The organism is Nonomuraea sp. NPDC048881 (assembly GCF_040649795.1).
GTDB lineage: Bacteria > Actinomycetota > Actinomycetes > Streptosporangiales > Streptosporangiaceae > Nonomuraea.
Window position 1 is genome coordinate 449,489 of record NZ_JBEZGC010000004.1, and the last position, 54,679, is coordinate 504,167.

Sequence of the window (54,679 nt, forward strand, 5' to 3'; positions counted from 1 at the left end):
GGGTGAACGTAGTCCCGACCGGATTCGAACCGGCGCTACCGCCTTGAGAGGGCGGCGTCCTGGGCCACTAGACGACGGGACCTTCGCACAGCTTGTGATCGTGGTAGTCCCGACCGGATTCGAACCGGCGCTACCGCCTTGAGAGGGCGGCGTCCTGGGCCACTAGACGACGGGACCTTGTCCACAAGCTGGTGTGCCGGGTCTCCCCGGCGACGCAGGTAACTCTACCGCACCCCGCAGACCACAACCAAACCGCTTATCGGCGCATGAGATCGGGCCTGTGACGGCGGACCCAGTCGCCCATCGGCCCCCGTTCCCACAGCGGGTCGATCTCGCCGAGCGGGATCGCGACCTCGGGCCGTCCGGTGACGGGGTCGGCGGGCACCCGGGCCAGGCGCTCGCGCATCCACCGCGGCGTCCGCGGCGGGAGCGTGCGCTCGCCCCACCCGACCAGCCCCACCGAGCGCAGCGCCGGGACGTGTACGCGGACGCCGCCGGGCCGGCCCAGGGGCCGGGGGTCGGCCGTCCGGGTGTCGACCACGCCGATCGCGGTGATGTCGGGCCAGCGCAGGCGCACCCGGAAGCCGCGGGCGTCGGCCAGTTCCACGCCCTCCGGCGAGAAGCGCACCACCGTGCCCGCGGCCATACGGCGGTGCTTGACGACGAGCACGCCGGTCAGTGCCGCCGTGGCGAGCGCGCCGATCACGACGCCCAGCGCCGAGCTGCCGGTGAGGAGGGCCCCGAGCAGCAGGCAGACGGCGAAGAAGAGCGCCAGCGGCGCGGCGAACGGGGCGACGAAACGGGTGAGGCCGCCCTCGCGCATGCGGAATTCGTCCATGAGGCGAGGGAGGCTACCCGCCGAGCAGTCCGCGGCGGAAGGTCTCCGCCGTTGCGGCGACGCGGTCTTCCCCTCGTACATGGCCCGCACCGCGCGTGCCGGCCGGCGCACGCCTTACCCCGAAGCCCTCAACAGCCTCCTGAGGAACGAAACCGCGCCCCTCGTCACACGGATGTCCAGCATGACGACTTCGTCCGTGTACGGCAGGGTCAGGGCCGTCCTGGTGGCATCGGCATGCTCGGCGACGTCGGTCATCGCCTCCTGGGCGACGTGGAACCGGGTGATCCCGCTCGCGCCGCGGCGCCGCTTGATCAGCGAGATTCTGGGCGACCTCGCGATCTGACGGGCCGCCGACACGAAAAAACGGATGTCTCTCAGGGAGACATCCGTTTCGGAAACTTGCTGGGGTACCAGGACTCGAACCTAGACTAACTGAACCAGAATCAGTCGTGCTGCCAATTACACCATACCCCACCGCTGCGAACTCCTTGTCGGAGCGCGCTTGGCGACGTCCGAAAGAATAGCCCAGCTCGGGGGGTAAGACCAAAACGATTGCCGAAGCGGCGTCCGGCCGCCTGCGGCACAGGCTCCGACGTGCCAAGCTGAAGAGGACAAAACACCACGTGGAGGAGCCCAAGCGTTGGCCGAGAACCCGTTCTTCGCCCCTAGTAGCCTGCCGTACCAGCTGCCGCCGTTCGCGGACGTCCGCGAGGAGCACTACCTGCCCGCGTTCGAGCGCGGCATGGCCGAGCACCTGGCCGAGGTCGACGCGATCGCGAACAACACCGAGCCGCCCACCTTCGACAACACGATCGCGGCCCTGGAGCGTTCGGGGCGGATCCTCGACCGCACGGCCACGGTCTTCTTCAGCATGGCCGCGTCCAACTCCAGCGACGGGATCATGGAGATCGAGAAGGAGATCTCCCCGAAGCTGACCGCGCACAACGACGCGATCCGCCTCAACCGGGCGCTGTGGGCGCGGATCAAGCAGGTGGGCACGTCCGACGCCGAGGAGGCGTGGCTGCTGGAGAAGTACCGGGAGGACTTCGTCCGGGCCGGGGCCGACCTGTCGGAGCCGGAGCAGGACCGGCTGCGCGAGCTCAACGGCGAGCTGTCGAAGCTGTCGACCGAGTTCGCGCAGACCCTGCTCAAGGCGTCCACCGAGGAGGCCCTGGTCCTCACCGACCCCAAGGAGCTCGACGGCTTCGACGAGGCCAGGATCGAGTCGCTGCGCAAGGACGACGGCACGTACGTCCTGCCGCTGCTGAACTTCACCAACCAGCCCGGCCTGGCCCAGCTCACCGACCGCGACGTGCGCCGCCGCCTGTACCAGCGGAGCGTCGGCCGCGCCCCGGCCAACTTCGACCGGGCCGCCAGGATGGCCACGCTGCGGGCCGAGCGGGCCGCGCTGCTCGGCTTCCCCGACCACGCCGCCTACTCGGTGGCCGACCAGACGGCCAAGACCGTCGAGGCGGTCGAGGAGATGCTCGGCCAGCTCGTCGGCCCAGCGGTGCGCAACGCCGGCAAGGAGGCCGAGGCGCTGACCGAGCAGGCCGGGTTCGAGATCGAGCCGTGGGACTGGTCGTACTACTCGGAGAAGGTACGGCTGGCCCGCTACGACTTCGACGCCGACGCCATGCGCCCCTACTTCGAGCTGAACCGGGTCATCAGGGACGGCGTGTTCTTCGCCGCCACCAAGCTCTACGGCATCACCTTCACCGAGCGGCCCGACCTGCGCGGTTACCACCCCGACGTGACCGTCTTCGAGGTGTTCGACGAGGACGGCGGCGCGCTCGGCCTGTTCCTGCTCGACCCCTACGCCAGGGCGAACAAGCGCGGCGGGGCGTGGATGAACAACCTGGTCGACCAGTCGCACCTGTTCGGCGAGCTGCCGGTGGTCATGAACAACCTCAACATCACCAAGCCGGCCTCGGGGCCGACGCTGCTGACGTACGACGAGGTGAACACCGCCTTCCACGAGTTCGGCCACGCGCTGCACGGGCTGTTCTCGCAGGTGCGCTTCCCGCGCGTGTCGGGCACCAGCGTGCCGCGCGACTTCGTCGAGTACCCCTCGCAGGTCAACGAGATGTGGGTGACCTGGCCGGAGGTCCTGGCCAACTACGCCAAGCACCACGAGACGGGCGAGCCGATGCCCGCCGAGCTGGTGGAGAAGCTCAACGCGGCCGAGAAGTTCAACCAGGGCTTCGCGACGGTGGAGTACCTGGCGGCCACGCTGCTCGACTGGGCCTGGCACCGGCTGGCGCCCGGCGAGCAGGTGGCCGACGCGCAGGCGTTCGAGCAGCGGGCCCTGGAGGCGGCCGGGATCGACGTGCGGCTGGTGCGCCCGCGTTACCGGACCAACTACTTCGCCCACATCTTCTCGGGCGGCTACAGCGCCGGCTACTACTCCTACATCTGGAGCGAGGTGCTCGACGCCGAGAGCGTGGAGTGGTTCAAGGAGAACGGCGGCCTGACCAGGGCGAACGGCGACCACTTCCGCCGCGAGCTGCTCTCCAGGGGCGGCAGCCTCGACCCGCTGACCGCCTTCCGCAACTTCCGCGGGCGCGAGGCGGGCATCGGGCCGCTGCTGGCCCGCCGCGGCCTCGACTGACCGCCGCTCCCCCGCCTCCCCCGCCTCCCCCGCCTCCCCCGATGAGGCTTTCCCTACGACGGCTCCGGCAGCTCCTCGATGCGCTGCCGGAGCCATTCCTTCTCCGCCCGGCTCGACGCGCGGGCGATCTCCAGCATCCCGCGCCGGTACGGGTCGGGCTCGTCCTTGATCCGGACCGGCCGGCCGCCCTCGTAGAAGAAGCTCGCCGGGGCCTCCAGGAAGGCCAGCCGGCGGCGCAGCACCCGTGACCGGTCGGCCGGGTCGGGCAGCGCCGACAGGAACGTCAGCAGGGCGAAGAAGCGCGTCTGGTCGCTGACATCGAGCTCGCTCGGCTCGCGCAGCCGCCGCAGCAGCTCCTCGCGGCCCTTGCCGGTGAGCGTGAGCACCTGCCTGCGGGCCGCCGCCGCGCCCGCCTCCTCGTGCCGCTCGACCAGGCCCTTGCTCTCCAGTCTCGATATGGCGGGGTAGAGGGCGCCGTCGCTGACCGGGCGGAGGTGGCCGGTGAGCGCGGCCAGGCGGGCCTTGAGCTCGTAGCCGTGCATCGGACGTTCGTTCAGGAATCCCAGGATGGTGAGGGACAGATCCCCGCCGCTTGCCATGTCGCGCATCGTAACGCTATACCTCTAAACGAGATACAACGAATCGAGGTATAAATGTTCCGGCTGGCTCTCCCCATCTACGTGGAGCTGCTCACCGCCGTGGTGGCGGTGGGGGTGATCGACCTGCTGTGGGTCTCGGGGCTCGGGGAGGGCGCCATCGCGGCCGTCACCGTGGGCACCACGGCCGAATACCTGGCCTACGGGCTGTTCCTGGCCGTCCCGACGGGGGTTACCGTGCTGATCGGGCGGCGTGACGGGCACGCGCCGATCGGGCCCGTGATCAGGACGGGCTGGGTGTTGTGGGCCGCGTTCTCGCTCGCCGTCGCCGTCCCCGGCGTGTTGCTGCGCGAGCCGCTGGCGGCCCTGTTCACCGACGATCCCGGGCCGACGGCCGGCTTCTTCCTGGTCTCGCTGGCGGGGCTGCCGGTGTTCTTCGCCCAGACCGTCGTGGACGGCGTCCTCAAGGGGCTGGGCGACACGAAGACCCCCATGCGGAACGCGCTGATCTGCAACGCCCTGGTGATCGTCCTGGACCCGCTGTTCATCTACGGCCTCGACCTGGGCGTCCAGGGGGCCGCGCTGGCCACCGTGGCGGCGCGGCTGATCACGCTCGGGGTGGCGTCGACCTCCCTCGTACGGCTCCGCGCCGCCGGCGGCGACGGCCTGCTCGCCGGCGAGGTGCTGCGGACCGGCCTGCCCATGTCGGGCGACTTCCTGGCCCGCTCCCTGGTGGGCATGGCGCTGGTGGAGATCGTGGCCGGGTTCGGCACGGCCGAGGTCGCCGGGTACGGCATCGGCCAGAAGATCATGCTGGCCGGCGTCATGGTCTTCTACGCGCTGCGCCAGGCGGCGATGATCCGCACCGCGCGGTCGGAGCCGGTCGGGTCACCGCTGCGGCTCGGGCTGGTGACGGGGGCGGTGGTCGCGGTGGTGCTCAACCTGGCGGCCGTGCCCGCGGCCGGGCTGTTCACCGACGACCCGGCGGTGGCCGTGGGCTTCCTGCGCTGGATGGCGCTCTACCTGGTGCCGTTCGGCGGGCTGATCGCCGTCGGCGGGGTGCTCCAGGCGAGCGGAAGGGGCAGCCGCCTGCTCGCCGCCACGCTGGCGGGCTTCGCGGTGCAGCTGCCCCTCGCCTATCTGCTGAGCTCGTGGCTCGGCGTCACGGGGGTGTGGCTGTCGATGGCCGTCGGGTCGTCGCTCAGCCTCGCAGGCGCGCTAGCGCCGCTCGGATCCGCTCCATGGAGCGCTCGCGCCCGAGCACCTCGATCGACTCGAACAGCGGCAGGCCCACCGTCCGGCCGGTGATCGCCACGCGCACGGGGGCCTGGGTCTTGCCCAGCTTGAGCCCGAGCGGCGCGCCGACCTCCTCCAGGGCCTCCTTGAGCGAGTCCGGGTCCCAGGCGACCGTCTGGAGGCGGTCGAGATAGCCGTCGAGGATCTCCACCGGGGAGTTCTTCATCGCCTTGTCCCAGGACGGCTGGTCGAAGACGGGCTCGTCGAGGAAGAGGAAGTCGACGTTCTGCCGGATCTCCGACAGCACGCCGATGCGGGTCTGGGCCAGCGCCGCGACCTTGCTGAAAAGCTCGCGGTCCCAGGCGGGGTCGAGGTAGGGCGAGCAGCGCTCCTCGAAGGTCTCCAGCGGCAGGGCCCTGATGTACTCGCCGTTGAAGGCCCGCAGCTTCTTCTCGTCGAAGAAGGCGCTGGCGGAGTTGACGTCCTCCAGCCTGAACAGCGGGACCATCTCCGCCCACGGCATGATCTCGCGGTCCTCGCCGGGGCCCCAGCCGAGCAGCATGAGGTAGTTGACCATGGCCTCGGCCAGGTAGCCCTCGTCGCGGTAGTCCTCCAGGGCCACCTTGTCGCGGCGCTTGGACAGCTTCTTGCGCTGCTCGTTGACGATCACCGGCAGGTGGGCCCAGACCGGCGGGGTGGAGCCGAGCGCCGGCCACAGCAGCACCTGCTTGGCGGCGTTGCCGAGGTGCTCCTCGCCGCGCACGACGTGCGTGATGCCCTGGGTGATGTCGTCGACGGCGTTGGCCAGCACGTAGAGCGGCGAGCCGTCGGTGCGGGCGATCACGAAGTCTTCCTGGGCCTCGTTGGGGAACTCGACGTTGCCCCTGATCAGGTCTTCGACGAGGGTGACGCCCTCGTCGGGGGTGCGGAAGCGCACCGCGCCCTCGGTCAGGCCGCGCTCGCGGCAGAACCCGTCGTAGCCCTTGTGCTCGGAGCCGGTGCGGGCCACCAGGGTCTCGCGGGTGCAGTCGCAGTGGTACGCCTTGCCGTCGGCCAGCAGCTTGGCCACGGCCTCGCGGTGCTGCGGCTCGTAGGCCGACTGGAAGTAGGGGCCCTCGAACACCGGGTTGGTGCCGTTGATGCCGATCCAGTCGAGCGCCGAGATGATGCCCTCGGTCCACTCCGGACGGTTGCGCGTGGCGTCGGTGTCCTCGACGCGCAGGACGAAGCGGCCGCCGGACTGTTCGGCGAGGGCCCAGTTGAACAGCGCCGTGCGGGCGCCGCCGACGTGGAACATGCCGGTCGGGGACGGGGCGAAACGCACCCGTAGATCAGTCACGGGAGACCACCTTGTTCGTGAGAGTGCCGATGCCTTCGATGCCGACGCTGACCTCGTCGCCGATCTCCAGCGGGCCGATGCCCGCCGGGGTGCCGGTCAGGATGACGTCGCCGGGGATCAGCGTCATGACGGCGCTGACGTAGGCGACCAGCGCGGGGATGTCGTTGATGAGCTGGCTGGTGCGGCCGCTCTGCCGGATCTCGCCGTTGACCGTGGTGGTCAGCGCCAGGTCGCTCGCGTCGAGATCGGTCTGGATCCAGGGCCCGAGCGGGCAGAACGTGTCGAAGCTCTTGGCCCGGGTGAACTGCACGTCCTTCTTCTGCAGGTCGCGGGCGGTGACGTCGTTGGCGCAGGTGTAGCCGAAGATGACGTCCTTGACCCGGTCGACGGGCACGTCGCGGCAGAGCCTGCCGATCACCACGGCCAGCTCGCCCTCGTAGTCGACCCGGTCGGACAGCGAGGTCGGGTAGGCGATGGCCTCGCCGTGGCCGATCACCGACGTGGACGGCTTCATGAAGATGAGCGGCTCGTCGGGCACCTCGTTGCCCATCTCGCGGGCGTGCTCGGCGTAGTTCCTGCCGATGGCGACGACCTTGCTCGGCAGCATCGGGGCCAGCAGCTTCACCTGGGACAGCGGGAAGCGCTCGCCGGTGAACTGCACCTGGCCGAACGGATGGCCGGAGACCGTGGAGACGAACTCCTCTCCAGGGCCGCCTTCGACCACGCCGAACGACACGCCTTCGCCTGTGGAGAACCTCGCTATACGCACCTGACAAGGCTATCGCCGCCGCCGGAGGGGTCCGCCCACCGGCAAAAAAGTCAGGAACTCTCCATAAATGCCCCCAGAGTCCGTTTTGTGGGGCATCGGTGGCGGTTAAGCGGATATCTCTGCTTATCAGAGACTTCTAGGGGGTGACGGAACGTGCCGGACACGATGGTCAACCAGACTTCTGCCGTACCGCGGGCCAGAACGCAGGAGGGCGGGCCGGCGACTTCGCTGGTCACCGACAAGGGCACGACGAGCATCGACGACGTCGTCGTCGCCAAGATCGCCGGACTGGCCGCACGCGAGGTATCCGGCGTGCACGCCATGGGCGGCGGCGCCGCCAGGGCGCTCGGCAACGTGCGCGGGATGGTCGGCGGGGAGCGCAGCGTCGCCCAGGGCGTCTCGGTCGAGGTCGGCGAGCGCCAGGCGGCCGTGGACATGGACCTGGTCGCCGAGTACGGCACCGCCATCCCCGACCTGGCCGCGGCCGTGCGCAGGAACGTCATCGCGGCGGTCGAGCGCATGTGCGGCCTGGAGGTGACCGAGGTCAACATCAGGGTGGACGACGTGCACCTGCCCGGCCAGGACAGGGACAGGGACAGGGACAGGGACAGGGGCGACGGTCGCCGCGAGGCCATCGAGCAGCCGGAGCCCCGGGTCCAATGACCGGGCCCGGCGCCACCGCCTACACGCGGGACGACGCCGACGCCGACGCCAAGGCGGAGGCCGAGACGCTGGCCGAGCTCGTACGGGCCTGCCCGGGGGTGGCGGGGCTCTCCGGCGGCCCGTTCGGGACGGTGGCGACGTACCTGCCCGGGGCGCGGGTCATGGGCGTCTCGGCCGACGGGGACACGGTGGAGATCGCCATCGTGGCGACCCTGGTACGGCCGCTGCCCGAGACCGCCGAGGACGTCCGCCAGGCGGTGTGGGAGCCGGGCGGCGGACGTCCCGTGAACGTGCACATCGACGACGTGGTGATCGACGTGGTGGAGGAATCATGAGCAACGTCCCTTGGCTGCCGGTCATCGGCATGGCGGTCGGCATCATCCTCGGACTCGCGGGGGCCTTCGGCGGCCTCGGCGCGTTCCTCCTCGTCCTCGTGCTCGGCGCGGTCGGCTTCCTGGTCGGCAAGGTCGCCGAGACCGGCGAGCTGAACCTGTCCGGCCTGACCGCGAGGCGGCGATGACCACCACCGCCCACGTCACGGTTCCCCGGCAGCGGCTCGCGCCGTCGGCCGAGCCCGAGCGGCGGGGCCGTACCGAGATCTCCGAGCGGGTGGTCACCAAGATCGCCTGCTGCGCGGCGCGTGAGGTGCCCGAGGTGCTCGACGTGCGGCTGGGCGGGGCGCCGTGGACGCACGCGTCCAGCGCCGAGGTGCGCGGCGAGCGGGCCACCCTGAAGCTGGACGTGACCGTCGCCTACCCGGCGCCGCTGCACGCCGTGGCCGCGCGGCTGCGGGAGCACGTGCGCAACCGGGTGGCCATGCAGACCGGCCTGGACGTCACCCGCCTCGACGTGATCATGACCGATCTGGCGGGAGGCCCGGCATGACCCGCCCGCTCCCGTCCGAGGAGCCCGTGGAGACGCCGGGGGCCGTCCCGGCGGGCGGGGCGGGGGCGCACCGGGGCGAGCCGGGGGCGGCGCCGCCGCGGGACAAGGGCGCCGACCGGGCCGCGGTGCGCGCGTTCCGGCCGCAGCGCCGGGTGCCGGCCATCGTGGTCGCCGTCCTGCTCACGCTGCTGGGGCTGCTGGTCGCCGCCGAGACGGTGTCCGCGCTGGTGGGCAGCCCGTTGCGATGGCTGCCCTACGACCGGATGCTGGCGTGGGCGGCCACGACGCCGTGGTCGGACCCGCTGGTCCTGACCGGGGCCGCGATCGTGGCGCTGGCAGGGCTGGCGCTGCTGGTCGCCGCCCTGGTGCCGGGACGGCCGCGGATGGTCCCCGTGCGGACCGGCGACCCCGACCTGATCATCGGTGTGCGTCCCAAGAGCTTCACCAGGGCCCTGGAGCACGCCGCCGAGGAGGTGCCCGGGGTGCGCTCGGCGCACGCCAGCCTGCGCGGCCATACGGTCGCCGTCACGCCCACCACGTCCGGCTGGGACGACGAGGGCTTCGGCCGGGCCGTGCGCGAAGCCGTCCTCACCAGGCTCGCCGGGCTGGACCCGGTGGAGCCGTACCGGGTGGCGGTCAACGTCAAGGAGCGCCGATGAACAGGAAGACCGGCCGCGGCAACCGGTGGGGGCTGGCCCTGGTCGGGCTGGTGCTGGCCGCGCTCGGCGGGCTGACGCTGGCCCGCGGGCTGCTGGGGCCGTCCACGCCGATCGTGGACGCCGGCGTGCGCGGGTTCTTCGCCCGCAACAGCCCGCCCGTGTGGTGGGCCGTGGCCGCCGTGTCGGTCCTGGTCGCGCTGCTGGCCCTGCGCTGGCTGGTCGCGCAGGGCCGCAGGGACGCCCGCACCCGGCTGCGCCTGGAGGCCGGCCCGGACGGCGTCACCGAGATCGCGGCGGGCGGGATGGCCCACGCGGTCGCCGCCGACGTCGCGGCCAGCCCCGCCGTCCTGAACGCCGACGCCGACCTGGTCGGCCCGCGCGGCCACCCGGAGGTACGGCTGCGCGTGGCCGCCGACGAGGCCGCCCCGATGAGCGAGCTGAGCGAGCACCTGTCCCGGGTCACCCTGCCGAACCTGCGGGACGCGCTGGACAGGGATCACGTACCGGCGGTGGCCCGCGTTAGCCTGGAGCCCTCACCTGCGACGCAGCGGGTCGTGCGCTAAGGCTTCGCCGAGAGGGGTCCTCCGTTGTCCATCGTGAAGATCAACGTCCTGACCGTGCCCGCCGAGATGCGGGAGGAGCTGGAGCGGCGGTTCTCCGGCCGGGCCGGGATGGTGGAGTCGGCCGACGGGTTCGAGTGGTTCGAGCTGCTGCGGCCGGTCGAGGGCACCGACCAGTACCTCGTCTACACGCGCTGGCGCAGCGAGGAGGACTTCCGGACCTGGCAGCAGGGCCAGGCCTTCCAGCGCGGCCACGCCCAGGCCGCCGCGGGGCAGGGTCACGGCCAGGGTCACGGTCACGGGCAGGGCCCGGCGGCGACGGACTCCCAGGTGTGGAGCTTCGACGTCGTGCAGAGCGCCGGGCCCAAGGGTTAGGCGTCGAGGGGGTTGGCGGCGATGCGGTCGGCGATCCCGCCGCGCACGAACCGGCCGGCGTAGCTCGACGGCTTGCGCGCGCCCTGGTCGGCGATGCAGGCGGCGAACTCCTTGGCGATCTCCAGCCGCGGGTAGCGCTCCAGCACCTCGCGCCGCACGCCGTCGGGGATGTCCTCGGTGCGCCGGCCGGAGATGTCCATGCCGGTGGAGAGCTCCAGCAGGTGGCCCTCCGGGTCCTCCTCCACCGGCACCTCCTCCCACATGTGCCGGATGATCACCTCGGAGGCGCGCAGCCGGCGCTCGGGCGACCAGCCGGCCCCCGCGCAGAAGGCCCAGGCCACGTGCCCGCCGGCCTCCTCGAACGGCACCGTCTGGCTGTCGAACTCGGCGACCAGGCCGATGTCGTGCAGCATGGACGACACGTAGAGCAGCTCGGCGTCGAAGTCGATCGCCCTGCTCCGGGCGTAGGCGGCGGCCCACAGGTACGCGCGTATGGAGTGGTTGAGCAGCGAGGGTGACTGGTAGCGGGTGGCCACCTCCAGCGCGCCGCGGCAGGCGGGCGTGTCGGGCAGCACGATGTCGTCGAATCTCACGGCTCCAGCATGACATCCGCGCTGCCGGAGGCACCGGCGGGCATCGGGCCGTTAACGATCCGGTACGCGACTTGACCGGTTGATCGTGATTCCGAAAGCATGTCCCGCCCTCACTTTCTTGTCCGGAAGGAACCCTGGCGTGCGCCGGCTCGCGATACCTCTTGCCCTCACGCTCGCGCTCGGCGGGCTGACGAGCCCGGCGCAGGCCGCCGACAAGGTGACCCGTACCGCGCAGTGCCAAGGCGACTGGCTGCCGGGCACGCCGACGGCCGAGGACGTCATGAAGGGCGAGATCTCGCTGGTGGGGCTGCCGGCGTACAAGCTGGGCAAGGACATCGACTGGGGGGCGAGCCCGTACCGGAACCGGTCGTGGGAGTTCGTCTTCCAGTCGTTGCGCTGGATGGGCACGCTGGTCGTGGCCTACGAGAACACCGGCGAGCGGCGTTACCTGGATCGTGCCACCGAGATCACCAAGGACTGGGTGGCGAACAACCGGCGCGGGGCCGCCGCCACCAAGCCGTACGTGTGGAAGGACCACCCGGTCTCGCTGCGCACGCAGCCGTTGTTGTGCCTGAGCATGCACGTCAAGGACAGCTGGCTGAAGGACAGCCTGGCCGACCACGCCAAGCTGCTGTCGGACGCGCGGCTGTACAAGAAGGGCCACAACCACGGCATCGACCAGGACATCGCCCTCATGGGCATCGGCTGCCGGTACGGCCGCTCCGACTGGTCGAGCCTGGCCTCCAGGCGGCTCACCGGCACGGTCAAGCTCGACGTCGACTCCCAGGGCGCGCTCATGGAGCAGGCCCCCCGCTACGCCGTCTACGTGTTCGGCCGCCTCCAGGTCGCCATCACCAACATGAAGGCGTGCGACCGCAAGGTGCCGGCCGAGATCAGCCGGCGGGCCGAGGCGCTGAAGGACTTCATCGCCCACTCCACGATGCCCAACGGCTACATGGTCCCGATCGGCGACGGCAGCGCCGAGACCGAGCCGAAGATGGAGACCGGCACCCCGAAGCAGAAGGTCAAGGTCTACAAGGCCGGTTACGTCTACGGCCGGACGGCCTGGGGGAAGCCGGACTCGTCGTACTACTCGATCAGGTTCGGGCCCGGCATGAAGTTCCACGGGCACGAGGACCACCTGGGCGTGACGTACTACGCGCAGGGCCGCGACATCCTCATGGACGGCGGCTTCCACTCCTACGAGAAGAGCGCCTACCGCTACTGGACGCTCTCCCCCGAGGCGCACAACGTGCCGACGGTCGAGGGGGCCCGGTTCCGGCCGCGCACCTCGTCCAAGCTGACCAAGACCTCCTACGGCAAGGACCGGCAGGCCTTCCGCCTCACGGACCGGGCCTACGGCGTGAGCCGGACGCGTTCGGTGCTGGTGAACCACGGCCAGGACCTGATGGCGGTGCTCGACACGGCCTCCGGGGGCAAGAAGGTCAGGAACCTGTGGCGGTTCGCGCCCTCGTACAAGGTCGTCTCGACCGGCGGCGGCAAGGTGGTGCTGGCCGACGGCGCCTTCAAGGTGACGCTGATGCAGTTCTCCGCGTGCGAGCGGGTCGGCGGCCAGAAGGTGGAGCGCGGCGGCAAGCTGGGCTGGGTCTCGCCCACCTACCTGGCCAAGGACGCGACCAACGTGGTGGTGTCGCCGGCGGCGAAGTCGCTGCTGACGGTGATCGTGCCGGGCACCGACTCGCCCAAGGTGTCGTGCTCGGGGGGCAAGCTCAAGGTCGAGGGCGAGACCCTCTCCGCGGGCCTGCTCTAGCCGGTCTAGAAGGCGATCCGGCGGTACCACTCGTTGGCGAGCATCTGGGCGCGGGCCCGCTCCGGCAGCCCGGTCAGCATGGTCATCGACGCGCCGCGCTCCACCTCGGACTCGTGGGCGAGCATGGCCGCCCACTTGCGCTCCGACCAGCGCGACACGTCGATCGCGGCCGACACCTGGTGGTCGGGGACGCCGGGCAGGGCCTGGCCCGGCTCCGGATCGGCGCCGAAGACCGCCCGCCAGTGGGCCGTCACGACCGAGCGCGGGACGGTCGCCAGGTAGAGCGCGTGCGGCCGCCAGGGGTCGCCCGTGCCGGGGTAGAGCTGGTCGTAGCCGGCCGCCTCGACCGCGGCCAGGGTGACCCGGTGCACGTGCACGTGGTCGGGGTGGCCGTAGCCGCCGAAGCCGTCGAAGGTGAGCACGACGTCGGGCCGGACGGCTCTGATGTGCTCGACCAGCAGGCCCACCGCCTCGTCGAACGGCACGTCGAGGAAGCGCGGACGGCCGGGGGCGGACTCGGGCTTGCCCGCGTCGGCGAGGCCGAGCAGCCGGGGCTTGCCCGCGCCGAGGATGTCGAGGGCCCGTTCCAGCTCCTGCGCCCGCCGGGTGCCCTCGGCCCAGGTGCAGGTGACGACGGCGGTCGTGGCGCCCTCGTCGGCGTATTTGGCGAGGGTGCCGCCGGTCCAGATCGCCTCGTCGTCCGGGTGGGCGTGCACGCCGAGCACACTGAAGCTCATGGGACCCCATCGTATGGAGGCCGGGCACCGGTCAGGACCCGCGTAGGCTCTACGCGTACCCCCTCCCCCTCGGAAGAGATGAGCCGATGAGCGAGTCCGTGCCCTCTGACCTGCTGGAGATCGCCGACGCGCTCGTACCCGGCGCTCCCCTCGGCAGTGCGCGGCTCGCCCCCGGCGGGATGCACGACGTCGTGCTGCTCCCCGGGGTGGCGGCCGTGCGGGTCGGCCGGCGGCCGAGCGTGAGCGCGGCGCTGCCGCGGCGGACCGAGCTGCTGCGCGCGATCGCGGCCGCCGGGCTGCCGTTCGCGGTGCCCGAGCCGCTGACGCCGGTGACGACGTTCGGGGAGCGCGCCGCCGTGGCCGTGTCCTGGCTGGACGGCGCCGGTCTCGGCGCGGGCCAGGGCGACCCGGCCCTGATCGGCGAGCTGCTCGGCGCCCTCCGCGAGCTGCCCGTCACCCCGGAGCTGCGCGCCCTGCTGCCCGCCCCGCGCTCGTACGCCGGGCCCGCGAGCTGGAGCACGATCCTCGCCGAAGAGGTCATCCCGCGCTTCCCGGCCAGGTGGCGGGAGGAGGGACGCCGGCGCCTCGACGACGCCCTGGCCCTGGAACAGGTCCCCGACTCGCTGGTCCACGGCGACCTCGTCGGCGACAACGTCCACTGGGACGCCGACGGCAAGCTGGTCGGCGTCCTCGACTGGGACCGGGCCCACCTGTTCGACCCGGCGATCGACGCGGCCTTCATGGGCTGGCACGGCTGGGAGCACCTGCGCGACGCCGTCGACGCCGGCACCTACCGGCGGGCGGTCACCTGGGAGCGCGCGTTCGGCGTCAACCAGCTCGTCGCCCTCCTCGTGCTGGCCGGCGAACCCCTGACCCTCGTGGACAGCTTCACCACTCACGTCGTGGCCTGGCTGGACGAGGACGGCGGCCCCGACCGCCTCTAGGCCGCCCGCTCCCGCCGCGCCGGCGTGCGGATGATCGACACGCCGACGGCGCCGAACGCGGCCAGCAGGATGACCGGGCCGCCGATCCCGAGCACCAGGTTCCACGCGCTCGCGCCGAACAGCCACACCACGATGCCCGCCAGCACGCCCGCCGGGAACCACCAGCCCGCCAGCCCCGCCCGCGGCCGCCCGCCGCATCCTCGCGACCCCGGCGCCCCCACGAGTGATCATGCTGACCACCTACGACACCGACGAGAACCTCGACCTCGCGCTGCACGCCGGGGTCAGCGGGTTCCTGCCCAAGGTGTCGCCACCCGAGCACCTGTTCGCCGCCATCCGCAGCGCCGCGCGGGGCGACGTCCTGCTCGACCCGGCGGTCACCGGCCGCGTCGTGGCGGCCTACCGGCGTACGGCCCCCGCCCCGTCGCCGGCGGCCACGGGGGTGACCGCCCGGGAGGAGGAGGTGCTGCGGCTGGTGGCGCACGGCCTGTCCAACACCGAGATCGCCGGCACGCTGTCCATCACGGAGGCGACCGTCAGCACCCACATCAACCGCCTGCTGGCCAAACTCGCCCTCCGCGACCGCGCCCATATGGTCCGCCACGCCTACGAATCCGGCCTCGTCCGCCCCGGCGACTCCCCGGACGACGTCCCCCCGACCAGATGACCTGATTCCATGAGGTGATGACCGCCACCGAAGCGTCCAGGAACTCCGCCGCCGTGATCGCACCGGCTCCCACGATGGTCAAGGCGTTCCTGGCGAGAAGCACGGCCTCCCTGGACCCCGACTTCGAAACCGACGTCGCCGCAGCCCGCGAGGCGCTCGACGACGAGATGAGGGACACGTGGCCCGACGCCTGATCCGGTGCACAGGGATGCTCATCGCAGCCGAGCACGGCAGGGTGGCGGCGACCGCGCGGATCGTGGTCGCCCCCGCCGCTTTCGACGATCTCCGCCTGAGCTCCCCCAGCCGCGCGGCGCCCCCAAAGCGTAGCCCGCTCGGAGCGCGCACCCCAGGAACCGCTCGGGGCGCGCGCCGCCGCCGGGGTCAGCTGCAGTCGCGGCCGGCGCGCAGCAGGCCGTACGTGACCGCCTGCTCCAGCGCCTGCCAGGAGGCGTCGATGATGTTCTCGGCCACCCCCACCGTCGCCCACTCGGCGGTGTCGTCGCTGGAGGTGATGAGGACGCGGGTGACGGCGTCCGTGCCGTGGGTGCCTTCGAGGATGCGGACCTTGTAGTCCACCAGCTCCAGCCTGGCCAGCTCGGGGTAGAGCTGCTCAAGCCCCTGCCGTACGGCCTTGTCCAGGGCGTTCACGGGGCCGTTGCCCTCGCCGGTGGCGACGATGCGCTCGCCCTTGGCGTGCAGCTTGACGGTGGCCTCGCTGACCAGCTCGCCGCCCTTCGTCCGCTCGACGATCACCCGCCACGACTCCACCTCGAAGTGCCGCCGGCGCGCCCCCTGGACGGTGTCGCGCAGCAGCAGCTCGAACGACGCGTCCGCGGCCTCGAAGGTGAAGCCCTGCGACTCCAGCTCCTTGACGCGCTCGACGAGCGTCTTGGTGTGCTCGGGGGTCAGCTCGTAGCCCAGCTCGCGGCCCTTGAGCTCGACGGAGGCGCGGCCGGCCATGTCGGAGACGAGCATGCGCATGTCGTTGCCCACGGCGGCCGGGTCGATGTGCTGGTACAGGTTGGGGTCGACCTTGATGGCGCTGGCGTGCAGGCCGGCCTTGTGGGCGAAGGCGGACATGCCGACGTAGGGGGCGTGCGAGTTGGGGGTGACGTTGGTGACCTCGGTGATCGCGTGGGCGATGCGGGTCATGTCCGCCAGCGCCTCCCGCGGCACGAGGTCGAAGCCGCGCTTGAGCTGGAGGTTGGCGACGACGGTGAAGAGGTTGGCGTTGCCCGAGCGCTCGCCGTAGCCGTTGGCGCAGCCCTGGACGTGCGTGGCGCCCGCCTTGACCGCGGCGAGGGTGTTGGCGACGGCGCAGCCGGTGTCGTCGTGGCAGTGGATGCCGACGCGGGCCCCGGTCTGGACGGCCGCGTGCACGGTCTCGGCCAGCTCGTCGGGCAGCATGCCGCCGTTCGTGTCGCACAGGGCGATGACGTCGGCCCCGGCTTCGGCGGCGGTCCGCAGCACTTCCAGCGCGTAGGCTGGATTGGACGTGTAGCCGTCGAAGAAGTGCTCGGCGTCGAGGAAGACTCGCTGTCCCTCCGCACGAAGGTGAGAGACCGTGTCGCGGATCATCGCGAGGTTCTCCTGGAGAGTCGTGCGGAGGGCCAGCTCCACGTGCCGGTCGTGGCTCTTGGCGACAAGGGTCACGACCGGCGCGCCGGATTCGCGCAATGCGGCTACCAATGGGTCGTCGGCGGCCTTCACACCGGCCCGGCGGGTCGCGCCGAACGCGGCGAGCTGCGCGTGCTTCAGGTCGAGCTCTGTTCGAGCGCGCCTGAAGAACTCTGTGTCCTTGGGGTTGGCGCCCGGCCAGCCCCCCTCGATGAAACCGACGCCCAGGCTGTCCAGCTGCCGTGCGATGGCGAGCTTGTCGACGACGGTGAGGTTGAGTCCTTCCTGCTGCGCGCCGTCGCGCAGAGTCGTGTCGTAGACGTGGAAGCGGTCGTCGGCCATGAAGTCTCTTCTTTCGGATCCGTGTCCTGGAAAACAAAAAGACCCCTCACGGACGTGAGAGGTCTGCGCGCTGGCGGTGTCCCTGTGTCAGCCAGCGCGCCTGCCGATAATGAGCAGACCGTAGAACATGGTGCCTGCCAGTCTGCCACAGGGATTCACCATCTGGCACATCGGTCTCAGCTTGTGGACACGACCTTTACACTTGCACGCCGGCGCCCCCGGTGACGGCGCGTTCGAGGGCCGCCGGGTCGAACACCTCGTTGCCGAGCTGCTGCCCGTCGAGCAGGACGGTCGGCGTGCCCTGGATGTGGATCTTCGAGGTCTCCGCCAGGTGGGTCTTGGCGTACGACTGCGAGGTCACGCACTCGTCCACCGAGGCGCCGGCCTTCCTGGCGGCGGCCACCAACTCCTGCACGGTGAAGCCCGAGGCCGAGCCGTGCGGGGCGGGCTGCATGGCGTAGAGCTCGTCCCTGAAGGCCAGCCAGTTCTCCTCCGGCACGCATCGGGCGGCGGCCGCGGCCCTGATGGAGTTGGAGCGCATGGGCTCGTCCTGGAAGATCGTCACGGGGTGGAAGACGACCTTGAGCCTGCCCTCCCTGGCCAGCTTCTGGATCGTGCCGTCGACCTTGGAGTGCATCTCCTTGCAGATCGGGCAGTCGAAGTCCTCGTACACGTCGAGCACGGGGGCGTCGCCGGACCTGTCGGCCAGCACCATCGAACCGTCTAGCTGCCTGGTCAGGCGTACCGACCCAGCCGTCTCACCCGGCTCCGAGAAGGCCAGCACACCGAGCACCACCAGCGCCGCACACGCGACCGCGACCGCAACCAACCGCTTCATCATCCGCCCACTTCCAGCTCACCGATCGCGCAGACCCTACCAACGCCGGAACCACTCTCCGGACAGCCGCCCGGGGCGGCTCCCTCATTGGTACCTGATGACGATGAGAGAACGCTGTGAGGGGAGAATGACCTTCATGAAGGCGAACCTCCTCGACCCCGCGGTGGGCCGGTACATCCTCGACCACTCCACCCCGCCCGACCCCCTGCTCGACGAGCTGGCGCGGGAGACCGCCGAGGCGACGGGCGACGCCGCCAGGATGCAGATCTCCGCCGACCAGGGCCGGTTCCTGACCATGCTGACCCAGCTCACGGCCCCGGCCGTGGCGGTCGAGGTGGGCACGTTCACCGGCTACTCGTCGGTGTGCATCGCGCGGGGGTTGTCCGGCGGGCGGCTGCACTGCTTCGACGTGAGCGAGGAGTGGACGTCCATCGCCCGGCGCTACTGGGAGCGGGCGGGCGTGACCGACCGCGTCTCGCTGACGCTCGGGCCCGCCCTGGAGACGCTGGCCGCCTTCGACGAGCCGATCGACCTGGCCTTCCTCGACGCCGACAAGGGCAACTACCCCGGTTACTACGAGTTGCTGGTCGAGCGGCTGCGGCCGGGCGGCCTGCTGCTGGCCGACAACACGCTGCGCAGCGGCCACGTGGCCGACCCGGCGCACTCGGAGACGACGACGGTGCAGATCCGCGAGTTCAACGACCTGGTGATCGAGGACCCCCGGGTGAGCGTGGTGATGCTGCCGGTCGCCGACGGGATCACGATGATCAGGAAGAACCACTAGATCGCGGGACGCCGCCGCCGTTACTCTGAGTGATCCTTTGGAAACCCCCGGGAAGCATGAGGACGGCGGCATGGTCAGGCCCCTGGAAGAGCGCTACCGCACCGTGCGCGAGCTGTTCCCCGAGTTCCGCATCGAGACGGTCCAGGGCCGGATCGTGGTGAACGAGCCGGGCACCTGGCAGCACAACACGATCCTGTCCCGGACATTGTTCCAGCTCGCCGCCGCGGCGGCGGTCCGGGGCTGGGAGATCTGGCCGAACATCACCGTCTACCTGGGCCCCGGCCACGATCTCTACGTGCCCGACCTGGCCGTGGTCCCGCGCCGGCCGCGGCTGCACGAGGAGCACGCCGTCCACGGCGCCTCGACGATCCTGCTCGTGGACGTCGTCTCGGTGGCCACGACGTACGACGTGCACTTCGTCAAGACGGGCGGGTACGCGCGCGGCGGGGTGCCGCTCTACCTGGTGATCGACCCGTTCCAGCGGTTGGTGACGCTGTTCGGGGGGCCTGGCGGGCGGCGCTACCGCAGCGAGAACGTCGTCTCCCTGGGCGAGCCGGTGTTCCTGCCCGACCCGTGGAACCTCCACGTCGACACCGCGGCCCTGACGGAGGCCGGCGCCTGAGACGCCGGCCGTCCGCGCGGCTCTAGCCGATCTTGTGGATCCAGTTGCGGGTGTCGGGACGGGCGCCGTACTGGATGCCGACGAGCTCCTCGCGCACCCGCATCGTCACCGGGCCGGGGGTGCCGTCGGCGATGGTCCAGGAGCGGTCGTCGCCCCTGACCGAGCCCACCGGCGTGACCACGGCGGCGGTGCCGCACGCGAACACCTCGGTCAGCTCGCCGGAGGCGCAGGCGGACTCCCACTCGTCCACCGAGATCAGCCGCTCCTCGGTCTCCAGGCCGAGGTCGCCGGCCATCTCCAGGATCGACTCCCGGGTGATGCCGGGCAGCAGGGTGCCGGTGAGCGCCGGAGTGACGAGCTTGTTGCCGAAGACGAAGAAGAGGTTCATCCCGCCCATCTCCTCGACGTACTCGTGCTTGTGGGCGTCGAGCCAGACGACCTGGTCACAGCCGTTGTCGACGGCCTGGCGCTGGGCGACGAAGGCGGCGGCGTAGTTGCCGCCGCACTTGGCGAAGCCGGTGCCGCCGGGCGCGGCGCGCGTGTACTCGGTGGACAGCCAGACCGAGACGGGCTTGATGCCGCCGCTGAAGTACGAGGCCGCCGGCGAGGCGATCACCATGTACTTGTAGGTCTTCGACGGGTAGTTGACGCCGAGCCCGGCCTGCGTGGCGAACATGAACGGGCGCAGGTAGAGGCTGTGGCCCTCGGTGGTCGGCACCCACTCCTTGTCGGCCGAGACCAGCAGCTCCAGCGACTCCACGAACGCCTCCTCCGGCAGTTCGGGCATGGCCATGCGCTCGGCCGAGCGGTTGAAGCGGGCGGCGTTCGCGTACGGCCGGAAGGTCGCGATCGAGCCGGAGATCTGCCGGTACGCCTTCAGTCCCTCGAACAGCTCCTGCGCATAGTGGAAGACCGAGGTCGCGGGGTTGAGCGAGAGCGGCCCGTACGGCATGAGCCGGGCGTCGTGCCAGCCCTCGCCGTCGGTGTAGTCGATCGAGATCATGTGGTCGGTGAAGACCTGCCCGAATCCGGGGTTCGCCAGTACCTGCTCCCGCTCGGCCGCGGTGCGAGCGTGGTCGGAATGCTGCACGTCGAAGCTGAGCTTCTGAGCGATGGTCATGACGGAGGTCCTTCTCTCTACGAATCTGCGACTTCGAAAGCTGATTCTGTTAGCTACTGCCCGCGAGCAGTATTCGTACTTCCTAGTGTCTCGCGATTTGGGATAGCAAGAGGCAGTTGGGGTGGTTAGATCCGGCGAACGCGAAAAAGCGCCTGGCAGTCCGTGTTCGGACCGCCAGGCGCGTGCGGGGCTAGGCGGTCCTAGCCGGCTACTCGCGCGGCGATGTCGTCGCCGATCTCGCTGGTCGTGCGGCCGGCGCGGCCGGTCACCCGCTCGGCGATGTCGGCGGCCACGGCCTGCTCGACCTTGGCGGCCTCGGCGTGCAGGCCGAGGTGGTCGAGGAGCATGCCCACGGACAGGATGGTGGCGGTCGGGTCGGCCTTGCCCTGACCGGCGATGTCGGGCGCGCTGCCGTGCACCGGCTCGAACATGCTCGGCGAGGTGCGCTCGGGGTTGATGTTGCCGCTGGCCGCCAGGCCGATGCCGCCGGCGATCGCGGCGCCGAGGTCGGTGATGATGTCGCCGAACAGGTTGTCGGTGACGATCACGTCGAAGCGCTCGGGCTGGGTGACGAAGAACATCGAGGCCGCGTCGATGTGGCTGTAGTCGGTGGTGACGTCGGGGAACTCCGCGGCCACGCGGTTGACCGTGCGCTGCCAGAGGTCGCCGGCGAAGGTGAGCACGTTCGTCTTGTGGACGAGCGTGAGCTTCTTGCGGGGCCGCGACTGAGCCTTCTGGAAGGCGTACCGCACGACGCGCTCGACGCCGTGGGCGGTGTTCAGCGACTCCTGGGTGGCGATCTCGTGCGGCGTGCCGCGGCGCATGACGCCGCCGGTGCCCGCGTAGAGACCCTCGGTGCCCTCGCGGACGACGACCATGTCGATGTGCTCAGCGGTGGCGCCGGCCAGCGCGGTCTCGACGCCGGGGAACAGCTTGACCGGCCGCAGGTTGACGTAGTGGTCGAACTCGAACCGGAGCTTGAGCAGCAGGTCGCGCTCCAGGATGCCGGGCGGCACGCTGGGGTCGCCCACGGCGCCGAGCAGGATCGCGTCGTAGCCGCGCAGCTCTTCGAGCACCGCGTCGGGCAGGGTCTCGCCGGTGCGGTGGTAGCGGGCTGCGCCCAGGTCGTAGTGGGTGGGCTCGATCTTCGTGCCCACGGCCTCCAGGACCTTGAGCCCTTCGGCTACGACCTCGGCGCCGATGCCATCCCCGGGGATGACGGCCAGGCGGATGTTACGCGACTCCATGGGCGGTACCTTACCGGCTCGTCTCGGCTGACGAACACATCATCTCAACAACCGGACAATCCGTTTTGGGGGGATTGCGACCTTTTGACCGTTTCGTTAGAGTCCGACGAGCCTAATCCACGCAGCCGCTGCGTGGAGCCGGGGACCCACCTTTCCCCCCGGGGCGAATCGGCTGCGCCTCCCCCCCGAGGAGCCGCCGTAGGGCTACTTCCAGGCCCGAGCCCGTCAGCTAACCCGGTCGGCCACGTGGAAGGACAGTCCCCTGTCTAGCATCGCCATCCTTGTGGCGGTGGCAGCGGGCGCCGCAGGTCTCGTGCCTGCCGCCCCCGCGGCTCCCGCCGCTCCGGCCGCCCCCACCCCCTCCATCACCCTCACCGGCCCCCAGGTGAAACAGGTCCAGGAACGGCACGTGCCGAAGCCGGCCTGGAAGGTCGCCCTCGAATACGCCATGGACAAGCGCGGCACCCCGTACGTGTGGGGCGGCGCCAGCGAGCGGGGCTACGACTGCTCGGGCCTCATGCTCCGAGCCTACGAGGACGCCGGCATCGAGCTCCCCAGAACCGCCGCGGAGCAGTACGGCGCCTTCTCCAGGAAGATCGCCTGGAAGGACCTCAAGCCAGGCGACCTGGTGTTCTTCAGCGGCCTCGGCCACGTCGGCATGATCTCCAAGCCCGGCTACATGGTCCACTCCCCCCACACCGGCGACGTGGTGAAGGAGGAACGCCTGTCGCAGTGGCGCAGGCAGGCCTTCGTCGGCGCGGTACGCCCCGACCCCAAGGGCGTCAAGCGCTGGGCCGACTACAAGCAGCTCCAGAAGGCCCCCGCCCCCGCCATGCTCACCGCGACCCTGTGACGACGACCTTCCCCGGGGCGTGCCCCTCCTCCTGGTAGCGGACGGCCGCCGGGAGCTCGCCGAAGGGGAAGGTCCGGTCGATGACCGGGGTGACCGCGCCCCGCTCGATCAGCCCGGTCAGCGTCAGCAGGTTCGCCCTGTTGCTCCCGCAGCGGACGACGTCCGCCCTGACGATCCGCTGCGGGACGAAGGGCCCCGACGCGAGCGCGGCGAACATGTGGCCGGCCGGCTGCACCCAGCGGCCGGCCGGCCCGCCGACCAGCACGTACGTGCCCTTCCTGGTCAGCACGCGGCGGCAGTCCGCCAGCCGGCGGCCGCCCGCCACGTCGAGCAGCAGGTCGAAGCGCCGGCCCGACGCCGCGAAGTCCTCCTTGGTGTGGTCGATGACGTCGTCCGCGCCGAGCGAGCGGACCAGGTCCGCGTTGCGCCCGCTGCACACGCCCGTGACGTGCGCCCCCAGCGCCTTGGCCAGCTGCACGGCGAACGTGCCCACGCCGCCGGACGCGCCGTTGACCAGCACCTTCTGGCCCGGCTGGAGGCGTCCCTCGTCGCGCAGCGCGATCAGCGCGGTGTTGGCCGCCATCGGCACCGCCGCCGCCTGCTCGAACGACAGGCCCGCCGGTCTGGGCGCCACCTCGCCCTGCCGCAGGCAGACGTACTCGCCGAAGCCGCCCCCGAGCGACATCGCGTACACCTCGTCGCCGGGACGGAACAGCGTGACGTCCTTGCCGGCCGCCTCGACCTCCCCCGCCACGTCGGCCCCGAGGACGGCGATGCGCGGCCGGCGCAGCCCGACCCCGCCGCCCATGACCCGGGCCAGGTACGGCTCCCCCCGCATGAAGTGCCAGTCGTAGGGCTGCACGGACGTGGCCCGCACCCGGACCAGCACCTCGTCGTCGCGCGGCACGGGCCGCTCGACGTCGGTCAGGACGAGCTGGTCGGGCGAGCCGAACGAGCGCAGGACGTACGCCTTCATCGTTTTCTCCCTCGTGCCGCTGATGTGCCGCCAGTGTGGGCGTGACCTGCGCGGACGCTCAACGGTCGAAAGGCGACGGCTCGATGGCCGAAAGTACGACGGCCCGCCCGCCGATGGTGCGAACCAGGACCGGCCGTCCGCGCGATGACCGGGCACGGGCGCGGGCGGCACGCTCTCAGGCATGAGATGGATCGCACCCGCCGGGCTGCTCGCGCTCAGCGTCGTCCCGCTGGTCGCCGGCGCAATCCGGGTGACCGAACTGGCCGCCGGCGCCCCCGTGACGGCGGACAACGCGCGCTTCTTCGCCATGCCCGTGCCGGTGTTGCTGCACATCCCGGCTTCCCTGGTGTTCTGCGTCCTCGGCACGTTCCAGTTCCAGGCCCGGTTCCGGGCCGGGCGGCCGGGGTGGCACCGCGCGGCGGGGCGGGTGCTGGTGGCGTGCGGGCTGGTCGCGGCGCTGTCGGGGGTGTGGCTGACGCTCTTCTCCGACCTTCCCGCCGGCGACGGGATGTTGCTGGCCGCCTTCCGGCTGCTGTTCGGGACGGCCATGGCCGCCTGCCTCCTGCTCGGCCTGGCCGCGATCCGGCGGCGCGACGTGGCCCGGCATCGCGCCTGGATGACCCGCGGGTACGCGATCGGGCTCGGCGCGGGCACGCAGGCGTTCACCCTGGCGTTCGGGCTGGCCGCCTTCGGGGCGCCCGGCGAGCTCGGCCGGGCGCTGCTCGTCGGCGCGGGCTGGGTGATCAACCTGGCGGTGGCCGAGTGGGTCGTCCGCAGAACCCTCAGAGGTCAGGTGCGTACGCGGTCGGTCTCGTAGGCCCACATGGCGATCTCGACGCGGTTGCGCACGCCGAGCTTGGTCATCAGGCTCGCGACGTGGCTCTTGACCGTGCTGAGCGAGATGTGCAGCTCGCGGGCGATCTCGCTGTTGGTCCGGCCGCGGGCCACGGCGCGCAGGATCTCCTCCTCGCGGCCGGTGAGCGCCTCGACCGGCTGCGCGGGCGCCTCCGTACGCCCGGCTCCGGCGAACGCGGCCAGCAGGCGCGCGGTCACGCTCGGGGCGATGAGCGCCTCACCGCCGGCCGCCGCGGTCACCGCCTGGGCGAGCAGCGCCGGGCCGGCGTCCTTGAGCAGGAAACCCCTGGCTCCGGCGCGCAGGGCGGCGTAGACGTACTCGTCGAGGTCGAACGTGGTGATCACGACCACCGCCATGGGGTCGGCGACGTCGGGCCCGGCCAGCTCGCGGGTGGCCGCGATGCCGTCGAGGCCGGGCATGCGGATGTCGAACAGGCACACGTCGGGGCGCAGGCGGCGGGCCAGCTCGACGGCCCGCCTGCCGTCGCCGGCCTCGCCGACGACCTCGATGCCGGGCTGGGCGTCGAGGATCATCCTGAGCCCGGTACGCGCGATCTCCTGGTCGTCGGCGACCAGCACCCGGATGGCCGCCGTGCCCTCCGGGTCGCTTCCCGCGGCCTCCCGCCGGTCGCTCACACCGCCTCCTTCCGCACGTCCGCGGCCTCCCGCCGGGCCTTCATGCGGTCTCCTTCGGCAGGACGGCGGTGACCGTCCAGCCCCGGTTGGGGTTGGGGCCGGCCTCGCAGGTGCCGCCGAGCAGGGCGGCGCGTTCGATCATGCCGATCAGGCCGTACCCGGGGGCGGCGACCCCGCCGGCGCGGTCGCCGTCGTCGCTCACGGTCAGGAGTATGGCGGCGTCGTCGGCGGTGACCCGGACGGTGATGTGGGTGGCGTGACGGGCGTGCCGCCGGGCGTTGGTGATCGACTCCTGGGCGATGCGGTAGAGCGCCGCGCCGGCCGAGGGCGGCAGGTCGCCGAGCCCGTCCGCGATCTCCACCTCGACCGCCGGGCCGACGCGCGGGCGTCCGGCGAGCCGCCGCAGGTCGTCGAGGTGGCGGCCCGGGGTCAGCTCCGCCGGCTCGTTCCTGCGCAGCACCCGGACCATGGCCCGCATCTCGGCGAGCGTGCGCGACGCCTCGGCCTCGATCACCCGTAACGCGTCGGTGGCCGCGCCCGGCTCGGAGGCGGCGGTGGCCAGACCCGCCTGGGCGCGGATGGCCATGGCCGAGACGTGGTGGGCGACGGTGTCGTGCAGGTCGCGGGCGAGCTGTTCGCGTTCGAGCAGTTTGACCTGGTCGAGCTCGCGCAGCCGCGCGCCGGCCCGGTAGCGGAAGGCGCTGCCCAGCCCGACGGTCGCGACCAGCACGCCGAGCGCCGGGACGACGTCGCCGGGCGCCATGCGTCCGGACACCAGCGACAGGCCGACCGCGACCAGCCCGGCCGCCATCCCGATCACGGCCTCGCGCCCGGAACCCCACCGGAACAGCGCGTAGAGCACGATCGTGACGAACACCAGCGTGTACGTCTCCACCGGCTCGCCGCCAGTCAGCAGCGGGGCCATGGTCGTGGCGCCGAACACGAGCGCGACCATGAGCAGCGGCCTGGTCCTGCGCCACAGCAGCGTGGGGATCAGCGCGACGGTGACGGCCGTCGAGACCACCGGCCAGCGGAGGTCGGGCCGCAGCACGCCCTCGATCACCGCGGCCGGCACGAGCACCGCGACGAGCGCCCAGTCGCGCCACACCCGCAGGGGCGGGCCGGGAGGACGAGGCTCGCGCCACACGGAACGAAGGAGGCCGGCCACCCCCATATCGTAAGCGCGCCCCCACTCCCCCGCATCGCCCCGAACCCCCGTCCCACAGGCGGGAGCTGGGGGTCAGTGTTTGCGGGCGTCGAAGATGAGGTCCCACGCGCGGGACTTGGCGTGGGCGACCGCGCCCAGCAGCACGCCGCTGTCGCCCAGCGCGCTGGCCACCACCCGCGGGCGCAGCGGCCCGAGCTCGGCGATGCGGCGCTCCACGGACGCGCCCAGCAGGTCGAGGTTGCGCCCCACTCCCCCGCTCAGCACGATCACCTCCGGATCGAGCACGGCGGCCACGGCCACCAGCAACCCGCCGATGCGCCGGCCCTCGGCCTCCACGACCGATCTGGCCGCCGCGTTCCCCTCGGCGGCGGCGGCGAAGACCTCCCTCGCCGTCTCCAGCTCCAGCCCCGCCGCCCGGGCGGCGCGCACCACACCGGGCGCGGAGGTGGCCGCCTCGGTGGCCCCGTGCGTGAAAGGGTCGGCGTCGTGCGCGAAGGAGTCGGCCCCGCCCTTGAGGGGGTCGGCGTCCCCCGCGAAAGGGCCGGTCGGTGGGGCGGAGGCGGGGGGGTCCTCGGCGGCCGGGATGTAGGAGACCTCGCCCGCCGCCCCCCGCGCCCCGACGTACAGCTCGCCGTTGATCACGATGCCCATGCCGACGCCGGTGCCGATGGACACCAGGGCGAAGTTGGCCTTGCCCCGCCCGGCCCCGTGGACGTGCTCGCCGACGGCGGCCAGGTTGATGTCGTTCTCGATGACGAGGTCGACGCCCAGGGCGGCGTGCAACCGGTCGGCCAGGTCAGGCGGGCCGGGCAGGTTGGGGGCGAAGTCGAGGCCGCCGCGCACGGGGTCGTACACACCGGGTGAGCCCACCACCGCGCAGGTGATCGAGCGCCACTCGACCTCGGCCTCGCGGGCCGCCGCCCCGGCCAGCTCGCCGACCAGCTCGGCCAGCTCGGCCGAGGTGCGGGCCGTGTTGCGGCCGTCGGTACGCCCGGCGAACGCGCCGCGCAGGTCGGCCACGGCCACCCTGATCCAGTCGCGGCCGATGTCGATGCCGGCGACGTGGGTCGAGGCGGCGTTCACGTCGTACAGCGAGGAGACGGGGCCGGGCCGTCCGGACACCTCGCCCACCAGGTGGACCAGGCCGTCCTCGGCCAGCCCCGCCAGGGCGGCCGAGACCGTGGGCTTGGACAGGCCGGTGCTCTTGGCCAGGTCGGCGCGCGAGGCGGGGCCGTGCTCGTGCAGCTGGTCGAGCAGACGGCGCTCGTTGAGCACCCGCAGCAGCCGTGGATTCGCCAGGTCGCGTCGCATGTCCGGCCTCCCTCCGAGGTGCACTCTAGCCAACACGCCTGATAGTAAACTACCTTTCTTACCAAGCGGGGGCGGGCATCTTCTGAGAGGACGAAGTGCGATGCACCGAGCTTGGCGACTCATCCCCGCGGCGGCGGTCCTGCTGGCCGCCGCCTGCGGGAACAGCACCACCACCGGCACGACGGCCACTCAGGCCGACGGGCCGCGGCAGGGCGGGACGATCGCCCTGTTCCTCCCCGAATCCAAGACCACCCGATATGAAGCCTTCGACCGCCCGCTGTTCGAGGCCAAGGTCAAGGCGTTGTGCCCCGCCTGCAAGGTGATCTACGGCAACGCCGAGCAGGACGCGGCCAAACAACAACAACAGGTCGAGGCCGCGCTCACCCAGGACGCCGACGTGCTCGTCCTGGACGCCGTGGACGCCAACGCGGTCGCGCCCCTGGTCAACCAGGCCAGGCAGAAGAAGGTCCCGGTGGTCGCCTACGACCGGCTGATCTCGGGGATCGACTACGCCTACTACGTCTCGTTCAACAACGTACGGGTGGGCGAGATGCAGGGTCAGGCGCTGCTCGACGCCATGAACGCCAAGGGCACCACGGCCAAGGGCCAGATCGTGATGATCCACGGCTCGCCCACCGACCCCAGCTCGGCCGACTACAAGAAGGGCGCCAAGAGCGTCCTGGACGGCAGGGTCAAGGTCGGCAGGGAGTTCGACACCCCCGACTGGAGCCCCGACAAGGCGCAGCAGCAGATGGAGCAGGCGATCACCGCCATCGGCCGGGACCAGATCGTCGGCGTGCTGTCGGCCAACGACGGCATGGCGGGCGGCGCCATCGCCGCCATGAAGCGCGCCGGCTACAAGGAGCTGCCGCCCATCACCGGTCAGGACGCCGAGCTGGCCGCCGTGCAGCGCATCCTCACCGGCGAGCAGTACATGACCATCTACCTGGACATCAGGAGAGAGGCGGAGAAGGCCGCCGAGCTGGCCGTCGCCCTGACCAAGGGCGAGCAGCCCGCCGCCACCTCCAAGGTGAACAACGGCACGGCTGACATCCCGGCCTTCCTCCTCGACCCCATCGCGGTCACCGCCGACAAGATCAAGGACACCATCGTGAAGGACGGGTTCTACAAGGCCGACCAGATCTGCACGGCCGAGGTCAAGGCCGCCTGCGCGAAGGCGGGCATCGAGTAGATGATCGCGGCGACCGGGATCTCCAAACGGTACGGAGCGGTGCGGGCGCTCGACGGGGCAGGGCTGGAGCTGCGTCCCGGCGAGGTCGTGGCGCTCATGGGCGACAACGGCGCGGGCAAGTCGACGCTGGTCAAGACCATCTCCGGCGCGGTCGTGCCGGACGAGGGCCAGATCACGGTGGACGGCGCGCCGGTGCGCGTCGCCACCCCGCACGACGCGCAGGCGCTCGGCATCTCGACCGTCTACCAGGACCTCGCGCTCTGCGAGAACCTCGACGTCGTGGCCAACCTGTTCCTCGGCGCCGAACGCCGCCGCTGGTCGGTGCTGCGCCACCTGAGCATGGAACGCGCGACCCGCGACCTGCTCGCTCAGCTCGACGTGCGCATCGGCGACATCAGGGTGCCGGTGTCGACCTTGTCGGGCGGCCAGCGGCAGTCGGTGGCCATCGCCAGAGCGCTGCTCGGCGAACCCCGGCTGGTCATCCTGGACGAGCCGACCGCCGCGCTCGGCGTCGAGCAGACGGCCCAGGTGCTGGCGCTGATCCGGCGGTTGCGCGAGCGCGGGCTCGCGGTGCTGGTCATCTCGCACAACCTCGCCGACGTGCGCGAGGTGAGCGACCGGGTGGTGGTGCTGCGTCTCGGACGCAACGCCGGTGAGTTCCGTACGGCCGAGGCCTCCCGCGAGGAGATCGTGGCCGCGATCACAGGAGCGGGCGAATGACGGCGATGCCGATCACGGTGACCGGACGGCTGCGCCAGGGAGAGGCCGGCGCCTGGCCGGTGGTCGGCGGCCTGGTGGCGATCACGATCGTGTTCAGCACGCTCAACGAGCGTTTCCTGTCGCCCGAGAACCTCACCAACCTGGCACTCCAGATGGCCGCCACGGGCACGATCGCGCTCGGCGTCATCATGGTGCTGCTGCTCGGCGAGATCGACCTGTCGGCCGGCTCGGTCAGCGGCCTGTGCGCCACGATCATGACGATCGCGCACGTCAAGCAGGGCTGGAACGCCCTGCTGGCCATCCTGCTCGCGCTGGCGGCCGGCGCGGCGATCGGGCTGCTGCACGGGCTCATGCTGACCAAGCTGCGCATGCCGTCGTTCGTGGTCACGCTGGCCGGGCTGATGGGCTGGCTCGGGCTGCTGCTCTACCTGCTGCGCCAGGGCGGGACGATCAACCTGCCGTTCAACGGGTTCATCTCGGGGCTGAGCGACACCTGGCTGCCGGGATGGCTGTCCTGGGCACTGGTGATCGGGCTGGCCGGCGGTCACGCCGCGATCGCCACGCTGGCCAGGCGGGCACGGCTGGCCGCCGGACTGCCCGTGGCGCCGGCCTGGCAGGTCCCCGTGACGGCGGGCGGGCTGGCGGTCGTGCTCGGCGCGGCGGTGGCGGTCATGTCGGCCGACCGCGGCGTGCCGCTGCTGCTGGTGCTCTTCGGCGCACTGGTGGTCCTGCTCGACCTGGTCCTGCGGCACACCGCGTTCGGCCGCCACCTGTACGCCGTCGGCGGCAACGCCGAGGCCGCCAGGCGCGCGGGCATCAACGTGACCAGGATCAGGATCCTGGCGTTCGTGCTGGCCTCGACGCTGGCTGCGGCGGGCGGCGTGCTGGCCGCCAGCCGGCTGTCGGCGGTCAACCAGGGGTCGGGCGGCAGCGACATCCTGCTCATGGCCATCGCCACGGCGGTCATCGGCGGCACGTCCCTGTTCGGCGGACGGGGACGGGCCTACGCCGCGCTGCTCGGGGTGCTGGTCATCCAGTCGATCACCAACGGCATGTACCTGCTGAGCGTGGACTCCTCCGTCCGGTTCATGGTGACGGCCGGCGTGCTGGCCCTGGCGGTGGCGATCGACTCGCTGGCCCGCAGGGGCGCCGCGCGGTGAGCCGGGTCCTGGGCATCGACGTCGGCGGGACCAAGGTCGCGATCGGGGTCTCGGGCTCCGACGGGCCCGTGGTCGCCGGCCGCACCCGGCTGGAGACCGGCCCGGACACGCTCGTCCGGGCCCTCGCCGCGGCCCGCGCCCTGGACGGGCGGCCGGCCGCGGTCGGCTTCTCCACCTGCGGGGTGATCAGGGACGGCGTGGTGCGCCTGGCGCCGAACGTGCCCGGCTGGGAGGGGCTGGAGCTGCCCAGGCTGCTGCGCGAGGAGTTCGGCGCGACGCCGGTGGCCATCGACAACGACGTGAACGCGGCGGCGGCGGCCGAGCTGCGGTGGGGCGCGCTGCGCGGGGTCTCCACGGGCGTCTATCTCAACCTCGGCACCGGCCTGGCGGCGGCCCTGGTGGTCGGCGGCCGGGTGGTGCCCGGCGCGCACGGCGCGGCGGGCGAGATCGGCTACCTCCAGGTCACGCCGGGGCAGGCGGCCTTCGCCGATGGGCGGGTGCCGCTGGAGGAACTGGTCTCCGGCGCCGGGCTGGCGGCCAGGGGCGGCGCGCTGCTCGGCCGTGCGACCACGGCGGAGGAGGTGCTCGCCGCGCGTTCCGGGCCGCTGGCGGAGCTGGTGGCGCAGGCGTTGTCGGTGCTGACCATGACCGTGGCGAACCTGTGCGTCACGCTCGACCCCGAGGTGCTGGTCGTGGGCGGCGGCATGATGGGCGCGGCCGGGCTGATCGTGCCCAGGCTGGCCGGCGAGGTGCGGCGCGCCGTGCCGTTCCCGCCGGAGATCCGGCCCGGCCGGTTCACGGACGACGCGCCGCTGCTCGGCGCGCTCGCCCTGGCCCACGCCGCGGCGCGGGCCTGAGGGCGGCGCTACCGGGCGGAGTTCTGGGGGGCGCCGCCGTTGTCCCTGCGGTCGAGGGCGGTCTGCAGGGCCTCGGCGGCCTCGTTCTCGTTCTCTTCGGTACGGTTCCAGGCGTACATCTCGTACATGTCGCTCATCTCGTTTCGCTGGCGCGTTCCAGAAAAGGGGGCGTCGGACCCCGGTCGCGAATCCGACCGGGCCTGCTCTCGCGGGTCCGGGTCACGGACCGGGCGATAGGGAAGGGACTGACCGGCCGACGGCATCACCACTCACCGCGGCGGGTCGTCGGCCTGCCCTAACAGGCCCCGCCGCGGCAGGTAATGAGTACGAGAACCTGGCGCATTTCCATCCACGGTACCCGGCGGCTGTCTCGCTGTCTCGTTGGATGTCCTACTATCTCGCATTCTGAGACGAGAAAAGGCCGCCACCCGGAACGGTCCAGGTGACGGCCTTCCCCCGGATCGGGGGCTCAGTCCTCAGGTCGCGAGGTCAGTCCTCCAGGTCGACCGAACGGCCGCTCTCGGCGCCGATCTCGGCCGCGATCTGGTCGATCACGGCGGCCGGGATGGCCGAGTCGACGGTCAGCGCGATGAGCGCCTTGCCGCCCTTGACGTCGCGGGCCACCTGCATCGAGGCGATGTTCACGCCGGCCTCGCCGAGCAGCCGCCCGACCACGCCGACGACGCCGGGACGGTCGGTGTAGGCGAAGAACGACAGGTGGGCCGTCGGCTCGATCTCCATCTCGTAGCCGTTGACCTCGACGATCTTCGTGATCTGCCGGGGGCCGGACAGCGTGCCGGAGACCGAGATCTGGCGGCCGTCTGCGAGCACGCCGCGCACGGTCACCACGTTGCGCCAGTCGGGGCTCTCGGAGCTGGTCACCAGCTCCACGCTGATGCCCCGCTCCTTGGCCAGCAGCGGCGCGTTGACGTACGTGACCTGCTCCTCGATCACGTCGGCGAACACGCCCTTGAGCGCGGCCAGCTCGATGACCCGCACGTCCTGGGAGGCGATCTCGCCGCGGACCTCGACGTCGAGCTTGGTGGCGACCTCGCCGGCCAGGGCGGTGAACACCCGGCCCAGCTTCTCGGCCAGCGGCAGGCCCGGCTTGACGTCCTCGGCCACCGCGCCGCCCTGGACGTTGACCGCGTCGGGCACGAACTCGCCCGCCAGCGCCAGCTTCACGCTCCGCGCGACCTGCGTGCCGGCCTTCTCCTGGGCCTCGTGCGTGGAGGCGCCGAGGTGCGGCGTGGCGACGACCTGGTCCAGCTCGAACAGGGGGCTGTCGGTGCACGGCTCCTTGGCGAACACGTCGAGGCCGGCGCCCGCGACGCGACCCTCCTTGATCGCCGAGTAGAGCGCGGCCTCGTCCACGATGCCGCCGCGGGCCACGTTGATGATCCGCACGGACGGCTTGACCTCGTGCAGCTCCTTGTCGCCGATGAGCCCGAGGGTCTCCTTCGACTTCGGCAGGTGCACGGTGATGAAGTCGGCCTGCTTGAGCACCTCTTCGAGGCTGAGCAGCTTGACGCCCATCTGCGCGGCGCGGGCCGGCGGCAGGTAGGGGTCGTAGGCGATCAGCTCGACGCCGAACGGCTGGAGCCGCTGGGCCACGAGCTGGCCGATCTTGCCGAGGCCGAGGATGCCGACGACCTTCTCGTCCAGCTCGACGCCGGTGTACTTGGAGCGCTTCCACTCCCCGTTCTTCAGCGCCGCGTGGGCCTGGGCGGTGTTGCGGGCGCTGGCCAGGATGAGCGCGATGGTCTGCTCGGCGGCGCTGGTGATGTTGGAGGTCGGCGCGTTGACGACCATGACACCGGCCTTGGTGGCGGCCTCGACGTCGACGTTGTCGAGGCCGACGCCGGCGCGGGCGACCACGCGCAGCTTCGGCGCGGCGGCGATGGCCTCGGCGTCGACCTGCGTGGCGGAGCGCACGATCAGGGCGTCCACGTCGGCGAGGGCGGGCAGAAGCTGGGAACGGTCCGCTCCGTCGGTGTGGCGGACCTCGAAATCGGCGCCGAGCACGGCGAGGCCGGCCTCGGACAGCTCCTCTGCGACCAGAACGACGGGCTTGTTCACAGGCGTGGATCCTTAGGGGCATGCGGCGGGCTGGAGGGACACGTCGCTGGGCCCCTCGGATCCCTCAGAGTCTATCCGCGCTTGTGAACGCGTTCACGAGGGACCCACGATTTGAGACGGCCCCGCTCGGCGTCGCGACGCCCTGGACGCGGCTCCGGTACCCAGGCGGCAGCAAAGTCATCCACTCTGCACACATCTTTGTCTTGATCGGGGGATTTATTGGCCATTAGCCTGATAAGCCGTGGCCGACTACCTATGGTTCGTCATATGAGCATCGGGAATCCTGCGCTTGCCGACGTGCTCGCACAGCATGGCATGCCTCATCGCCTGCTGGCGGCCCTCGCCGACGGTGGAGTCCTGGTGGCAGTGCGACCAGATCGATCGGTCGTCCTTGGGACGACCCAGGCGGGTGACCGGGTTCTGCTCGGGTACACCAGCCCTGCTACCTACGCCAGGCACCGCGGCAGCCATTCCCTGTCGGTGTGCGACGCCGACACCATCCTGGACATCCAGCGCGTCACCGGCGTGCCGGAGATCGTGATCGACGCCGCGGGCCCCGCAGCCGCGGCCGTGCCCATCGACGATCTCCAGCGCTTCCTCACCGGCACGCGTTCGGGGCCCACACCCGTGCTGTCGGGGGCGGCGCCCGCCGCCTACGCGACCGGCGCCATGGCAACCGTCTCGCGCGTGCCCGCGCTGGCGCAGGTGGCCCCGCCCACCCCGCAGGCGCCCGCGCTGCCGTGGGTCCCCGCGCCCCGGCCCCACCTGTCGGGGCCGATGCAGCAGGTGGACCCCGGCTACCGCCGGTGCACGCACCCGATCCTGCCGGCGCTGCGGCAGGCCATCGCGCAACTGCTGGGCGACTTCCCGCTCGTGCACCACGTGTGGATCTCCGAGGCCGGCACCGCGTCCGGGGCGACCGGGATCATGCTGCACGTCAAGGTGCACATGTCGGCCGCCGAGGACGTCGTCCGCGACCTGCACCGCCTGGTACGCGCCCGCCTGCCGCAGTTCGCGGCCAGCGGCGCGCCGATCCTCATGGCCAGGGTCGCCGACGCGCGCAGCGAGCGCCGGATGATCGAGATCGGCGCGCACGTGGTCTGCGCCAACGTGCGCGAGTAGCCGGCGTACGCGAGTAGCCCGGCATCGGTGTGGAGCCCGGCATGGGTGTGGAGCCCGGCGTGCGGGGAACGGCAGGCGCGCGGGAGTGATCCGGTGGGGCCCGGGAAACTGGGCCCTACCGAACAAGCCCTCGCTCGGCTTGAATGGGCCTCATGATCACATCGCCGGTGAGCGCGCCCACGGTCTCCAGGGGCGTGCGCCTCGGCTACGGCGTGGGCTCGTTCTGCACGGCCACGGTCAGCGCCGTGCCCGGCCTGCTCCTGCTGTACTACATGACCAACTTCCTGGCCGTGCCCGCGTGGCTGGCCGGCGTGGTGGTCACCGCGCCCAAGGTCTGGGATCTGATCATCAACCCGCTGGTCGGCCGCTGGTCGGACCGGACCGTCTCGCGGATGGGGCCGCGCCGCCCCTGGCTGCTGGCCGGGTCGCTGACGCTGCCCGTCGCGTTCTTCCTCGTCTTCGCCGGGCCGCCGCTGACCGGGGTCCCGGCCGCCCTGTACGTCGGGCTCTGCTTCATGGCGACGGCGACCGCGTACGCGCTGTACGAGGTGCCGTACAAGGCCATGCCCGGCGAGATGACCGACGACTACCACGAGCGCACCTCGCTGCTGCAGTGGCGGATGGTCTTCATCGGCGCGGCCACCGCGATCAGCGGCGTGCTGGCCCCGATGATCGCCACCGGTCAGGGCGATGAGGGCACGCTCGGCAGCTACCGGCTGATGGGCCTGACGATCGCCCTCATCCTGCTGGCCTCGATGCTCGGCTCGTTCTTCGGCACCGCCCGCGCCCCGATGACCGGCGCGCCGGAGGCCGACCACGGCGGGTGGCGCGAGCAGCTCGCGGCGATCAGAGGCAACCGGGCGTTCCTGTGGCTGACCGTCATGGCCTGCCTGCAGATGCTCGCCGTCAGCATGATGCTGGCCGCGGCGCCGTACTTCGCGTCGTACACGCTGGGGTCGCCGAAGAGCACGCAGACGCTCTTCGCCGCGCTGGTCGGGCCGATGTTGCTGACCATGCCGCTGTGGGTGTGGCTGGCCCGGCGCTTCGACAAGCGCGGCGCGATGATCCTGGCCGCGCTGCTGTTCGGCGGCGGCACGGCGGCGGCCATGGCGACCCCGCTGTTCGGCCCCCTGTACGCCCACCTGACCATCCTGCTCGTCGGCATCGGCATCGCCGGGGTCGAGCTCATGCTGTTCTCGATGCTGGCCGACGTGGTCGCCGCCGACGCCGCCGAGTCGGGCAAGCGGCGGGCCGGCGTGCTGACCGGGCTGTGGACGGCCATCGAGAGCGGCGTCAGCTCGTTCGGGGCGCTGATCTTCGGGGTCATCCTGTCGATCGGCGGGTTCGTCGAGTCCGACGCGAGCACGCCCGTCCAGCAGCCGGACAGCGCCGTGACCGCGGTCCTCGTCGGGCAGACCGCGGTCCCGGCGCTGATCATCTTCCTGTCCGTGCTGGTGACGCTGCGGTACCGGCTCAGGCCACCCGGCGGGCCAGCACCAGGCGTGTCCGGGTGAGCAGCCCGGCCACCAGGGCCGCGACCAGCGGCAGGCCCAGCACGACCGCGGCCAGGAACGACCAGGGCACGTCGATCGTCCCCGGCCCATCCAGCAGCGTGCGCATGCCGCCGGCGCCCATCCTGGTCATCGGCCAGGTCAGCGCGACACCGGCCACCGCGCCGGCGACGAGGCCGACCACCGCGCCCAGGCCCGCGATGTAGGCGGCCTGGGCGGCCACCACCAGCCTGCGCACCCGCGGCGCCGCGCCGACCGCCGACAGGTTGTTCAGGTCGGGACGCATGTCGGCCGCCGCCAGCCCGGTGGCCGCGAACGTGCCCCCGAGCACCAGGACCAGCGCCGCGCCGAGCAGCACCAGCAGGGCGAAGGCGCGGTCCTCCGCCTTCCCCCGCTTGGCGTTGAGGTACAGGTTGCCGTTCACCTCGCCCCGCAGATCGGCCTCCATGCGCCGTTCGTCCTGCGGCGGGGACGCGGTGTAGAGCACCCGCTCGACCGTGCCGAGCCCGGCCTTGGCCAGCGCCTGCGGCGGGATCAGGGCGCCCGCCTGCCGGGGGTCGGCGCCGCTCGACACCACGGCCGGGATCCGGATCCGCTTGCGCTCCTTGATGGTGTCGGAGTCCCAGTCGCTCACGGTCAGCTCGATCGTGCCGTCGCTCACCACGTCCGTGCTGAACGCCACGGCCTTGCCCGCCGCCAGCGCGGCGGCCGCCTGCGGGTCCCGGCGCTTCTGAAGGAAGGCGAGCAGGTCCGCCCCGCCGATCGGCGGCTGGTCGTAGAACCGCTGCGCGCATGCCGGCTCGCACGTCCGCGGCACGGTCAACCAGAGGTCCCGGCCCTTGGCGTCCGTCGCCTCGTGCCCGGTGACGATGTCGGTGCCGGGGAAGCGGGCGCGGACGGCGTCCTTCAGCCGGGCCCACGTCTGGCCGTCCATCTCCGTGGCGCCGCCGATCACCGTGGTGCCCAGCGGGAACACCGTGACGCTCTGCTCCTCCTGCTGGGTGTACGCGCTGCTGCTGCCGATGCCGAGCGCGACCACCGCCATGGTCGCCGCCATGACGGCGGCGGTGGCCGAGGCCGTACGGACGCGGTGGCGCGCGGCGTCGCGCACGGACAGGCGCAGCGGGAGCGGCAGCCGGGCGGCGATCCGCGAGGTGGCCTGGACCAGCCACGGCGTCAACGCCACCATGCCGAACACGAACGGCACGAAGGCCGCGATCATCGTCACCGTGCCCCTGGTCATGGCGTATCCGATCGCGCCCAGCCCGGCCGTCACCAGCACGATCCCGAGCACGGGACGCGGGGCCCGACCCTGGACCTGCGCGGCCCGGCCGGCCAGGACCTGCGCGGTGTTCTGCCGGCTCGCCTGCACCGCGGGCACGATCGCCGCGATCAGTCCGCTGACCAGGCCGAGCGCCGCCACGCCGAGCACCGGCAGCCACGGCACGTCGGCCGGCCCGTGCGACCAGTCCAGTTCCCTGGCCGCGACCGACTCGACGAGCAGGCCGGGGCCGATGCCCAGGACGACCCCGAGCACGGCCGCCGCGCCGCCGAGCACCAGGCCGTCGGCCAGCACGATCAGGCGCAGGTGCCGGGCCGAGCCGCCCTGCGCGGAGATCACCGCCAGCTCCCTGCGCCGCCGCCGCAGCCCCACGGCGAACGCCGGGCCGGCCAGCAGCACGGTCTCCATGACGACGAGCACGATGACCACGCCGAGCTGGACCAGGGCGCGCGCGTCGTCCGGGTTCCCGCGGGAGTCGTCCTTGTGGGCGTCGAGCACCGCGCGGGAGGTGACGCCGAGGCCCGCGTCATTGAGCTGCGACACCTTCGACCGCAGGACCGGACCGGCGGTGTCGACCAGCCAGCCGCTGCTGTTGCCGTCGTTCTGGTGGACGAGCACACCCTCGGGCAGGGCGGCCAGTTCCAGGATGCCGGGCCGGTTGGGGTTCTCGGCGACGCCGACCACCTTCACGGTGCGGTCCGGCCGCCGCAAGGTGAGCGTGTCGCCCACCCGGACGCCCAGGTCGGCCATCTTCGGCGAGATCGCCACCTCGCCGGGCGCGGCGGCGTAGCGGCCCTGCTCCAGGGTGCGCATCCCGGCCGTCATGGGGTCGCGCAGATCGACCTCCACGACGTCCGCCTGGTTGAAGCCGTCGGGCAGCCGGACGTTGACCAGGCTCGTCTGGTAGCGCAGCAGGCGGCCGGGGAGCAGCGTGTTGATCTCCGCGGGGGTCCACGGCCGCTGTGAGGTGCCGCTCTTCGGCTGGTACGCGGAGTCGCCGCTGTCGTCCTGCCGGACCGGGGTGCGGTACGGGAAGGTGATCAGGCGGGCGTCGGCCGCCCCCAAGCGCGTGACCGCCCGCTCCTTCGGGGTGACGCTGGTCGTGGCGGCGCCGGTGAGCACCGCCGTGATCACCAGGACGGGCAGGCCGATCATCACCATGATCAGGGCGCTGCGGCCCTTGAAACGCGACGCGTCCCTGCGGGAGATCCGCAGGGCGGCGAGGAAGGCGCTCATCGCGAGCTCTCCATCCGCACCGCCGACGCCTCGGCGATCAGTCCGTCCCGCAGGTAGACCACCCGGTCCGCCCAAGCCGCGTAGCGCGGCTCGTGGGTGACCAGCAGCACCGCCGCGCCCTCGTCGCAGCGGTTGCGCAGCAGGTGCAGGATCTCGTCGCCGGTGGCCGTGTCGAGCGCGCCGGTCGGCTCGTCGGCCAGCAGCAGCCGCCGTTCGCCGACCAGCGCCCTGGCGATGGCCACGCGCTGACGCTGGCCGCCGGACAGCTCCTCGGGAAACCGGTCGGCGATCTGGTCGACGCCCACGTCGGCCAGGACGGCCAGCGCCTCCCGGCGGGCCTGGCCGGCGCGGACGCCGTCCAGTTCCCTGGGCAGCATCACGTTCTCGGCGGCCGTCAGGGACGGGATCAGGTTGAGGTCCTGGAAGACGTACCCGACGCTGCCGCGTCGCAGCGCGGCCAGGTCACGGACCCCGGCCAGGTCGCGGCCCTCGATCAGGACCGTGCCCGACGTGGGCCGGTCGAGGCCGCCGGCCAGATTGAGCAGCGTCGACTTCCCCGAGCCCGACGGGCCCATGACCGCGACGAGCTCCCCTTGTGCCACCTCCAGGCTCACGCCGCGCAGGGCGTGCACCTGGCCGTGCTCGCGGGTAACGTCCCGCAGCTCCACCACAGTCATTGGTTCTTCTCCTTGACAACGGCCTCGCAGTGGTCGAGCCAGCGCTGCTCGGCCTCGGCCTTGAAGATCATCGATTCCAGGACGAGCCGCTGGGCGAGGCCGTCACCGGCGGCCCTCTTGGCCCTGGTCAGGTCCTGCAGCGTGCGCATGGTCGCCATTCGCTGGGCCAGGATGACCGCGCCCACGTCCACGTCGGTGGCGGCGACGGCCATCGCGATCTTGATGGCGAGTTCGTCCCGAGGCCGGTCGGAGTGGTCGACGGGGGTGCTGAACCATCGCTCCAGTTCCTCCCGACCGGCCTCGGTGATCGTGTAGACGGCCCTGCCCTGCTCGTCGGCTCCACCCGGCGCCACCAGGCCGTCACGTTCCAGGCGGGCGAGCGTCGTGTAGACCTGGCCGATGTTGAGCGGCCAGGTCGCCCCCGTCGACGCCTCGAACTCCACCCGGAGCTGATAGCCGTAACGCGGTGCGCTGCTCAGCAGGGCGAGCAGCCCGTGTCTGATCGACATGGATACTGAGTATGCATACTGAGTATGGCCATCGCAACTGATCCACGTATTCTGGACACGGAACGCCGTTCAGGCCGATACTCGGGACATGAGCTCCACCCAGCCGCCGTTCCGCGCCTCCGACGGGGAACGCGACCGCGCGATCGACGAGCTCAAGCACCGGGCCGTGGAGGGCCGGATCTCCCACGACACCTTCGTCGGCCGGGTCGACCAGGCGCTGCGGGCGCGCAACCAGCACGAGCTCGACGAGCTGGTCGCCGACCTGCCGCGCCGGCCCACGATCAGGCAGCGGCTGACGGACGCCGTCTCGTCGGTGTCGGAACTCACCACCCGGTTGCAGGCGGCCTGGCGGCGGCCGCGGCTGCCCCGGCTGGCGTTGCCGGACGACGACCGGCTGCGTTACGTCGTGGGCCGGGGGTCGGCCTGCGACCTCGTCCTGTCGGACCTGACGGTGTCGCGCGTGCACGCCGAGCTGCGGCGGGAGGGCGACGGCGGTTGGCTGCTGGTCGATCTCGGCTCGCTCAACGGCACCCGGCTCAACGGGTGGCGGCTGGTGGGGCCCGTCCGGGTCAAGTCGGGCGACGAGATCTCCTTCGGCGACTGCGGCTTCCTCCTCGCCTCCGGCCAACCTTCCGCCTGACCCCCGGCCCCGCATCCCGGCCCCGCATCCCGGCCCCGCATCCCGGCCCCGCATCCCGGCCACGTCACGCGCCCTCCCTGCCTCCGCCCCGGACGCGCTCTCGCGCCGGGCCGATGGAGTTACGCGCCGATAGGCGCTGGGGCGCCGAGCCGGCTTCAGAAATACGGATATTTGCGGATTACACGGCGACTGCGCTGATTCATGCTCACATGCGATCCCCCAGTCCCTTGGAGACCACATGCGGCGCACCTCAGCCTCCCTCCTCGCGGGCACGCTCGTCGCGGCACTCGCGTGGGCGTCCGGCCCCTCCACACCGGCGGTCGCCCTCGACCCCTCGCCCGGCGTGGCCGACCTGACCCAGGACATCAACCAGATCCTCGGCGACTCCCGGCTCACGATCGCCAGGGCGGGCGTCGTCGTGAAGAGCGCCGCGAACGGCGAGCAGCTCTACGCCACCGACGCCGGCAAGCTGCTGACCCCGGCGTCCAACACCAAGCTGTTCACCTCGGCGGCGGCGGTGGAGACGCTCGGCCTGGACTACCGCTTCCCGACCACCGTGCTGAACGCCGGCCGCAAGGTCGGCTCTGTGCTCACCGGCGACCTCGTGCTGCGCGGCACCGGCGACCCGACCATGCTCGCCGAGGACTACGACGCGCTGGCGGCCAAGGTCGCGGCGGCCGGCGTCAAGGTCGTCACGGGCAAGCTGATCGCCGACGACACCTGGTTCGACGGCCAGCGGCTCGGCACCGACTGGGCCTGGGACGACGAGACCGCCTACTACGCGGCGCCGATCTCCGCGCTGACCGCCTCCCCCGACCGCGACTACGACGCCGGTTCGGTGATCGTCTCGGTCGAGGCGGACGGGGGACAGGTCAAGGTCTCGACGACCCCGGCGACCGACTACCTGAAGATCGTCAACAAGGCCACCGTGGGCGCCGAGACCGACGTCCTCATCGAGCGGCAGCACGGCACGCGGACGGTCGTGATCACCGGCACGGTCGCCGACCCGTACCAGGAGTGGGTCGCGGTGGACGACCCCACGGCCTACGTGTCCTCGCTGTTCCGCAAGGCGCTGGCCGCGCACGGCGTACGGGTGCTCGGCCCGACGGCGACGGGCGCGGCTCCCGCCGGGGCGGCCGAGCTGGCCAGGCACGACTCGATGCCTCTGAGCGAGCTGCTGGTGCCGTTCCTGAAGCTGAGCAACAACATGCACGCCGAGATCCTCACCAAGGCCATGGGCCGCAAGGCCGCGAACCAGGGCACCTGGTCGGCCGGACTGAAGGTCGCCACGGACTTCGCGAAGGCCAACGGCGTCCAGGTGATCAACATGCGGGACGGCTCGGGCCTGTCGCGCCGCGACGGCTTCTCGCCGGGCTCGATCGTCCAGCTCCTGACCGCCGTACGGACCAAGCCGTGGTTCAGCACCTGGTACGAGGCCCTGCCCATCGCCGGCAACGCCGACCGTCTCACCGGCGGCACGCTGCGCAGCCGGATGCGGAACACCCCCGCGGCGAACAACGTGCACGCCAAGACGGGCTCGCTGACCGGCGTGACCTCGCTGTCCGGCTACGTGACCAGCGCCGAGGGCGAGCCGCTGATCTTCTCGATCATGCTGAACCAGTACCTGTCCGGCTCGCCGAAGGACATCGAGGACAAGATCGCCGTACGGCTCGCGCAGTTCTCGCGGGCGACGGCGACCGACGTCACCGCCCAGCTCAAGGCCGCCGACCAGGGCACGGCGGGCGACCTGGAGTGCTCGTGGCTGAAGCCGGCCCAGTGCTGACGAACCGGTGAACGTCCCCGGCGACCTCCCTGCGGGGGGCGGACCGGCGGCGCTGACCCTCCGACCGGCGGCGCTGACCCTTCGACCGGCGGCTGCGCCCGGACGCGGGGAGGACAAGCAGCGCTGACCCTTCGACGAGCGGCGGCCTCCGGATGCCCGGTGGGCCGCCGCGGTTCACCCGGCTCGACAGGATGGTCATCACGATCCGATCACCTGGAGCTCCAGATATAGTCCGCATTTTCACTACATAGCCGACATGGGCGCGCCAGAATGCGGATTCAACACCGTGGCGAACCCCTGACCCCGGGAGCGCCGGGCCGTCGCCGGCCCCCACCCCCAAGCCGGTCGTCCCACCGCATGCCCGGCACGCTCCCCTCCCGGCGGGCCCGCGCCGCACGTCCCCCCGCACACCGGACCGCGGCCGGGCCCGCCCCCTCCGGCAGAGCGCGGCCCGAACCTTCGCTTTCCGCACCGGGACCCGAAAAGGGCACGACTAAGGGGCCTGCCCCGATGGACAGGCCCCTTAGTCGTGCAGTTCAGCCGCTGAGGAATTACTTCAGCTGACGGCGCACTTCGTGTCTTTGCTCTTGATGCCGAGGATCTGGCTCAGGATGTCGCCGGTCTCGAGGACGAGCACGCCGCTGGTGCTGTTGTCGACCTCGCCACGGGCGAAGATGTTCTCGTCACCGCAGACGAAGAGAACCCGGCCCGGGTCCTCGTCGGAGTGAGGGACGAAGGCCATGTGAGGGGTCGCCGCTAGAGCGGAGCCGCCGACCATGACCATCCCGCCGACGAGCCCGGCCAGGATGAGCCCTTGTCTGAACATATCGATTCTCCTTGATACCTATCGACTACTCTCCGTAGCTATCGGGAGGAGATTTGCCCTAGGCCCTCTTTCAACAAACGCCGCTATTTCTGTCTTTACCTGCGCAAATACGCGGCTTGGGGGAAGGGGTGACACAGCTCACCCTTCTTGACCGATCGGTGTACGCGGCAGAGGAATATCCGGGCCGGTCGTGACCACGCGCTGACAGGAGGCGTCAAGGGAGGGTGAGAACCACCGGGCCGTCCGCGGTGATGGCCACCGTGTGCTCGACGTGGGCACTCCTGCTGCCGTCGCCGGAGCACACCGACCACCCGTCCTCGGCCATGACGTACTCGTCGTCGCCGCCCGCCATCAGGCTCGGCTCGATCGCGATCACCAGTCCGGGGCGCAGCCGCAGGCCGCGTCCGGGGCGGGCCTCGTTGGGCACGAACGGCGACTCGTGCATGGCCCGGCCGATGCCGTGGCCGCCGAAGTCGTTCTGCATGCCATAGCCGGCGCCGCGGCCGACCAGCGACATCGCGTGCCCGATGTCGCCCATCCGGCCGCCCGGCACGGCGGCCGCGATGCCCGCCGCCAGCGTCTCCTCGGCCACCCGGATGAGCTTGAGGTCCTCGGCGCGGCCGGGCCCGACGGTGAAGGTGACCGCGCCGTCGGCGTGCCAGCCGTCGATGTGCGCGCCGAAGTCCACGCTCAGCAGGTCGCCCTCGCGCAGCCGGTACGGCGTGGGCAACCCGTGCAGCATGACCCCGTTCACGGACGTGCACACCACCCCCGGGTACGGCATGGCCCCGAACGACGGGTGGTAGCCGAGGAACGACGACCGCGCCCCGGCCTCGTGCATGACCTCGCGGGCCACCTCGTCGAGCTGCAGCAGCGACACCCCGGCGGCGGCCCGCTCCTTGACGGCGGCGTGCACGTTGGCCACGACACGGCCCGCCTCCCGCATGGCGTCGATCTCCCCGGCGGTCTTGAGCGTGATCACAGCGGCCTCCCAGCCCTCGGCGCGATAACTATACCGGTATTATTATCACGCTTCCCGGAAGCTCGCAGCCGTCCCGCCACCCCGTTGACCAATCACCCAGAGTAATCGTTATAGTGCTCAGAGTATGCGTTTCGGACGGTTCTCCATGCTCGCTCTGGCGCTCGCGGCAGGGGCCGTCGACGCGCTGAGCTTTCTCGCGCTCGGACAGGTGTTCACCGCGAACATGACCGGCAACGTCGTCCTGCTCGGCCTGGCGCTCGGCACCGGCGACACCTCGCACGTCATCCGCTCGGGAATCGCCCTGACCACGTTCTGCCTGGGTTTGGCGATCGGCTTCACCCTGCTGGGCGGCGCCACCCCCGCAGGACGCGCTCCCCCGCCCCCGCGGACCACCACCCCACCCACCCGCGCCCCGACGGAAGCACAGGCCCAGCAGCCCGCGACGGCGCCGGACGGGGAACCGGCGGAGGGGCAGGCTCAGGAGGCCGCGGCGGCCCGGGGCAGGGAACCGGAGCGGCTGGACCGGGAACGCGTGGAGGTGCAGGTCCAGGGGCCGGTGGGGGTGCCTGTCGGGGTGCCCGTGCGGCCGCTGGTGGTGCTGCTCGCGGAGCTGGCGCTGCTGGTGGTGGTTGCGGCCGGATGGGCGGCCCGCGTGCTGCCGCATCCGGCGCTGATCGCCGCCTCGGGGACGGCGATGGGCCTGCAGAGCGCGGTCACGCGCTGGGCGGGCGGCCCCGGGCTGTCCACAACCTACGTCACGGGCACGCTGACCAGCCTGGCGGGCCGGGCGGTCGGCCCGCGATCGGGGGTGCTGCGCCCGCTGGGTGTGGTGCTCTGCGTGGTCTCGGGCGCCGTCGTCGCGGCCTCGGCGCTGCGCGTGCACGCCGCCGTCACCCCGTTCATCGCCCCGGCCACGGTCGCGGCGGCCACCGCCGCCTGGGCCCTCACCGCGACCCACCGCGCAAAACCGCACCCACGCGGCCGGTCAGCCCTGTAGCGGGAAAGCGGGCGCCTTGCGGCAGGTCAGCCCGGAATCCCCAGGCGGCACCCTCTGCAACGAGCAAAGCCCGGAAGTCCCGAGGCGGCAGGTTGCGGCAGGTCAGACCGGTAGCCCCGAGGGGGCGGGTTCGCGGTGGGTCAGACCGGATGACCCTACGTGGCGGGTTTGTGGTAGGTCAGGAGGTAGCGCCAGAAGAGCAGCCGGCGCAGGGAGAAGCCGGGCAGCAGGGACGCCGCTTCCCGCCGTACCTCCGCGAAGGACATGTCCGGCGGCCGCACCGGCGCGGGCACGGACCCGGCACGCGCCCCGCCCACGCGCTCCCCCGCCGCCACCACCACCCGGGCCGCCGCGTTCACCGGTATGGCGGCCAGGCTCCACGCGAAGTCGGCGGCCGTCCGCTCCGCGTAGCACCCGAGGACGGCCAGCACCCCGCCGGGCGCCAGCGCGTCCCGGAAGGCGGCCACGGTCCCGAACGGCATGTGGTGCAGGCTGGCCAGGCAGGAGATGTAGTCGTAGCGCCCCGCGGGCAGCTCCATGCGCGTGACGTCGGCGCACAGGAACCGCACCCCGCCCACCGGCGCCGACGAGGCGGCCTCGATCACCTCGGGCGCCGGGTCCACCGCGTCGACCTCGATCCCGAGGCCCGCCAGCCGCCGCGCGAACCGCCCGGTGCCGCAGCCGACGTCGAGCGCCGTCCGGGCCCCCTCGGGCACGAGCCGTGCCATCGCCGGGTGGTAGTGATCGTTGTGATCGAAAGGCATCCCGGCATCATGCCATCGCCTCGCCGGAGAACCCCCGTGAACGGGCGAAAAGCATCGCCCGCCCGCTGACCGTGCAGCGGGCGGGCGACGTACGGCGAAAGGTCAGCCCTTCAGCCAGCTCATCATCGGACGCAGCTTCGCGCCCGTCTTCTCGATCGGGTTCTCGGCCAGCTCCTCGCGGTGACGCGTGAACTCCTTCTGACCGCCGTCGAACTCCTCGACGAGCTGCCGGGCGAAGGTGCCGTCCTGGATCTCGCCGAGGATGCGGCGCATCTCCTGACGGGTCTCGTCGGTGATGACGCGCGGGCCGCGGGTGTAGCCGCCGTACTCGGCGGTGTCGGAGACCGACCAGTACATCTTGGAGATGCCGCCCTCGTACATGAGGTCGACGATGAGCTTCATCTCGTGGAGGCACTCGAAGTAGGCGACCTCGGGCTGGTAGCCGGCCTCGATGAGGGTCTCGAAGCCCGCCTTGATCAGCTCGGAGACGCCGCCGCACAGCACGGCCTGCTCGCCGAACAGGTCGGTCTCGGTCTCCTCGGTGAAGGTGGTGCGCAGCGCGCCGGCGCGGGTGCCGCCGATGCCCTTGGCGTACGACAGCGCCAGGTCGAGGGCCTTGCCGGAGGCGTCCTTCTCGACCGCGACGAGACACGGGACGCCGCGGCCGGCCTCGAACTGGCGGCGGACCAGGTGGCCCGGGCCCTTCGGGGCGACCATGCAGACGTCGACGCCCTCGGGCGCCTCGATGAGGCCGTAGCGGATGTTGAGGCCGTGGCCGAAGAAGAGCGCGTCGCCCTCGACGAGGTTGGGGGCGACGTGCTCGGCGTACAGGTGGCGCTGGATGTGGTCCGGCGCGAGGATCATGGTGAGGTTGGCCTCCTCCACCGCCTCGGCCGGGGTGACGACCCGCAGCCCGTCGTTCTCCGCCTTCTCGCGGCTCTTGGAGCCCTCGGGAAGACCGACGCGCACGTCGACGCCGGAGTCACGCAGGGAGAGCGCGTGGGCGTGGCCCTGGCTGCCGTACCCCAGCACGGCCACGTGACGCCCCTGGATGATCGACAGGTCGGCCTGGTCGTCGTAGTAGATCTCGGTCACTTGAATAAAACCTTTCAGGCGGTACGGTCCAGTGCCCTGAGGGACCGGTCTGTGATGGAACGGGCGCCGCGGCCGATGGCCACCATGCCCGACTGAACGAGTTCTTTGATCCCGAACGGCTCAAGGACCTTGACGAAGGCCTCAAGCTTGTCGGGAGTGCCGGTGACCTCTATGGTCACCGCGTCGGCCGCGACGTCCACGCAGCGGGCACGGAAGAGGTTGACGAGTTCGAGGACGTGCGACCGGTTCTCGGCGTCCGCCTTGACCTTGATCAGCATGAGTTCGCGCTGGACCGACTGTGACGGGTCCAGTTCGACGATCTTCAGGACGTTGACCAGCTTGTTGAGCTGCTTGGTGACCTGTTCGAGGGGCAGCTCCTCCACGCTCACCACGATCGTGATGCGCGAGATGTCGTCGTGCTCGGTGGGCCCGACGGCGAGCGAGTCGATGTTGAACCCCCGCCTGCTGAACAGCGCGGAGACCCGAGCGAGAACACCCGGCTTGTTCTCGACAAGCACGGACAGCGTGTGTCTACTCATCCTCGTTCTCCCACTTCGGCGCCATGTCACGGGCGATCTTGATGTCGTCGTTGCTGGTGCCGGCCGCGACCATGGGCCAGACCATGGCGTCCTGGTGGACGACGAAGTCGATCACGACCGGCACGTCGTTGATCTCCATGGCCTTCCTGATGGTCGCGTCGACGTCCTCGGCGCGCTCGCACCTGAGGCCCACACAACCATAGGCCTCCGCCAGCTTGACGAAGTCGGGGATGCGACGCGCGGTCTGCAGGTTGGTGTTGGAGTACCGCTCCTCGTAGAAGAGCGTCTGCCACTGGCGGACCATGCCGAGGTTGCCGTTGTTGATGACGGCGATCTTGACCGGCACGCCCTCCAGGGCGCAGGTGGCCAGCTCCTGGTTGGTCATCTGGAAGCAGCCGTCGCCGTCGATGGCCCACACCGTGGCCTCCGGCCGGCCCATCTTCGCGCCCATGGCGGCCGGGACGGCGAAGCCCATCGTGCCGAGGCCGCCGGAGTTGATGAACGTCCCGGGGTTCTCGTAGTCGATGAACTGCGCGGCCCACATCTGGTGCTGGCCGACCCCGGAGACGTAGTAGGCGTCGGGCCCGGCGATGGCGCTCAGCCGCTCCATCACGTACTGGGGGGCCAGCGTGCCGTCCTCGAAGGTCTCGTAGCCCAGCGGGTAGGTCTCCTTGTAGCCGTTCAGGACGGTCCACCAGTCGGTGTAGTCGCCCTTCTGGCCGGAGGCCTGGATCGCGCCGACGAGGTCGCTGATGACCTCCTTGCAGTCGCCCACGATGGGCACGTCGGCGTGCCGGTTCTTGGAGATCTCGGCGGGGTCGATGTCGGCGTGCACGACCTTGGCCTGCGGCGCGAACGAGGCCAGGTTGCCGGTCACGCGGTCGTCGAAGCGCACGCCCAGCCCGATGATCAGGTCGGATCTCTGCAGCGCGCCCACGGCCGAGACGCTACCGTGCATGCCCGGCATGCCCATGTGCTGGGGGTGGCTGTCCGGGAACGTGCCACGGGCCATCAGGGTGGTGACGACCGGGATGCCGGTCAGCTCGGCGAGCTGCAGCAGCTCGGCCGACGCGCCGGCCTTGTGCACGCCGCCGCCGACGTACAGAACCGGCCGCTGGGACTCGGCGATCAGCTTGGCGGCCTCGCGGATCTGCTTGGAGTGCGGCCTGGTGACCGGGCGGTAGCCCGGCAGCTGCATGACAGGCGGCCAGCTGAAGGTGGTCTGGGCCTGCAACGCGTCCTTGGAGATGTCCACCAGCACCGGCCCCGGACGGCCGGTCGAGGCGATGTGGAAGGCCTCCATGATCGTGCGCGGGATGTCCGCGGGATCGGTGATCAGGAAGTTGTGCTTCGTGATCGGCATGGTGATGCCGGAGATGTCGGCTTCCTGGAAAGCGTCCGTGCCGATCATCGGGGCGGCGACCTGGCCGGTGATCGCCACGATCGGCACCGAGTCCATGAAGGCGTCGGCGATCGGCGTCACCAGGTTGGTGGCCCCGGGGCCGCTGGTCGCCATGCAGACCCCGACCTTGCCGGTGGCCTGCGCGTAACCCTCGGCCGCGTGGCCGGCGCCCTGCTCGTGCCGTACAAGCACGTGCCGGACCTTGGTCGAGTCGTAAAGGGGATCGTAGGCGGGCAGAATCGCGCCGCCCGGGATCCCGAACACGGTGTCGACTCCCACGTGCTCCAGCGCCCTCACCAGGGCCTGTGCACCTGTCATCCGTTCGGTCATCGGCTCGTTCCTTGCGTGGCTACTCACTTAAGGACATAAAAAATGCCCCTTCCCACCGGCGGGGGTGGGACTGGGGCGGCGCGCAGGTCGGAGTGCTTCGCTATCGGCCTGCGCGCCGGCGAAGTACTACGAGAATCTCACTGCGAAGCATGCCTTACACCATAGCCGCTCAGAACGCCCCGATGTCAACTTGGCGGGACGCGAGTCTCACACGGTGAGACTCGTCCGCATGAGACTGTCCACGCCGCGGGCCGCCATGGGACGCGCCACCAGGAAACCCTGCCCTCTGGTGCAGCCCATCTCGCGCAACAGCTCCAGCTGCTCGGGCCGTTCGATGCCCTCGGCCACCACGGTGAGCCCGAGGTCGTGGCCGAGCCGCACGATCGTGCGGGTGAGCAGGGTCAGCGTGTCGTCCCTGCCCAGGCCGGACACGAACGACGGGTCGATCTTGATCATGTCGACCGGCAGCTGCCGGAGGAAGGCCAGCGAGGCGTAGCCGGTGCCGAAGTCGTCGATCGCCAGCCGCACGCCCAGCGCGCGCAGCTCCGACAGGCGCCTGATGGTCTCCTCGGCGTCCTCGACGAGCATCTCCTCGATCACCTCAAGGGTGAGCGCGGAGGCGGGCAGGCCGCTCTCGGCCAGCGCCTGCTCGACGGTCTCGACGAAGCGGGGCGCGGTGATCTGCCGGGCCGACAGGTTGAGCGACAGCCCGATGTCCCAGGACGAGGCCCGCCAGGACGCCACCTCGCGGCACGCCTCGCGCAGGATCCACTCGCTCAGCGGCACGATCAGCCCGGTGTCCTCGGCCGGGCCGAGGAACTGCTCCGGCGGCACGAACACCGAGCCGCGCCACCACCGCACCAGCGCCTCGACCGCGGTCACCCGGGACGTGGCCAGGTCGACCACGGGCTGGTACTCGATGGCGAACTGCTGCTCGATGAGCGCCCGCTGCAGGTCGGCGGCCAGCTCCAGGCGGCGCACCACGTCGGCGTGCATCTGCGCGGCGAACACCTCGACCCGCCGCCCGCCCAGCTCCTTGGAACGCGCCATCGCCACATCGGCGTTGCGCATGAGGTCGCCGGCGGGCAGGCCGTCCTCGGTGAAGGCCACGCCCACGCTCGCGGTCAGCGCCACGTCGCGGTCGGCGACCCGGAACGGCTCCTGGGAGACCGCGCGCACCAGGCGCTCGGCCATGTCCACGGCCATCTGGGCGTCGCCGCCGGTCTCCACGAGCACGGCGAACTCGTCGCCGCCCCACCGGGCCAGCGTGTCGTCGGCGCGTACGGCCCCGCGCAGCCGGCGGGCGGCCTGGCCGAGCAGGTAGTCGCCGCTGGCGTGCCCCACCGAGTCGTTGACCGAGGTGAACCCGTCGAGGTCGAGGAAGATCACCGCGACGTTGCCGGACGTGCGGCCGGCCAGCACCTCGCGGGTTCGCTCCTCGAAGTAGGCGCGGTTGGGCAGCCCGGTGACGCCGTCGTGGAAGGTCAGGTGGGCGACCTGGTTGCGCAGGGCCTCCTCGTCGCTGACGTCGCGGGTGGTGACGAGCATGAGGTCGTCGCCGCCGATGTGGCGGGTGGCGACCGACTCGGTGGGCCGCCAGGTGCCGTCGGCGGCGCGCACCCGGCAGGCGATCAAGCAGGCGCCCGGCGCGGCGCCCTCCTCGTCGGTGGTCATGGCGCGCATCGCGGCCTGGATGCCCGGGACGTCCTCGGGGTGGATGTAGTCGAAGATCGAGCCGCCGACCAGCTCCTCGGGCGGGTAGCCGTAGGTGACCTCGACGCCGGCGCCGATCTCGTGGACGACGCCCTCGTAGTCGCACAGCAGCACCACGTCGCCGGTGCTCTCGGCCAGCTCCCTGAGCTGCCGCTCGCCCAGCGAGACCAGGCCGCGCAGCCGGATGGACGCCGCCGAGAGCACGAACAGGCGTACGAGCAGGAGCAGCACCACGGAGACCGCGACCACCACGACGCCGGTCACCGGCTGCGCGGCCCGGGCTCCGGCCAGGTGGGCGAGCAGCGTGCAGGCGGCCACGGCGACGAGCGCGAGCGGCATCATCGCGACCACGTTGCGCACGACGGGACCGCCGACCGGCCGCGCCCGCGGCCCCCAGGGCACGGCGGCCAGCAGCAGCAGCGCGACGGGCACGAGCATGACGGTCCACATGGGCGGCGGGTCGCCGGCCAGGCGGGCCATGGCGGCCGACAGGCCGCCGACGGTCATGGTGGCCAGCACGCCCACCCCGGCCAGGCCGAGCAGCCAGGAACCGGCCCGGCTGGTGAGCACCGAGGGGATCACCCCGCAGGTGACGAGCAACGCGATCATCGGCGGCACCATGGCGAACGTGAACGTGGGCGCGTCGCCCGCGTCCTCGTAGTAGTGGCGCAGCGCCACCACCCAGCCGATGAGGAAGAGCGAGGCCGCGCACAGGTACGCGTCCGTGAGATGCCGTAACACGACCTTGGCCGGGAACCGGCGGTCGGCGGCGATCAGCGCGCCGCCCGCGATGATCACGGTGCCGAGCAGGACGAACAGGTCGGCGAAGCTGACGACGAAGCTGGTGGCGACCGCGCGGAGCGCCACGCCGGCGAGCCACACGACGGCGCCGCCGCCCATCCAGCGCGCGGCCATCGCCATCGAGCGATGTTCGGCCGACCTGACCGAGGCCACCAGCAGCGAGGCGGCGGCGACCAGTGCCGCCACACCTCCCGCCACGGCGCCGGTCAGCACGGCCGGCCCGCCCGCGAGGAGCGCGGCGGCGAACGCCACCACTCCGGCCGCCCCTGCGGCGGCCAGCGGCGCCCGTGGATCACGCCAGCGGATCACAGTCGTTGCCCATCCTGTCTTGAACCCTGCACCAGTGACCGCCGAAGCCCGGCGCTCACATCGCCAGTGTGTGCGGTCGCGGATGCGCGGGTGGTGACAACGCCGATGTCGTCACCGATCTGATAACCACACAGACCAATTTCCGCCAAGAGTTCCTTGACAGCGAGTCAGGAACTCCCTGCAGACGCCACCGTACGCACGAAAGGTCACGGACCAGCCACGTTCCGGGATCCTCTCAATACGAGTCGGTAATGACGTTGATCAACTCTTCACCTGCGAGGTAGCGGCCGAGCTGCTCGCGGATCAGCCGGAGCGTACGCCGCACGGAGGCGGGGGTGCTGCCCGCGATGTGCGGCGTGATCAGCACGCCCGGAGCGCTCCAAAGGGGGTGGCCCTCCGGCAGCGGCTCGGGCGCGGTGACGTCGAGCGCGGCGCGTAGCCTACCGGTTTTGAGCTCGGCGATCAGGGCTTCGGTGTCGACCACGCCGCCCCTGGCCGCGTTGACCAGGACGGCGCCGTCCTTCATGCGGGCCAGGAAGGCGGCGTCGACCATGCCGGCGGTGTCGGGCGTGGCGGGCACGAGCAGGACCACGACGTCGGCCGACGGCAGCAGCGCGGGCAGCTCCTCCATCGCGTGCACGCCCTCGCGCGCGCTCCTGGCCACCCGGACGACCTCGACCTCGAAGCCGCTCAGCCGCCGCTCGACCGCCGCGCCGATGGACCCGTGGCCGACGATGAGCACGGTGGAGTCGGCCAGCACGCCGGTGTGGTGGTAGGTCCACTCGCCGCGGCGCTGGGCGTCGGTGAATCCGGGGAACTCCCTGAGCACCGCGATCATCGCGCCGACCGCCCACTCGGCGGTGCCGGCGTCGTGCACGCCGCGGGCGTTGCACAGCACCGCCCCTTCGGGCAGGTGCGGCCGGTACGGCTCCACCCCCGCGGTGACGGTCTGCACCAGCCGCAGCGAGCGCATCCGCGCCAGCGTCCCCGGAACGTCGGGCACCACGACCAGCGGCGGGATCCAGACCTCGACGTCCTCGATGCCGTCCGGCATGGCCGAACCATCGTAGACAGTGCATTCGACGCCTGGAATGTCAGACAGGACATCCGCCGCCGCTTCGGACGGAACCCAGATCTTCATGCCGAGAACCTTACGACCCGCGGGGAAGTATGGAACACATGAGGAAGCTCTGGACGATCGTGCTCCTGGCCACGCTCCCCGCCTGCTCGGCCGGCGGCGAGGCGCCGACGGCCGAGGACCCGGCGGCCTCGGTCCCGGCGACCTCCACCCCGACGACCGGGGCCCCGACGGCCAAGGCTCCGACGGCCAGGGCGCCCCGCGCTCCCAAGGACGTGGCGACCGGTCTGGCCGTGCCGTGGGCGATCGCGTTCCTGCCCGGCGGGGACGCCCTGGTCACCGAGCGGGACACGGCCAGGCTGCTGCGCGTCACCCCCGCGGGCAAGGTCACCGAGGTCGCCCGGATCGGCGACGCGCGGCCCGGCGGCGAGGGCGGCCTGCTGGGCGTGGCGGTCAAGGACCGGCAGGTCTTCCTCTACTACACCGCCGAGCAGGACAACCGGATCGTCCGCTACCGGCTCGGCGACGACGGCCTCGGCGACGAGCGGCTCCTCGTCCAAGGCATCCCCAAGGGCGGCATCCACAACGGCGGCCGGCTCGCCTTCGGCCCCGACGGCTACCTGTACGCCACCACCGGCGAGACCGGCGACCGCGGCCTGGCCCAGCGGCGCGACTCGCTCGGCGGCAAGATCCTGCGCATGACCGTGGACGGCGCCCCCGCCCCCGGCAACCCGTTCGGCACGCTCGTCTACAGCTACGGCCACCGCAACGTCCAGGGCCTGGCCTGGGACACCGCGGGCCGCCTGTACGCCTCCGAGTTCGGCGCCGACACCTACGACGAGATCAACCTGGTCCGGCCGGGCGCCAACTACGGCTGGCCGGTGGTCGAGGGCAAGGGGAAGGACGCCCGGTTCGTCAACCCCATCGTCACCTGGTCCACCGGCGAGGCGTCGCCGTCCGGCATGGCGTACGCGGACGGCGCGCTGTGGGTGGGCACGCTGCGCGGCCAGCGGCTGTGGCAGGTGCCGCTGGCCCGGGACGGCTCGCCGGGCGCGCCCGTGGCCCACTACACCGGCCGCTACGGCAGGCTGCGCGCGGTCACCGCGGTGCCCGGCGGCGGCCTGTGGGTGAGCACCAGCAACAAGGACGGCCGGGGCTCACCGCGTCCGGGCGACGACCGCATCCTGGCGGTCGCCACGTCCTAGCCGGCCGCGCCGCAGGTGAGCGCGGTCTGCGGCCGGTACTTGGTGACCAGCTTCTTGTCCTTCTTCACGATCTCGCCGTCCTTGTGGAAGACGCGGGTGACGTCGATCGTGAAGCCCTGCTGGCCGGTGGCCGGCACGCAGCCCGGCTCGCTGCTGGTCGCCCGGCCGAACGGCTTGAAGTCGCGCCGCTCGGACTCGATCGCCTCGACCTTGTCGTACCGCTTGGTGCTCCACAGGGTGACGCTGACCGTCGTGGCG

General features: G+C 71.6%; 57 protein-coding genes, 3 tRNA genes and 1 riboswitch (1 of these 61 only partly in view). Of the genes, 28 read left to right on the forward strand and 32 right to left on the reverse strand.

Going from position 1 to position 54,679, the window contains the following annotated elements:
* Positions 1–9 precede the first annotated feature (9 nt).
* The 3 genes from AB0C33_RS17205 to AB0C33_RS17215 all read right to left on the reverse strand — a co-directional run bounded on the left by AB0C33_RS17205 (position 10) and on the right by AB0C33_RS17215 (position 838).
* A tRNA-Glu gene (locus tag AB0C33_RS17205) sits at positions 10–82 on the reverse strand.
* 19 nt (positions 83–101) lie between these two features.
* Positions 102–177: transfer RNA gene (locus AB0C33_RS17210), tRNA-Glu, on the reverse strand.
* A gap of 79 nt (positions 178–256) precedes the next feature.
* On the reverse strand, positions 257–838 hold the full coding sequence (locus tag AB0C33_RS17215) for a hypothetical protein (protein WP_358288542.1): 582 nt from the start codon (positions 836–838) through the stop codon (positions 257–259).
* Positions 839–1,019: 181 nt separating this feature from the next.
* Between AB0C33_RS17215 and AB0C33_RS17220 the strand changes: the two genes are divergently transcribed.
* Positions 1,020–1,181 (forward strand): hypothetical protein, encoded by a 162-nt coding sequence (locus AB0C33_RS17220; RefSeq protein WP_358288545.1) that lies wholly within the window; start codon positions 1,020–1,022, stop codon positions 1,179–1,181.
* Between the two features lie 59 nt (positions 1,182–1,240).
* On the opposite strand, the gene AB0C33_RS17225 is transcribed toward AB0C33_RS17220, so the two are convergent.
* Positions 1,241–1,312 (reverse strand) — tRNA-Gln (locus AB0C33_RS17225).
* Between the two features lie 166 nt (positions 1,313–1,478).
* Between AB0C33_RS17225 and AB0C33_RS17230 the strand changes: the two genes are divergently transcribed.
* Positions 1,479–3,449, forward strand: a complete 1,971-nt coding sequence (locus tag AB0C33_RS17230) for a M3 family metallopeptidase (protein WP_358288547.1) — start codon at positions 1,479–1,481, stop codon at positions 3,447–3,449.
* Between the two features lie 53 nt (positions 3,450–3,502).
* On the opposite strand, the gene AB0C33_RS17235 is transcribed toward AB0C33_RS17230, so the two are convergent.
* Entirely contained in the window at positions 3,503–4,048 is a 546-nt protein-coding gene (locus AB0C33_RS17235) for a PadR family transcriptional regulator (protein WP_358288550.1), read from the reverse strand.
* 54 nt (positions 4,049–4,102) lie between these two features.
* On the opposite strand from AB0C33_RS17235, the gene AB0C33_RS17240 reads away from it, so the two are divergent.
* Complete coding sequence (locus tag AB0C33_RS17240) at positions 4,103–5,353, forward strand: MATE family efflux transporter (RefSeq protein ID WP_358288553.1); 1,251 nt, start codon at positions 4,103–4,105, stop codon at positions 5,351–5,353.
* Here the strand turns inward: AB0C33_RS17240 and gltX are convergent.
* Both gltX and AB0C33_RS17250 read right to left on the reverse strand, forming a co-directional pair.
* A complete protein-coding gene (gltX, locus tag AB0C33_RS17245; protein ID WP_358288555.1) occupies positions 5,247–6,620 on the reverse strand; it encodes a glutamate--tRNA ligase in 1,374 nt (457 codons plus the stop codon). The genes AB0C33_RS17240 and gltX overlap by 107 nt on opposite strands.
* Positions 6,613–7,389, reverse strand: coding sequence for a fumarylacetoacetate hydrolase family protein (locus AB0C33_RS17250; RefSeq protein WP_352319059.1), 777 nt, complete (start codon positions 7,387–7,389; stop codon positions 6,613–6,615). The genes gltX and AB0C33_RS17250 overlap by 8 nt, the downstream gene beginning before the upstream one ends.
* A gap of 153 nt (positions 7,390–7,542) precedes the next feature.
* Between AB0C33_RS17250 and AB0C33_RS17255 the strand changes: the two genes are divergently transcribed.
* Genes AB0C33_RS17255 through AB0C33_RS17285 form a run of 7 tightly spaced genes read left to right on the forward strand, consistent with a single transcriptional unit; the run spans position 7,543 to position 10,531 of the window.
* On the forward strand, positions 7,543–8,052 hold the full coding sequence (locus AB0C33_RS17255) for an Asp23/Gls24 family envelope stress response protein (RefSeq protein ID WP_358288557.1): 510 nt from the start codon (positions 7,543–7,545) through the stop codon (positions 8,050–8,052).
* Entirely contained in the window at positions 8,049–8,387 is a 339-nt protein-coding gene (locus AB0C33_RS17260) for a hypothetical protein (RefSeq protein ID WP_358288560.1), read from the forward strand. The genes AB0C33_RS17255 and AB0C33_RS17260 overlap by 4 nt, the downstream gene beginning before the upstream one ends.
* The gene (locus tag AB0C33_RS17265; RefSeq protein WP_352352177.1) at positions 8,384–8,572 is read left to right on the forward strand and encodes a hypothetical protein; all 189 of its coding nucleotides are present in this window, start codon (positions 8,384–8,386) and stop codon (positions 8,570–8,572) included. Before AB0C33_RS17260 ends, AB0C33_RS17265 begins: the two co-directional genes overlap by 4 nt.
* Entirely contained in the window at positions 8,569–8,937 is a 369-nt protein-coding gene (locus AB0C33_RS17270) for an Asp23/Gls24 family envelope stress response protein (RefSeq protein ID WP_358288563.1), read from the forward strand. Before AB0C33_RS17265 ends, AB0C33_RS17270 begins: the two co-directional genes overlap by 4 nt.
* The gene (locus tag AB0C33_RS17275) at positions 8,934–9,596 is read left to right on the forward strand and encodes a DUF6286 domain-containing protein (protein ID WP_358288566.1); all 663 of its coding nucleotides are present in this window, start codon (positions 8,934–8,936) and stop codon (positions 9,594–9,596) included. Before AB0C33_RS17270 ends, AB0C33_RS17275 begins: the two co-directional genes overlap by 4 nt.
* A complete protein-coding gene (locus tag AB0C33_RS17280) occupies positions 9,593–10,159 on the forward strand; it encodes an alkaline shock response membrane anchor protein AmaP (protein ID WP_358288568.1) in 567 nt (188 codons plus the stop codon). Before AB0C33_RS17275 ends, AB0C33_RS17280 begins: the two co-directional genes overlap by 4 nt.
* A gap of 24 nt (positions 10,160–10,183) precedes the next feature.
* Positions 10,184–10,531: an antibiotic biosynthesis monooxygenase gene (locus AB0C33_RS17285; RefSeq protein WP_358288569.1), complete on the forward strand. Its 348-nt coding sequence runs from the start codon at positions 10,184–10,186 to the stop codon at positions 10,529–10,531.
* Here AB0C33_RS17285 and AB0C33_RS17290 read toward each other — a convergent pair.
* On the reverse strand, positions 10,528–11,124 hold the full coding sequence (locus AB0C33_RS17290) for an HD domain-containing protein (RefSeq protein ID WP_358288572.1): 597 nt from the start codon (positions 11,122–11,124) through the stop codon (positions 10,528–10,530). The two genes, AB0C33_RS17285 and AB0C33_RS17290, sit on opposite strands and share 4 nt — an antisense overlap.
* A 139-nt stretch (positions 11,125–11,263) precedes the next feature.
* Between AB0C33_RS17290 and AB0C33_RS17295 the strand changes: the two genes are divergently transcribed.
* On the forward strand, positions 11,264–12,895 hold the full coding sequence (locus tag AB0C33_RS17295; RefSeq protein WP_358288575.1) for a heparinase II/III family protein: 1,632 nt from the start codon (positions 11,264–11,266) through the stop codon (positions 12,893–12,895).
* A gap of 5 nt (positions 12,896–12,900) precedes the next feature.
* Here AB0C33_RS17295 and AB0C33_RS17300 read toward each other — a convergent pair whose 3' ends face one another.
* Positions 12,901–13,632, reverse strand: a complete 732-nt coding sequence (locus AB0C33_RS17300) for a PIG-L family deacetylase (protein WP_358288577.1) — start codon at positions 13,630–13,632, stop codon at positions 12,901–12,903.
* Positions 13,633–13,718: 86 nt separating this feature from the next.
* On the opposite strand from AB0C33_RS17300, the gene AB0C33_RS17305 reads away from it, so the two are divergent.
* Entirely contained in the window at positions 13,719–14,576 is an 858-nt protein-coding gene (locus AB0C33_RS17305; RefSeq protein ID WP_358288580.1) for a phosphotransferase, read from the forward strand.
* Here AB0C33_RS17305 and AB0C33_RS17310 read toward each other — a convergent pair.
* Positions 14,573–14,797: a hypothetical protein gene (locus tag AB0C33_RS17310; protein WP_358288583.1), complete on the reverse strand. Its 225-nt coding sequence runs from the start codon at positions 14,795–14,797 to the stop codon at positions 14,573–14,575. The two genes, AB0C33_RS17305 and AB0C33_RS17310, sit on opposite strands and share 4 nt — an antisense overlap.
* Positions 14,798–14,805: 8 nt before the next feature.
* On the opposite strand from AB0C33_RS17310, the gene AB0C33_RS17315 reads away from it, so the two are divergent.
* Entirely contained in the window at positions 14,806–15,243 is a 438-nt protein-coding gene (locus AB0C33_RS17315) for a response regulator transcription factor (protein ID WP_358288586.1), read from the forward strand.
* Positions 15,244–15,260: 17 nt separating this feature from the next.
* On the forward strand, positions 15,261–15,437 hold the full coding sequence (locus AB0C33_RS17320) for a hypothetical protein (protein WP_358288588.1): 177 nt from the start codon (positions 15,261–15,263) through the stop codon (positions 15,435–15,437).
* Positions 15,438–15,624: 187 nt separating this feature from the next.
* Here the strand turns inward: AB0C33_RS17320 and cimA are convergent, their stop codons facing one another.
* Both cimA and AB0C33_RS17330 read right to left on the reverse strand, forming a co-directional pair.
* Entirely contained in the window at positions 15,625–17,202 is a 1,578-nt protein-coding gene (cimA, locus tag AB0C33_RS17325; RefSeq protein WP_358288591.1) for a citramalate synthase, read from the reverse strand.
* 196 nt (positions 17,203–17,398) lie between these two features.
* Complete coding sequence (locus AB0C33_RS17330) at positions 17,399–18,043, reverse strand: thioredoxin domain-containing protein (RefSeq protein ID WP_358288594.1); 645 nt, start codon at positions 18,041–18,043, stop codon at positions 17,399–17,401.
* A gap of 133 nt (positions 18,044–18,176) precedes the next feature.
* Between AB0C33_RS17330 and AB0C33_RS17335 the strand changes: the two genes are divergently transcribed.
* Positions 18,177–18,824: an O-methyltransferase gene (locus AB0C33_RS17335; RefSeq protein WP_352319024.1), complete on the forward strand. Its 648-nt coding sequence runs from the start codon at positions 18,177–18,179 to the stop codon at positions 18,822–18,824.
* A 70-nt stretch (positions 18,825–18,894) separates the two neighbouring features.
* Complete coding sequence (locus tag AB0C33_RS17340; RefSeq protein ID WP_358288597.1) at positions 18,895–19,446, forward strand: Uma2 family endonuclease; 552 nt, start codon at positions 18,895–18,897, stop codon at positions 19,444–19,446.
* A gap of 22 nt (positions 19,447–19,468) precedes the next feature.
* Here the strand turns inward: AB0C33_RS17340 and AB0C33_RS17345 are convergent, their stop codons facing one another.
* A complete protein-coding gene (locus tag AB0C33_RS17345; protein WP_358288600.1) occupies positions 19,469–20,566 on the reverse strand; it encodes a branched-chain amino acid aminotransferase in 1,098 nt (365 codons plus the stop codon).
* Positions 20,567–20,766: 200 nt separating this feature from the next.
* Positions 20,767–21,813: a 3-isopropylmalate dehydrogenase gene (locus AB0C33_RS17350; protein ID WP_352319018.1), complete on the reverse strand. Its 1,047-nt coding sequence runs from the start codon at positions 21,811–21,813 to the stop codon at positions 20,767–20,769.
* A 99-nt stretch (positions 21,814–21,912) separates the two neighbouring features.
* Positions 21,913–22,072: riboswitch (cyclic di-AMP (ydaO/yuaA leader) on the forward strand.
* A 30-nt stretch (positions 22,073–22,102) separates the two neighbouring features.
* Here AB0C33_RS17350 and AB0C33_RS17355 point away from each other — a divergent pair.
* Entirely contained in the window at positions 22,103–22,666 is a 564-nt protein-coding gene (locus AB0C33_RS17355) for a C40 family peptidase (RefSeq protein ID WP_358288603.1), read from the forward strand.
* Here AB0C33_RS17355 and AB0C33_RS17360 read toward each other — a convergent pair.
* On the reverse strand, positions 22,650–23,642 hold the full coding sequence (locus tag AB0C33_RS17360; RefSeq protein ID WP_358288606.1) for an NAD(P)-dependent alcohol dehydrogenase: 993 nt from the start codon (positions 23,640–23,642) through the stop codon (positions 22,650–22,652). The two genes, AB0C33_RS17355 and AB0C33_RS17360, sit on opposite strands and share 17 nt — an antisense overlap.
* Positions 23,643–23,823: 181 nt before the next feature.
* Here AB0C33_RS17360 and AB0C33_RS17365 point away from each other — a divergent pair, with 181 nt between their 5' ends.
* Entirely contained in the window at positions 23,824–24,459 is a 636-nt protein-coding gene (locus tag AB0C33_RS17365) for a DUF2306 domain-containing protein (protein ID WP_358288609.1), read from the forward strand.
* On the opposite strand, the gene AB0C33_RS17370 is transcribed toward AB0C33_RS17365, so the two are convergent.
* From AB0C33_RS17370 to AB0C33_RS17380, 3 genes are all read right to left on the reverse strand, one after another.
* The gene (locus AB0C33_RS17370; RefSeq protein WP_358288611.1) at positions 24,432–25,133 is read right to left on the reverse strand and encodes a response regulator transcription factor; all 702 of its coding nucleotides are present in this window, start codon (positions 25,131–25,133) and stop codon (positions 24,432–24,434) included. The two genes, AB0C33_RS17365 and AB0C33_RS17370, sit on opposite strands and share 28 nt — an antisense overlap.
* A 40-nt stretch (positions 25,134–25,173) precedes the next feature.
* Positions 25,174–26,301 (reverse strand): histidine kinase, encoded by a 1,128-nt coding sequence (locus AB0C33_RS17375; protein ID WP_358288614.1) that lies wholly within the window; start codon positions 26,299–26,301, stop codon positions 25,174–25,176.
* Positions 26,302–26,373: 72 nt separating this feature from the next.
* Positions 26,374–27,612, reverse strand: a complete 1,239-nt coding sequence (locus tag AB0C33_RS17380; protein ID WP_358288617.1) for an ROK family transcriptional regulator — start codon at positions 27,610–27,612, stop codon at positions 26,374–26,376.
* Positions 27,613–27,712: 100 nt separating this feature from the next.
* On the opposite strand from AB0C33_RS17380, the gene AB0C33_RS17385 reads away from it, so the two are divergent.
* From AB0C33_RS17385 to AB0C33_RS17400, 4 genes are read left to right on the forward strand one after another with little or no spacing between them, the layout of a single operon-like run.
* Positions 27,713–28,804: a sugar ABC transporter substrate-binding protein gene (locus AB0C33_RS17385; protein ID WP_358288620.1), complete on the forward strand. Its 1,092-nt coding sequence runs from the start codon at positions 27,713–27,715 to the stop codon at positions 28,802–28,804.
* Positions 28,805–29,524: an ATP-binding cassette domain-containing protein gene (locus AB0C33_RS17390; protein WP_352352201.1), complete on the forward strand. Its 720-nt coding sequence runs from the start codon at positions 28,805–28,807 to the stop codon at positions 29,522–29,524.
* A complete protein-coding gene (locus AB0C33_RS17395) occupies positions 29,521–30,684 on the forward strand; it encodes a sugar ABC transporter permease (protein ID WP_358288623.1) in 1,164 nt (387 codons plus the stop codon). The genes AB0C33_RS17390 and AB0C33_RS17395 overlap by 4 nt, the downstream gene beginning before the upstream one ends.
* Positions 30,681–31,541 carry an ROK family protein gene (locus AB0C33_RS17400; RefSeq protein WP_358288625.1) on the forward strand — a complete coding sequence of 287 codons (861 nt, stop codon included), beginning with the start codon at positions 30,681–30,683 and terminating at the stop codon, positions 31,539–31,541. The genes AB0C33_RS17395 and AB0C33_RS17400 overlap by 4 nt, the downstream gene beginning before the upstream one ends.
* An 8-nt stretch (positions 31,542–31,549) precedes the next feature.
* Here AB0C33_RS17400 and AB0C33_RS17405 read toward each other — a convergent pair whose 3' ends face one another.
* Together AB0C33_RS17405 and serA are read right to left on the reverse strand one after the other, a co-directional pair.
* Positions 31,550–31,678, reverse strand: coding sequence for a hypothetical protein (locus AB0C33_RS17405; RefSeq protein ID WP_352318996.1), 129 nt, complete (start codon positions 31,676–31,678; stop codon positions 31,550–31,552).
* A gap of 352 nt (positions 31,679–32,030) precedes the next feature.
* Complete coding sequence (gene serA, locus AB0C33_RS17410) at positions 32,031–33,620, reverse strand: phosphoglycerate dehydrogenase (RefSeq protein ID WP_352318994.1); 1,590 nt, start codon at positions 33,618–33,620, stop codon at positions 32,031–32,033.
* Between the two features lie 297 nt (positions 33,621–33,917).
* Here serA and AB0C33_RS17415 point away from each other — a divergent pair, with 297 nt between their 5' ends.
* Both AB0C33_RS17415 and AB0C33_RS17420 read left to right on the forward strand, forming a co-directional pair.
* On the forward strand, positions 33,918–34,742 hold the full coding sequence (locus tag AB0C33_RS17415) for a hypothetical protein (protein ID WP_358288628.1): 825 nt from the start codon (positions 33,918–33,920) through the stop codon (positions 34,740–34,742).
* A gap of 152 nt (positions 34,743–34,894) precedes the next feature.
* Complete coding sequence (locus AB0C33_RS17420) at positions 34,895–36,256, forward strand: MFS transporter (RefSeq protein ID WP_358288631.1); 1,362 nt, start codon at positions 34,895–34,897, stop codon at positions 36,254–36,256.
* Here the strand turns inward: AB0C33_RS17420 and AB0C33_RS17425 are convergent.
* Genes AB0C33_RS17425 through AB0C33_RS17435 form a run of 3 tightly spaced genes read right to left on the reverse strand, consistent with a single transcriptional unit; the run spans position 36,216 to position 39,957 of the window.
* Positions 36,216–38,771 (reverse strand): FtsX-like permease family protein, encoded by a 2,556-nt coding sequence (locus tag AB0C33_RS17425; RefSeq protein ID WP_358288634.1) that lies wholly within the window; start codon positions 38,769–38,771, stop codon positions 36,216–36,218. The genes AB0C33_RS17420 and AB0C33_RS17425 overlap by 41 nt on opposite strands.
* Positions 38,768–39,448, reverse strand: coding sequence for an ABC transporter ATP-binding protein (locus AB0C33_RS17430; RefSeq protein WP_358288637.1), 681 nt, complete (start codon positions 39,446–39,448; stop codon positions 38,768–38,770). The genes AB0C33_RS17425 and AB0C33_RS17430 overlap by 4 nt, the downstream gene beginning before the upstream one ends.
* Entirely contained in the window at positions 39,445–39,957 is a 513-nt protein-coding gene (locus AB0C33_RS17435; protein ID WP_352318985.1) for a helix-turn-helix transcriptional regulator, read from the reverse strand. The genes AB0C33_RS17430 and AB0C33_RS17435 overlap by 4 nt, the downstream gene beginning before the upstream one ends.
* Positions 39,958–40,045: 88 nt before the next feature.
* Between AB0C33_RS17435 and AB0C33_RS17440 the strand changes: the two genes are divergently transcribed.
* Both AB0C33_RS17440 and dacB read left to right on the forward strand, forming a co-directional pair.
* Positions 40,046–40,597: a DUF1707 and FHA domain-containing protein gene (locus tag AB0C33_RS17440; protein WP_358288640.1), complete on the forward strand. Its 552-nt coding sequence runs from the start codon at positions 40,046–40,048 to the stop codon at positions 40,595–40,597.
* A gap of 238 nt (positions 40,598–40,835) precedes the next feature.
* Complete coding sequence (gene dacB, locus AB0C33_RS17445) at positions 40,836–42,380, forward strand: D-alanyl-D-alanine carboxypeptidase/D-alanyl-D-alanine-endopeptidase (RefSeq protein ID WP_358288643.1); 1,545 nt, start codon at positions 40,836–40,838, stop codon at positions 42,378–42,380.
* Between the two features lie 556 nt (positions 42,381–42,936).
* Here the strand turns inward: dacB and AB0C33_RS17450 are convergent.
* A complete protein-coding gene (locus AB0C33_RS17450; RefSeq protein WP_352318980.1) occupies positions 42,937–43,206 on the reverse strand; it encodes a hypothetical protein in 270 nt (89 codons plus the stop codon).
* 214 nt (positions 43,207–43,420) lie between these two features.
* Entirely contained in the window at positions 43,421–44,188 is a 768-nt protein-coding gene (gene map, locus AB0C33_RS17455) for a type I methionyl aminopeptidase (protein WP_358288646.1), read from the reverse strand.
* A 124-nt stretch (positions 44,189–44,312) separates the two neighbouring features.
* Between map and AB0C33_RS17460 the strand changes: the two genes are divergently transcribed.
* Positions 44,313–45,185 (forward strand): YoaK family protein, encoded by an 873-nt coding sequence (locus AB0C33_RS17460; RefSeq protein ID WP_358288649.1) that lies wholly within the window; start codon positions 44,313–44,315, stop codon positions 45,183–45,185.
* Positions 45,186–45,340: 155 nt separating this feature from the next.
* Here the strand turns inward: AB0C33_RS17460 and AB0C33_RS17465 are convergent, their stop codons facing one another.
* From AB0C33_RS17465 to AB0C33_RS17490, 6 genes are all read right to left on the reverse strand, one after another.
* The gene (locus AB0C33_RS17465; RefSeq protein WP_358288652.1) at positions 45,341–45,949 is read right to left on the reverse strand and encodes a class I SAM-dependent methyltransferase; all 609 of its coding nucleotides are present in this window, start codon (positions 45,947–45,949) and stop codon (positions 45,341–45,343) included.
* A 102-nt stretch (positions 45,950–46,051) separates the two neighbouring features.
* Complete coding sequence (ilvC, locus tag AB0C33_RS17470; RefSeq protein ID WP_352319077.1) at positions 46,052–47,035, reverse strand: ketol-acid reductoisomerase; 984 nt, start codon at positions 47,033–47,035, stop codon at positions 46,052–46,054.
* Positions 47,036–47,058: 23 nt separating this feature from the next.
* Complete coding sequence (ilvN, locus tag AB0C33_RS17475) at positions 47,059–47,583, reverse strand: acetolactate synthase small subunit (protein ID WP_352318972.1); 525 nt, start codon at positions 47,581–47,583, stop codon at positions 47,059–47,061.
* Positions 47,576–49,315: an acetolactate synthase large subunit gene (locus AB0C33_RS17480; protein WP_358288656.1), complete on the reverse strand. Its 1,740-nt coding sequence runs from the start codon at positions 49,313–49,315 to the stop codon at positions 47,576–47,578. Before AB0C33_RS17480 ends, ilvN begins: the two co-directional genes overlap by 8 nt.
* A 207-nt stretch (positions 49,316–49,522) precedes the next feature.
* Positions 49,523–52,138, reverse strand: coding sequence for a sensor domain-containing phosphodiesterase (locus AB0C33_RS17485; RefSeq protein WP_358288659.1), 2,616 nt, complete (start codon positions 52,136–52,138; stop codon positions 49,523–49,525).
* 235 nt (positions 52,139–52,373) lie between these two features.
* The gene (locus AB0C33_RS17490) at positions 52,374–53,192 is read right to left on the reverse strand and encodes a 2-hydroxyacid dehydrogenase (protein WP_358288661.1); all 819 of its coding nucleotides are present in this window, start codon (positions 53,190–53,192) and stop codon (positions 52,374–52,376) included.
* A 125-nt stretch (positions 53,193–53,317) separates the two neighbouring features.
* Between AB0C33_RS17490 and AB0C33_RS17495 the strand changes: the two genes are divergently transcribed.
* Positions 53,318–54,421 (forward strand): PQQ-dependent sugar dehydrogenase, encoded by a 1,104-nt coding sequence (locus AB0C33_RS17495; protein ID WP_358288664.1) that lies wholly within the window; start codon positions 53,318–53,320, stop codon positions 54,419–54,421.
* On the opposite strand, the gene AB0C33_RS17500 is transcribed toward AB0C33_RS17495, so the two are convergent.
* Positions 54,418–54,679, reverse strand: partial view of a VanW family protein gene (locus tag AB0C33_RS17500; protein ID WP_358288667.1) — the 3' portion only. 1,622 nt of this gene lie beyond the right edge of the window; the window shows 262 of its 1,884 coding nt (coding positions 1,623–1,884); the start codon falls outside the window, past its right edge; it ends in the stop codon at positions 54,418–54,420. The genes AB0C33_RS17495 and AB0C33_RS17500 overlap by 4 nt on opposite strands.

Coding starts and splice junctions, on each gene's coding strand:
- AB0C33_RS17335 (WP_352319024.1), top strand. CDS start 18,177: ATGAAGGCGAACCTCCTCGACCCCGCGGTGGGCCGGTACATCCTCGAC.
- AB0C33_RS17450 (WP_352318980.1), bottom strand. CDS start 43,206: ATGTTCAGACAAGGGCTCATCCTGGCCGGGCTCGTCGGCGGGATGGTC.
- cimA (WP_358288591.1), bottom strand. CDS start 17,202: ATGGCCGACGACCGCTTCCACGTCTACGACACGACTCTGCGCGACGGC.
- AB0C33_RS17330 (WP_358288594.1), bottom strand. CDS start 18,043: ATGATGAAGCGGTTGGTTGCGGTCGCGGTCGCGTGTGCGGCGCTGGTG.
- AB0C33_RS17315 (WP_358288586.1), top strand. CDS start 14,806: ATGCTGACCACCTACGACACCGACGAGAACCTCGACCTCGCGCTGCAC.
- AB0C33_RS17305 (WP_358288580.1), top strand. CDS start 13,719: ATGAGCGAGTCCGTGCCCTCTGACCTGCTGGAGATCGCCGACGCGCTC.
- AB0C33_RS17465 (WP_358288652.1), bottom strand. CDS start 45,949: ATGCCTTTCGATCACAACGATCACTACCACCCGGCGATGGCACGGCTC.
- AB0C33_RS17215 (WP_358288542.1), bottom strand. CDS start 838: ATGGACGAATTCCGCATGCGCGAGGGCGGCCTCACCCGTTTCGTCGCC.
- AB0C33_RS17430 (WP_358288637.1), bottom strand. CDS start 39,448: ATGACTGTGGTGGAGCTGCGGGACGTTACCCGCGAGCACGGCCAGGTG.
- AB0C33_RS17300 (WP_358288577.1), bottom strand. CDS start 13,632: ATGAGCTTCAGTGTGCTCGGCGTGCACGCCCACCCGGACGACGAGGCG.
- AB0C33_RS17220 (WP_358288545.1), top strand. CDS start 1,020: ATGACGACTTCGTCCGTGTACGGCAGGGTCAGGGCCGTCCTGGTGGCA.
- AB0C33_RS17340 (WP_358288597.1), top strand. CDS start 18,895: ATGGTCAGGCCCCTGGAAGAGCGCTACCGCACCGTGCGCGAGCTGTTC.
- AB0C33_RS17260 (WP_358288560.1), top strand. CDS start 8,049: ATGACCGGGCCCGGCGCCACCGCCTACACGCGGGACGACGCCGACGCC.
- AB0C33_RS17365 (WP_358288609.1), top strand. CDS start 23,824: ATGAGATGGATCGCACCCGCCGGGCTGCTCGCGCTCAGCGTCGTCCCG.
- AB0C33_RS17390 (WP_352352201.1), top strand. CDS start 28,805: ATGATCGCGGCGACCGGGATCTCCAAACGGTACGGAGCGGTGCGGGCG.
- dacB (WP_358288643.1), top strand. CDS start 40,836: ATGCGGCGCACCTCAGCCTCCCTCCTCGCGGGCACGCTCGTCGCGGCA.
- AB0C33_RS17350 (WP_352319018.1), bottom strand. CDS start 21,813: ATGGAGTCGCGTAACATCCGCCTGGCCGTCATCCCCGGGGATGGCATC.
- AB0C33_RS17480 (WP_358288656.1), bottom strand. CDS start 49,315: ATGACCGAACGGATGACAGGTGCACAGGCCCTGGTGAGGGCGCTGGAG.
- AB0C33_RS17495 (WP_358288664.1), top strand. CDS start 53,318: ATGAGGAAGCTCTGGACGATCGTGCTCCTGGCCACGCTCCCCGCCTGC.
- AB0C33_RS17235 (WP_358288550.1), bottom strand. CDS start 4,048: ATGGCAAGCGGCGGGGATCTGTCCCTCACCATCCTGGGATTCCTGAAC.
- AB0C33_RS17460 (WP_358288649.1), top strand. CDS start 44,313: ATGCGTTTCGGACGGTTCTCCATGCTCGCTCTGGCGCTCGCGGCAGGG.
- AB0C33_RS17345 (WP_358288600.1), bottom strand. CDS start 20,566: ATGACCATCGCTCAGAAGCTCAGCTTCGACGTGCAGCATTCCGACCAC.
- AB0C33_RS17275 (WP_358288566.1), top strand. CDS start 8,934: ATGACCCGCCCGCTCCCGTCCGAGGAGCCCGTGGAGACGCCGGGGGCC.
- AB0C33_RS17435 (WP_352318985.1), bottom strand. CDS start 39,957: ATGTCGATCAGACACGGGCTGCTCGCCCTGCTGAGCAGCGCACCGCGT.
- AB0C33_RS17360 (WP_358288606.1), bottom strand. CDS start 23,642: ATGAAGGCGTACGTCCTGCGCTCGTTCGGCTCGCCCGACCAGCTCGTC.
- AB0C33_RS17385 (WP_358288620.1), top strand. CDS start 27,713: ATGCACCGAGCTTGGCGACTCATCCCCGCGGCGGCGGTCCTGCTGGCC.
- AB0C33_RS17420 (WP_358288631.1), top strand. CDS start 34,895: ATGATCACATCGCCGGTGAGCGCGCCCACGGTCTCCAGGGGCGTGCGC.
- AB0C33_RS17425 (WP_358288634.1), bottom strand. CDS start 38,771: ATGAGCGCCTTCCTCGCCGCCCTGCGGATCTCCCGCAGGGACGCGTCG.
- AB0C33_RS17265 (WP_352352177.1), top strand. CDS start 8,384: ATGAGCAACGTCCCTTGGCTGCCGGTCATCGGCATGGCGGTCGGCATC.
- AB0C33_RS17440 (WP_358288640.1), top strand. CDS start 40,046: ATGAGCTCCACCCAGCCGCCGTTCCGCGCCTCCGACGGGGAACGCGAC.
- AB0C33_RS17490 (WP_358288661.1), bottom strand. CDS start 53,192: ATGCCGGACGGCATCGAGGACGTCGAGGTCTGGATCCCGCCGCTGGTC.
- AB0C33_RS17380 (WP_358288617.1), bottom strand. CDS start 27,612: ATGCGACGCGACCTGGCGAATCCACGGCTGCTGCGGGTGCTCAACGAG.
- AB0C33_RS17405 (WP_352318996.1), bottom strand. CDS start 31,678: ATGAGCGACATGTACGAGATGTACGCCTGGAACCGTACCGAAGAGAAC.
- ilvN (WP_352318972.1), bottom strand. CDS start 47,583: ATGAGTAGACACACGCTGTCCGTGCTTGTCGAGAACAAGCCGGGTGTT.
- AB0C33_RS17240 (WP_358288553.1), top strand. CDS start 4,103: ATGTTCCGGCTGGCTCTCCCCATCTACGTGGAGCTGCTCACCGCCGTG.
- AB0C33_RS17280 (WP_358288568.1), top strand. CDS start 9,593: ATGAACAGGAAGACCGGCCGCGGCAACCGGTGGGGGCTGGCCCTGGTC.
- AB0C33_RS17395 (WP_358288623.1), top strand. CDS start 29,521: ATGACGGCGATGCCGATCACGGTGACCGGACGGCTGCGCCAGGGAGAG.
- AB0C33_RS17320 (WP_358288588.1), top strand. CDS start 15,261: ATGACCGCCACCGAAGCGTCCAGGAACTCCGCCGCCGTGATCGCACCG.
- AB0C33_RS17270 (WP_358288563.1), top strand. CDS start 8,569: ATGACCACCACCGCCCACGTCACGGTTCCCCGGCAGCGGCTCGCGCCG.